The sequence below is a fragment of the Rhizobium sp. C4 genome, from assembly GCF_021026315.1.
Lineage (GTDB): Bacteria > Pseudomonadota > Alphaproteobacteria > Rhizobiales > Rhizobiaceae > Ensifer_A.
Genome location: NZ_JAJNCX010000010.1, coordinates 57378 through 115048, shown reverse-complemented (window position 1 = coordinate 115048; position 57671 = coordinate 57378). Strand labels below are relative to the sequence as shown.

Below are 57671 nucleotides of genomic sequence, written 5' to 3'. Positions count from 1 at the left end.
TCGTGCCCATGGGCGAGAAAGGCCTTGGCAACGGCGTGGGCGAGACGCCCGTTTGCGCCCAGAACTGCAATCTTCATCTGACTGTCCTCTTCATCTTCGGGTCTCGCCGCTGCGGCGTCATCCGGTTTAGATGACCAGAAGCTAGGCCTAAATTTCATGCATGAATATGGACAAGATCGAAGAGTAATTATACGAATTTGAATATCATGGACTGGAACCTCATCAAGACATTCCTCGCCGTTGCCGAAAGCGGAACCCTGCTTGCCGCCGCCGAAGCGCTGCGGCTCAGCCAGCCGACCGTCGGACGCCATATCGACGAGCTGGAGACGGCAACGGGCTTGACGCTCTTCATTCGAGGCCGCCGCGGCATGGCCTTGACCGAGGCCGGTCTCTCGCTGCTCGACGACGCCCGCGGCATGGCGAAGGAGGCGGATCATTTCCTGCTGCGCGCGTCAGGCAGGGCGAGTGAAGCGGCCGGACCTGTGCGGATCACGGCCAGCGACATCATCGCCACCTATCTCCTGCCCCCGATCCTCGTTGCGCTGAAGGAGGCCGAGCCTGGCATCGACATCGAACTTGCGCCGTCGAACGCGGTGGCAAACCTTCTCGCCCGCGACGCCGATATCGCCATCCGCATGGTGCGGCCAATCCAGAACGATCTGATTGCGGTGAAGGTCAACGATTTCGCCATGGGCGTTCACGCGCATGAACGCTACCTCGAAAAGGCCGGGACGCCACAGAAGATGGAAGATCTGTTCGGCCACCGGATGGTGGGCTACGACCGCGACACGCTGATCCTCAACGGCATGAAAGCCCTCGGCGTTCAAGGCGACCGCTCGCTCTTCACCTTCCGCACCGACGATCAGGTCGCCTATTGGGAACTGGTCAAGGCGGGCGCCGGGGTCGGTTTCGGTGCCTTGTGGCTGGGGCGGCAGACGCCGCAGCTGCGCCATATCCTCCCCGACCTGAAGATCGCCGCACTCCCCATGTGGCTCGCCTCGCATGAGGAACTGCGGACCTCGCTGAAGATCCGCCGCGTCATGGACTTCCTGCGCGAGGCTATCAGCGCCATGCCGCTTTCCGCCTGATCAGCTTTTGACGGCATCCGCATAGCGGGCCAGCCCCGACAGCGCCAGAACAGCCAGCAGAAACACCGGCAGCGTCAGGAACACGGTCGAGAAGCTCGTGTGCTCGGCGGCAAAGCCGATGGCCGACGGCGCAAAGAGCATGCCCGAATAGCCGAGGAAGGTGGTGACCGAAAGCGCGACGCCCTGCGCAAAGCCCGGCAGGTTGCCGGCTGCCGAAAAGGCGATCGGCACCATGTTGGAAATGCCGATGCCGCAGATGGCAAAGCCAATGAAGGCGACGACCATGTTCGGCGCGGCCCCGGCGGTCACCAGCCCGATGATCGCCATGACCGTGCAGAAGCGGAAGGTCTTCACCGCGCCGAACCGGTCGCGCACCAGATCGCCGGCAAAACGCATGATCGTCATGGTGAAGGCGAAGGCCCCGAAGGCGAAGCCGGAGAAGGCAAGCGATGCGCCGAGCTCGCGGCGAATGTAGAGAGCGCCCCAATCAAGAACGGACCCTTCCGGCACCATCGAGAACAGCGCCATGATGCCGAGCAACCACGGCAGCGGGCTGAGCGGCAGCTTTGCCTTCTCGCGCGCTTCGCTCACATGCGGCACGTCGTGGAAGAGCTTCGACCAAACAACCGCCAGCATCGCGAAACCGGCGACCGTGAGCAACGCCGAATGCCCGGCGGTTCCCAGAGTCTCGATCAGAAAACCACCCGTCATCGTGCCGACGAAGGAGCCAAGGCTCCAGAAGGCATGGCATGACGACATGATCGAGCGGCGCATCGACTTCTCCGTCTCGACCGCATTCGCGTTCATCGAAACGTCCATCGCACCCGTCAACCCGCCGAACAGGAAGATGGCGATGCCCGCAAGCCAGATATTCTGGGCAAGGCTGAGGAGGAGGATCGTCGGCAGGAACAGGATCGTCGCCGCCCGCGTCACCTTGGTGGATCCATAGCGGGCTATCTGTGCGCCCGTCACCGGCATCAGCGTCAGCGACCCGACCCCCATGACCAGGATCATGATGCCGAGCGCACCCGGATCAAGCCCGAGACGGCTCGCAAATTCCGGGATCTTCGGCGCCCAGGCGCCCATCATGAGACCGTTGATGAAGAAGAGGGTGGAGACCGCCATGCGCTCGCGCGTGAAATAGCCAGACCGGTCGGAAGTGCGAGAAACGTGGGAATTGGTCATGTCATTCTCCGAAGGTCAGACTGCGCCTGCGATAATGGTGTTGACGCCAAGTTCGCCAATCGCGTCGATTGTTCTCCTAGGGGCCGTGGTCTCGAAAACTGCATGGCTGCAGGCCGAAGCCGCGAAGATGGGAAACGGCGCCTGTGTCAGAAGCTTGTCGTCCGTGACCGCCACGGCAACCTCGCGAGCCCGCATGGCCACCTGGCGCTTGAATTCGGCCTCTTCCAGCGAATGCGCGGTGGCACCGGCAATCGGGTCGAACCCGCAGACGCCGATGAAGGCGAGATCGGGAGAAATGGCGGCAAGATCCCGCAAGGCAGCCGCCCCCAAGGCTGCACCCAGGGCGATATCGACGACACCGCCAATCTGGATCAGCCGCCAGGCCGGGCGATCAAGAGCAAATGCCGCAATCGCGGGCGCATTCGTGACCAGTGTCAGGGGGCTTTCGGGAGACAGCGCGGCGACGATCGCGAGATTGGTCGTGCCTGCATCAACGAAGATCACGGAGCCCGGCTCGACAAGCCGCACCGAAGCCTGAGCAAGCAGGCGCTTTCGCTCCGAAAGCTGCATGCGCCTTTGCTGATGCGTTCCTGTTCTCGGCGCCGGTGGCAGGGCTCCGCCATAGACACGCAGACACCGCCCGCCCGCCGCCAGCTCCCTGAGATCACGACGGATCGTATCGACGGACACGTCGAATTCGCTGGCCAGGTGGGCCGCGAGCACCCGCCCTTCACTGCTCAGTTTCGCTTCGATGAGCGCCAGACGCTCCTCGTGAAGAATATCAGGATCAGGCATCAAACTCTCCAAATCAGGAAAGAACGTGCAAGATCGTGCATGACCTGTCAAGCAGGTCGTTCAAACGGCGTCATTTCACGTGAATCAGCGTGCGGCCATCCGCAACCTTGAGCAGCCGCCGCATGTCCCGCTCTGTCACGGCGATACAGCCTTCGGTCGGCTTGTAGCCGGGGCGCGCCAGATGCAGGAAGATCGCCGAACCGGCCCCGCGCCGCCTCGAGGAGACATTCCAGTCCATGACGATGACGATGTCATAAAGCTGGTCCGCGCGGCACATGGTTTCATGGCTCTCCTTGAGCGGCAGCCGCGAAAGCCGGTTATAGGACGGGCTTTTCGGATCGTCGCACCAGACCATCGTCTTGCGCGCGGGAAACAGCGGCAGTCTGGTTTGAGGCCGCGCGACCCGATCGCTGCGCCAGAAACCATGGAGCAGCCGCAGACTTGCGCGCGGAGTATGCCCGTCGCCCTCCCGCTTGAGCATGCCGATGCCGCTCCGCCCGAGCGCGACCTTAATGGTCAACGGGCCGACCTTGAGATATCCCTTGCGATGATCGCGCGCCGACGGTCTGACTTCGAATGATTGCATCCCGGCCCTTCACGACGCTTTGCTTTGCCCGTGATCGATAACTTGCCTATTTGCGCGGCATTGGAAATCGGATGGGCAATTGTTTTCATTTGTGCTTCGATGATTTAGAAACCTGATCAGGTTTGATGCAAGGGCTTTTGGCTGATGGGCACCCGGACAATTTTGCTGGTGGATGACGATGACGACCTGCGCGAGATGCTGGTCGAGCAACTGGGTCTCTATGAAGAATTCCATGTGCTTCAGGAAAAGACCGCGACAAAGGGCGTGCAGGCGGCGCGCAACAATCCCATCGACCTGCTGATCATGGATGTCGGCCTGCCCGACATGGACGGCCGCGAGGCGGTCAAGCTGCTGCGCCGCGGCGGCTTCAAGGCCCCGATCATCATGCTGACCGGCCATGACACGGATTCCGATACGATCCTCGGCCTGGAAGCCGGCGCCAACGACTATGTCACCAAGCCTTTCCGCTTTGCCGTGCTGCTCGCCCGCATGCGCGCGCAACTTCGCCAGCACGAGCAGAGCGAAGACGCCACCTTCACGGTCGGTCCCTATACGTTCAAGCCGAGCCAGAAACTGCTGGTCGATCAGGCGGGGCAGAAGATCCGCCTGACGGAAAAGGAAGCGGCGATCATCCGCTATCTCTACCGTGCCGGACAGAAGGTCGTGACCCGCGATGTGCTTCTGGAAGAAGTCTGGGGCTACAATTCGGGCGTCACCACGCATACGCTCGAAACCCATGTCTACCGTCTTCGCCAGAAGATCGAGCGCGATCCGTCCAATGCCGAAATCCTTGTCACCGAAAACGGCGGCTACAAGATCATCCCCTAAGGACCGAATTCCTCAATGTCGCTGAAGTCCGATATCGACCTGCTCTCCCGCGTGCCGCTCTTTCGCGGCATGAACGACGAGCAACTGCGCCTACTGGCCTTCGGTGCCGACAAGCGGCAGCTGACGCGCGGTCATACGCTCTTCACGCCCGGAACCCGCGTCTCCACCGCTTTCGTCGTCGCATCGGGCGCAATCGGGCTTGCCACGCCGACGCGGCAGGGCAACCGCCGGCTCGAAGATGCCGGCCCGGGCTCGCTTCTGTGCGAACTGGCTCTGATCAGCGAACACGAATGCAGCCTCACCGCTGTTGCCGTCGAGGACAGTGAAGTGTTGCAGGTGACACGTTCGCTCTTTTCCCGCCTCATGGAAGAGTTTCCGCAGGTGGCCGTCGTTCTCGACCAGCGCATCCGTGACAATCTCAACCGGATGATCGGTGAACTGAGCCGCATCGAGACCAAATTCAACTCCTGAACAGCCGCAACAGGCTGAACCGTTCCTTAAGGGAATTGCTTCTATTGTATCGAAGAGCGCGCCTTCCGGCCGCTCGTTCTTGCAGGCTGCGGCTCATCCTCGCCTGCAAGCGATATTCAATTTGGAGCAGTGTCATGCGTTTTGCCAAACTGAAGCTCGCAATCCTGTGCGTGACGGCAGGCCTCGCCTTTCAGGGTAAGGGCGCCCGTGCCGGAGACGCCTACTACCTGACGCCGGGCGTCGGCACACTCGGCGGATCGATCAAGGGCGGCTATCGCTGGTCGGAAAACATGGGCGCAAGCGGCATCGTCAGCGGCTTCATGTATTCGCGCAACGTCACCTATGCCGGCGTTCCCGGCAATGCCAGGACCCAGCTTTTCGGCGCCGGCTTCATTCTCGACTACTATCCCGTTGGCGGCGATCTGCGCGTCTCGGGCGGCCTGCGCTATTCCAACGACAAGGTCACCGGCACGGTCACCCAGAGCGGAACCACGGTCGGCTTCACGGCAGAGGCGAATACGCTGCAACCCTATCTGGGGCTTGGCTATTCCCTGCCGGTCAGCCGCAACATGGCGCTCGATCTCGATGTCGGGGCCTATTACATGGGCAAGACCACCGTGACCCCGGACCGCGCCTTCAACAATGCCGCGATTTCGGGCGCGCTGTCGCAGGCCTCTGCCGATTTCAACAAGACGAATTTCTATCCCGTCGCCCAGCTCGGCCTGCGCTTCGAGTTCTGAACAACCATTCCCACGATCGGAAGATGGAAGGGAGGCTCCGGCCTCCCTTTTCTCTTGCCGCCGGCTTTATTGTATACAGATAGATAGATTTTGCGCGCCAATTCCACGATAATTGACGAAACGCCATACGATATGTATACACCGGAAATCTGATGGGTGATCGGGAGGATATCGATGAGCAAGAAGAAGGCCTTTCCGCTGAATGCATGGTATACAGCGGCCTATGACGTGGAGGTCGGCCGCAGCCTGCTGGCGCGCACGATCTGCAACCAGAATGTCGTGCTTTACCGCAAGCAGGACGGCACGGCCGCAGCGCTTGCGAATGCCTGTTGGCACCGCCTCGTCCCGCTCTCGCTCGGCCGCCTCGAAGGCGACAATGTCATCTGCGGCTATCACGGCCTCGAATTCGATGACACCGGCCGCTGCGTCTACATGCCCTCGCAGGAAACCATCAATCCGTCGGCCTGCGTGAAGTCCTATCCGCTGGTCGAACGTCATCGCTTCCTCTGGATCTGGCCGGGAGATCCGGCGCTCGCCGATCCCGCACTCGTTCCCGACCTGCACTGGAACGACGATCCTGAATGGGCCGCCGACGGCAAGATGATCGAGGTCGCCTGCGACTATCGCCTCGTCGTCGACAACCTGATGGACCTGACCCACGAAACCTTCGTCCACGGCTCCTCCATCGGCAACCGCGCCGTTGCGGAAGCCCCCTTCGAAGCTTCGCATTCAGACCGCTTCGCCTATATCACCCGCTGGATGCACGATATCGATGCGCCGCCCTTCTGGCGCGCCCAGCTCGGCAAGCCTGGCAATGTCGACCGCTGGCAGATCATCCGCTTTGAGGCCCCCTGCACGGTCACCATCGACGTCGGCGTTGCACCGGCCGGAACGGGCGCGCCGGAGGGTGACCGCAGCCATGGCGTCAACGGCTTCGTCCTCAACACGATCACGCCCTCGACAGACAAGACCTGTCTGTATTTCTGGGCCTTCGCCCGCAACTACGATCTCAAGAACCAGGCCCGTACGCACCAGCTGCGCGAGGGTGTCGCCGGTGTCTTCCGCGAGGATGAACTGGTGCTCGAAGAGCAGCAGAAGGCCATCGATGCCAATCCGGATCACGAGTTCTACAATCTGAACATCGATGCCGGCTCCATGTGGGCCCGCAAGCTGATCGACCGGATGATCGCCGCCGAGGAGCGGCCAGCCATGACGGTCATCGCGGCCGAATAAGCGCTGAACGGACAGGGCGCCGGCATGGTGGCCGGCGCCCTGCTTTCACGATCGAACTTTGCGGGGAGGAACCGGAATGAAATACGTGACTGATTGGCGGACTGCGCGTCTCGTCGACATTGAAAACCCTGCCGAAGATGTGCGCATGCTGACCTTCGCGGTCGAGGGCGCGCTTCCCGCCTTCGACCCGGGCAGCCATACGCGCATTCGCGTCACAATCGGCGGTGAGCCGGCGACACGCAGCTACACCGTGCTTCCATCGCCCGCCGGAACGCTGCGAATTGCCGTCAAGCTGCACGAGAACAGCCGCGGTGGCTCGCGCTTCCTGTGGAGCCTGTCGCCCGGCGACCAGACGCAGATGACGGTCCCGGAAAACCGGTTCGCGCTGTCCTGGCGCGCGCCATCCTATCTGTTGATTGCCGGCGGCATCGGCGTGACCCCCATCTATGGCATGGCTCAGGCGCTCGCCGCGCGTGGTGCGGAGTTTCGCGTGCTTTATGCCGCCCGCTCACGGTCCATGCTGGCATTTGCCGACGAGATCCGGGCCATCGACGGCGACAGGGTGGAGTTCTATTGTCAGGACGAGGGCCGCAACATTGATTTCGCGGCCGAATTCGCAAAACTCGGTGACACCGAGGAGCTCTACATCTGCGGCCCGGTCGGGATGCTCAACGCCGCCAAGCATGCATGGGAGAAGGCGGGGCGCAAACCCAGCCGTTTCCGCTACGAAGTCTTCGGGGACAGCGGCCTCTTCGCCGAACAGCCCTTCCGTGTCGAAATCCCCTCGAAGGGCGCCGTCATCGAAGTCCGCTCGGACCAGTCCATGCTCGATGCCCTGATGAGCGCCGGCATCGACATGATTTATGATTGCCAGCGCGGCGAATGCGGGCTTTGCGCGGTCACGATCCTGGAAACGGAAACGCCGGTCGATCATCGCGACGTGTTCTTTTCGGAAGAAGAAAAGCAGGAGAACCGCCGCATGTGCGCCTGTGTCTCCCGCATTGCAGGCGGCCGGGCGGTGATCGACACAGGCTACCGCCCCTGAGCCTCGACCTTCCGGTCCGGTCAAGAAAAACTGCCATTTCCGAAGGGTCGCAAAACGGTATTTGCGGCCCTTTATATTTGCCGAGACTCTTGCGGCAAAAGCTTAGCGCCCGGGCATTTTTAAACGTTTCAAGTCGCCTTGCCTTTTAGGCGCAAAATTGCCATTTTTCTACATCACGGCAAAACTGCAATACCCTTGCGGGTGGCTGCGGAATCGGGGGAGCCTGCGCGACAGGCAAGAATGGCTGGAAGGTGGAGTGCCGCCTGACCGGCATAAGACGTTGTTCCATACGTCGGTCCTGCGTTTCTTCACCCATCATTCAGATTCGCTCGATTAGGGGTATCCCTCGCGATGCCCTATTTCCGACGGCTGCAGACGGTAAGGGCTTGCGGGCAAATGAGCGGCAGCGCCGCACAATGACGGAAGCTATCTTGGACACGACAACTCTTCAGAACACGCCGCGCCGGATCAAATCGGAAAACGAGACCCGGCGGATCGAGCACAACAACGCCATTCGCGCGGAATATCTGCCGATTGACGGGCTTGCCAAATGCGGCGAGCGGCTTGCGACCGGCGAGATCAACACGCTTCCCGTCTTCGAACCCTTCGACTTCTTTGCGCGCAACAAGGAAAACGAACGCGAGATCCTGCGCGTCTATCGCTCGGCCGCCCGCGACGTCGAAAACGGCGCCTCGATCACGCCGGCCGCCGAATGGCTGCTCGACAACCACTACATCATCGAAGAAGCCATCCAGGAAGTCCGCCGCGACTTCCCCAAGCGCTACTATCGCGAACTGACGCTGATGCGCCTTGCCGGCGCCGTCGAGATCCCGCGCACGCTGGCGCTGGCCTGGCTCTATGTCGCCCACACGCACTCCACCGTCTCCCGCGAGACGCTGACGGCTCTCGTCCAGGGCTTCCAGACGTTTGAGACCTTCTCCATCGGCGAACTGTGGGCGATCCCGTCCATGGTGCGCTTCGTTCTGGTCGAAAACCTTGCTCGTATCTCGACTCGCGTCGAAAACTCCCGCCGCATGCGCAAATGGGCCAATGACGAGGCCGACCAGCTGCTGCGCATCAAGGACCCGGTGCGTCTGGCCGAAAAGTTGAAAACGCTGGAAGAGCCTGCGCGCGACAACACGTTTGCCGCCCAGTTCCTATACCGCCTGCGCGATGGCAGCCACACGTCCGGCGTGGCAATCGCCTGGCTGGAAGCCGAGCTTGAAAAGCGCGGCAGCGACGGTGAGGAAGTGATCGTCAGCGAACACAATCGCCTCTCCTCCGGCAATGCGACGATGAGCTGCATCATCCGGTCGCTGCGCGAGATCGATGACGGCGAATGGCCGGTCTGGGTCGAAAGCGTCAGCAAGGTCGACAGCCTGCTCGGCGAAGGCACGGACTATCACGATCTCGATTTCGGCTCGCGCAACCAGTATCGCAACACGGTCGAGGAACTTGCCAAGCGCTCGAGCTTCTCCGAAATCGAAGTCGCCTCGAAGGCAATGGAACTGGCCGCAAGCCGCAACGCCAATGTCGGCGAGTTCCTGGCCGGCAAGCGGATCACGGAGCTGAAAGAGGCTATCGGCTACAGCAATTCGCTGATGGACTATGGCCGCATTGGCCTGCGCAAGCTCGACTGGCTGGCCATTGCGGTTCCGGTCAGCGTGCTGACCCTTCTCGTCATGGCCTTCATGGCCTGGTTCCTGACCCATGCGGGCGTGCCCTACGAACATATCCTGCCGCTCGCGGTCCTCTTCGCGCTCCCCTCCTCGGAGGGCGCCATCGGCCTTTTCAACACGCTGTCCTCCTTCGTCCTCACGCCGTCCCGCCTGACCGGATATGAGTACAAGGACGGGATTCCGGCCGAGGAGCGCACGCTTCTCGTCGTCCCCTGCCTGATCACCAATCGCGACACGGTCGATGAACTGGTCCGCAATCTGGAAGTCCATTATCTCGCCAACCCGCATGGCGAGATCTATTTCGCCCTGCTCTCCGACTGGGCCGATGCCCAAAAGGAAGAGACGCAGGCCGATATCGACGTCCTGAACTATGCCAAGAGCGAAGTGGCCAAGCTTGCCGCCCGCTATGCCTATGACGGCCGCAACCGCTTCATGCTGCTGCATCGCCGCCGCCAGTACAATCCGGCGGAAGGCTGCTGGATGGGCTGGGAGCGCAAGCGCGGCAAGCTGCACGAGCTGAACCTTCTGCTGCGCGGCGACCACGACACCAGCTTCATGACCGGCGCCAACCAGGTCCCGGAAAACGTGCAGTATGTCGTCACGCTCGATGCCGACACGCGCCTGATGCGCGACGCCGTCACCAAACTGGTCGGCAAGATCGCCCATCCGATCAACAAGCCGGTCATCGATCCGAAGACACGCCGCGTCACGCAGGGCTACGGCATCCTGCAGCCGCGCGTCACGCCGTCGCTGACGACCGGCAAGGAAGCCTCTGCCTTCCAGCGCATCTTCTCCGCCAATCGCGGTATCGACCCTTACGTCTTTACTGTTTCCGACGTCTATCAGGACCTGACCGGCGAAGGCACGTTTACCGGTAAGGGCCTCTATCACGTTGACGCCTTCGAGGCCGCCATCAAGGGCAGGATCGACGAAAACCGCGTTCTCAGCCACGACCTTCTCGAAGGCTCGCTGTCGCGCTGCGCCCTTGTCACCGACGTCGAACTCGTTGAAGACTTCCCGACCCGCTACGAGGTCGAAAGCTCGCGCCAGCATCGCTGGGCCCGCGGCGACTGGCAGCTCCTGCCCTATATCTTTGACCCGCGCTCAGGCGTGAACGGCCTTGCCCGCTGGAAGATGCTCGACAACCTGCGCCGTTCGCTCACGCCGGCGGCCTGGACACTGGCCGCCGTCTGGGGCTGGCTCCTGATGACGCCGATGTATGCGGTGCTCTGGCAGATCGCGCTCATCCTGACGCTGACCATCTCGCCGACACTGTCGCTTCTCTCCATCGTCATGCCGCGCCGCACGGACATCGTCATGCGCGGACATTTCCAGCGCCTGCAGGACGAAATTCGCTCGGCCTCCGCCATGGTGGCGCTGCGCGCCACCTTCATCGCGCACAATGCCTACCTGATGACGGATGCGATCATCCGTGCGCTCTATCGCTCGATCGTCTCCGGCAAGCTGCTTCTGGAATGGCGCACCGCCGCCCAGGTGCAGAGCGGCGCACAGGGCGATTTCCACGCCTATTACCGCTCCATGTGGCAGGCTCCGGTGCTCGCGGCACTGGCGCTCGGCTTTGCCGGCACCAAGGGCATCTACCACGTCTATGCCGGCCTGCCGCTCGGCATCGCCTGGATGCTCTCGCCCTATATCGCCTGGCGCGTCAGCCAGTCGGCGGAAACCGAAGACCGTCTCGAAACGCCGGCGGACGTCGTTCAGGGTCTGCGCCTCATCGCCCGCCGCACCTGGCGCTATTTCGAGACCTTCGTCACACCGCAGCAGAACTTCCTGCCGCCGGACAATTTCCAGGAAACGCCGAACCCGGTCGTTGCCGCCCGCACGTCGCCGACCAATATCGGCGTCTATCTTCTCTCCGTCGTCTCCGCCCGCGACTTCGGCTGGATCGGCTTCGAGGACACCGTCAGCCGTCTTGAACAGACGGTCGCGACGCTCGAACGGATGCAGAAATTCCGTGGCCACCTGTTCAACTGGTACTACACGGAAACACTCGAAACGCTCGGCCCCCAATACATCTCGGCGGTCGACAGCGGCAACCTCGCCGGCCACCTGATTGCCGTCTCCTCGCAATGCCGTGACTGGGCCGAAGCCCCGTCCGCGCATCTGCAGTCGAGCCTCGATGGCATCGCCGACGCCGTCATGATCTTCCAGGAATCGCTTGCCGAACTGCCGGACGACCGCAAGACGGTCCGCCCCTTGCGCAAGCGGATCAAGGAACTCACCATCGGCTTCCTGAAAACGCTGAACGAAGCCCGCAGCGAGAACGAGCCCGCGACCATCCACATCACCGGCCTCGCCGAACTCGCGGAAGACCTCGAAAAGCTGTCCGCCAATCTCGACCACGAGATCGGCACCGAGAAGAGCGGCGAAGTCGCGTGGTGGGCAGCGGCGCTGTCGCGCACCTGTCAGGCCCATGTCGCCGACAGCGAATTCGACTTCGCGATGATCGATGCGCTGCGCAAGCGCCTCGAAGTGCTGCGTGATTCGACACGCGCGCTCGCCTTCGCCATGGACTTCCGCTTCCTGTTCCGCCCGGAACGCCGGTTGCTCTCCATCGGCTATCGCGTCGCCTCAAACGAACTCGACGAGGCCTGCTACGACCTTCTGGCCTCTGAAGCCCGCCTCACCAGCCTGTTTGCCGTCGCCAAGGGCGACCTGCCGACGGAACACTGGTTCAAGCTCGGCCGTCAGGTCGTGCCGGTCGGCTCGCGCGGCGCGCTGGTCTCGTGGTCCGGCTCGATGTTCGAATATCTGATGCCTCCGCTCGTCATGCAGGAGCGTCAGGGCGGTGTGCTGAACCAGACGTCGAACCTCGTCGTCAAGGAACAGATGAACCATGCCCGCCGTCTCGGCGGTATCCCGTGGGGCATTTCGGAGGCGGCCTTCAACGCCCGCGACCACGAACTGACCTATCAGTACACCAATTTCGGTGTGCCGACGCTGGGTCTCAAGCGCGGTCTCGGCCAGAACGCCGTGATTGCCCCCTATGCCTCGCTTCTCGCCAGCCAGTATGCGCCGGTTGAAGCCTTTGAAAACCTCCAGCGCCTGCGCAAGCTCGGTGCGCTCGGCCGCTATGGCTTCCACGACGCCGTCGACTTCACGCCGACCCGCGTTCCGGAAGGCCAGACCTGCGCCGTTGTCTATAACTACATGGCGCACCATCACGGCATGTCGATTGCCGCCGTCGCCAACGTGGTCTTCAACGGCCATCTGCGCGAACTCTTCCACTCCGATCCGGTGATCGAAGCAGCCGAACTTCTGCTGCAGGAAAAGGCACCGCACGAAATCCCGGTCATGAGCGCCAAGCACGAGGCCAACCAGCCCGGCAACAATGTTGGCGACAACCTGCCGCGTCCGGAAATCCGCACGATCGACAATCCGGAAGTCAAGGACCGCCAGACGGTGTTCCTGTCCAACGGCCACTACTCCGTCATGCTGACCACCGGCGGCTCCGGCTATTCGCGCTGGAACGGCCAGACGGTCGCCCGCTGGAAGCCCGATCCGACCGAGGACCGCCACGGAACCTTCATCTTCCTGCGCGACATGGAGTCGGGCGAATGGTGGTCCTCCTCCGTCGAACCGCGCCGCGCCAAGGGCGAAGTCAACAAGGTGATCTTCGGCGACGACCGCGCCGAGTTCTACAAGACCGTCGGCACGTTGATGAGCCATGTCGAGGTGATCACCGGCACGGAACATGACGCCGAAGGCCGCCGCATCACCATCACAAACCTTGGCCCGGAAGACCGTCATATCGAACTCACCTCCTATCTGGAGCCGGTTCTGTCGACGGACGAGGCGGATATCGCCCATCCGCTCTTCTCGAAAATGTTCATCCGCACGGAAATCGGCCGCCGAGGCGACGTCATCCGCGCATGGCGAAACAAGCGCAGCCCCAACGATCCGGGCACGCATATCGCCCATCTGATCGCCGATCCGACGGGTGAAACGCGTCCGACGGAATTCGAGACGAGCCGCCGCAACTTCATCGGCCGCGGCCGGTCGCTTGCCGACGCCACAGCCTTTGACGCCGGCGCCTCGCTTTCGGGTACGGACGGCTACACGCTCGACCCGATCCTGTCGCTGCGCCGCGTGGTGCGCATTCCGGCCGGCAAGAAGGTGAGCGCCATCTTCTGGACGATTGCCGCGCCGAACCGCGACATGATCGACCAGGCGATCGACCGTTATCGCCACCCCGACGCCTTCGGCCACGAATACATCCATTCGTGGACACGCAGTCAGGTGCAGATGCGCCATGTCGGCGCCTCGCCGCAGGAAGCAACCGCCTTCCAGATCCTCGGCCGCTATCTGGTCTATCCGGAAACGCTGCTGCGGGCTGATGCGGGTTCCGCCGAGGCCATGGCAGCCTCGCAGACGGCGCTCTGGCCGCTGGCAATCTCGGGCGACTTCCCGATCTTTATGCTGCGCATCAACGACGATGTCGACCTGAACGTTGCCTGGGAAGCGCTCCGCGCCCAGGAATACCTGCGTTCGCGTGGCGTGACGGCAGATTTGGTCATCGTCAACGAACGCGCCACGTCTTACGCGCAGGACATGCAGCATGCGCTGGATTCCATGTGCGAGAATGCCCGCCTGCGCGGCCAGTCCGATGGTCCGCGCCAGCATATCTTTGCGGTGCGCCGCGACCTGATGGACGATGCCACCTGGGCGTCCCTGCTTGCCTCCTCCCGCGCGGTCTTCCATGCCCGCAACGGCGCGATTTCCGAGCAGATCGCCCGCACGGTCTCGCTCTTCGAAAACCGCGTTCTCGAAGCGCCGCCGGAAGCGCCGCGCTACCGCTCGAAGGCGATCAAGGAAGCAGGCACGCTCTCCGGTGACGACCTGGAATTCTGGAACGGCTATGGCGGTTTCACCACCCAGGGCGACGAATATGTCATCCGCCTGCGGGGTGGCGAATCGACGCCGCATCCGTGGATCAACGTGATCGCTGAAAACGACTTCGGCTTCCGTGTCGCCGCCGAAGGCGGTGGCTATACGTGGAGCAAGAACTCGCGCGATTATCCGCTGACGACCTGGTCGAACGACCCGGTCATCGACCGGCCGAGCGAAACCTTCTACATCGCCGACCTTAACAGCGGTGCCGTGCTGACCCCGTTCGCGGGCCTCAGTGAGCGCGAATCCGTCGAGTTCGAAACCCGCCACGGTTTCGGCTACTCGACCTTCCGCAGCGTGCAGGAACAGGTGGGCATCGAGCTTAGCCAGACGCTGCTGCCAGGCAAGCCGGTGAAGCTCTCGCGCCTGACGCTCTCCAACAAGGGTTCGATCTCGCGCAGCTTCCGCATCTACGGTTACGTCGAATGGATGCTGGGCAACAATCCGAACCGGACGGCACCGTTCGTCACCTGCCGGGCAACGGAGAACAAGCAGGTCCTGTTTGCCTCCAACCCCTACAGCATCACGCATTCGGGCCGCACAGCCTTCTTTGCGGTCAATGCCGACGTGTCGGGCGCCACCGCCTCGCGCGGCGAGTTCATCGGACGCTGGGGCGACATCCGCCGCCCGGGATCGGTGGCCGCCGCCAAGGAGCTTTCCGGCCAGATGAGCCATGACGGCGATCCCTGCGCAGCAATCGCCGTCGATATCATCCTGCAGCCGGGCGATACGCGGGAATTCACCTTCGTTCTCGGCGACAGCGACAATGATGCTGCAGCAGAAGCCCTTTCGGCTGAAGCCATCACCGTTGACTTCAACAGCGCGCTCGAAGCCAACCGCACCCGCTGGAGCAAGTTCCTCGGCAAGGTCCAGATCGAAACGCCGGACCGCGCCCTGAACCACCTGCTCAACGGCTGGCTGCCTTACCAGATGCTGTCCTGCCGGATCACGGCGCGGGCGGCCTTCTATCAGGCAAGCGGCGCCTTCGGCTTCCGCGACCAGCTGCAGGATTCGCTGGCGCTGATGCTGCATGATCCGTCGATCGCCCGTCGCCAGATCGTGACGGCTGCCGGTCGACAGTTCGTCGAGGGCGATGTCCAGCATTGGTGGCTCGCCGAAAACGGTGCCGGCGTCCGGACCCACATCTCCGACGACGTCGTCTGGCTCGCCTATGCGGTCGATCAGTATGCGACGGCAACCGGCGACACGGCGATCCTGGATGAGAACGTTCCGTTCATCGCCGGGCCGCTCCTGGCTGAAAACGTGCATGACTCGTTCTTCCGTCCGGAAGTCTCGGATCGCGGAGCAAGCATCTACGAACATGCCGCCCTCGGTCTCGATCTGGCTCTTTCGAGAACCGGCCCGCACGGCCTGCCGCTCATCCTCGGCGGCGACTGGAACGACGGCATGAACCGGGTCGGCGTTGCCGGCCGGGGCGAAAGCGTCTGGCTTGCCTGGATACTCTCGGGCACGCTCGCACGCTTCATCCCCATCGCCGAAAGCCGTGGCGACCAGGCGCGCGCCAACAACTGGCGCACGCATCTGGAACGCCTGCGCGACGCGATCGAAACCGCCGGCTGGGATGGCCACTACTATCGTCGGGCCTATTACGACGACGGTACGCCGCTCGGTGCTGCGGAAAGCGAAGAGAACCGCATCGATTCCATTGCCCAGTCCTGGAGCGTACTCTCCGGCCAGGGCAATCCGGAGCGGAGCAAACAGGCACTTGATGCCGCGCTTGCCAACCTTCTGGAGCACGACGACGGCATCCTGCGTCTCTTCAATCCGCCCTATGCCACGACGGACAAGGACCCGGGCTATATCCGCGCCTATCCGCCGGGTATCCGCGAAAACGGCGGGCAGTACACTCACGCGGGCGCATGGCTTGCCTTGGCGCTTGCCAAGTCCGGCCGTCCGGAAGAGGCCATGCAGTGCCTGGATTGCCTGCTGCCGGTCCGCCACGCCATGGATCGCGAGGGTGCCGAACGTTATCGCACGGAACCCTATGCCGTTGCTGCCGACATCTACAGCGAAGGCGCATTGCGCGGTCAGGGCGGCTGGAGCTGGTATACCGGCTCGGCGGCCTGGATCTACCGTGCCGTCGTCGAGGGGCTGCTCGGCATCGAGCGCAAGGACGGCGACGTCACGGCAGCGCCGGTCCTCCCCTCCGACTGGAATGGCTTTACAGCCAGGATCGAGCTCGCGGGCAAGACGGTTGAGGTCAAGGCCACCCGCAGCGCGGCGGGCCAGATCGAGACCAGCGTCAACGGCAAGAAGGGCCGCGCGCCCGCCAAGGCGAAGTGACGGAAACGCAAGCCGGTTGGGCGCAAGTTGCGCCCTCCCCTCCCGGCCAAGACCGGAAGCAGAGCTCAGAAATGTAAGAAGCCGCCGCATCCAGTCAGATGCGGCGGCTTTTTCTTTGGATGGCGAACTTGTTGAGGATCACGGCCCGCAGCTTCGACGGTCACGCCCTGAGGCGTGTCCAGGGAAGCTGCGGAGGCCACGTCTGATACCGACATGACCGAAACATGGGCGGGGCGGCAGCCGCCTCAAAAGCCCTCGGCCGAAGCCGAGGACCTTTATTCCGCTGCCGGATGGGTGGTGCTCTTCACAAGATCGTCGGTCAGGATGCCCGATGCGCGCAACAGCGAGGCAAAGCGGCCATTGCTGTGGCTCAGATGATCGAAGGTGCCCTGCTCCGCGATCCGGCCGTGATCCAGGAAGATGACCAGATCGGCATCGCGCACCGTCGACAGGCGGTGTGCAATGATGAAGGTCGTGCGATTGGCGCGCAGACGGTCGATGGCCGTCTTGATGCGGGCCTCGGTCTCGACGTCCAGCGCCGAGGTTGCCTCGTCCAGCACCAGAATGGGCGCGTCCTTGAGGATGGCGCGGGCGAGCGCAATGCGCTGCCGCTCGCCGCCTGAAAGACGGTTGCCCCGATCGCCGACCACCGTCTCGTAACCCGCCACGCGGCTCTCGATGAAATCGTCCGCCGAGGCAGCGCGAGCCGCCTCGATCACATCCTCGATCGTCGCATCTTCGCGGCCGATGCGGATGTTCTCCGAAATCGAGCGGTTGAGCAGGCCGGAATCCTGGAACACCGTTGCGATGGCGCGGCGCAGCGACTTGCGCGTGACCTTCGTGATGTTCATGCCATCGATGAGGATCTCACCCTGCTGCGGATCGTAGACGCGCTGCAGCAGGTTGATGAGTGTCGTCTTGCCGGCGCCTGTCGGGCCGACGATCGCGACCGTCTGTCCGGCCTCGACCGTAAAGGAGACATCGCGCACGCCCTGCGTCGTGTTGGCGAAGTCGAAGGAGACATTCCGGAATTCGACGCGGCCCGAGACATGGCCGAGATCTTCGGCCTCGACCGATTCCTCGCGCTCGCGCACCGAATCCTCAAGCTTGTAGAATTCCTCGAGTTTCGCCCGCGCCTCGAAAATCTGGCTGGCAAAGCCCTTGATCTGGTCGAGACGGGAAATGAGCAGGTTGGCGAAGCCGATGAACGCAATGACGTCGCCGACCTTGATCTCGCCGTTCTTCACCATGATCGCGCCGAGGATCAGGATCGCCATCATCGAGATGGTGGAGGCGATGCGGTTGAGCGCGCTGGCCAGCGCCCACCAGTCGAGCACCGGAAACTGCGCCGAAAGCAGCCGCCCTGTGTAATCCCTCAACGCCTGCGTCTCGCGCTCGATCCGGTTATAGCTGTGCAGCACCGGCACGTTGCTGATCGTGTCGCTGACATGCGAGAAGACCTGATGATAATGCTCCTCGACGGCGGCCTGCCCCTCGCGCGTGCGGTTCATCACCACCTGCCCGGTCAGCCAGTAGAGAACGCCGAGCAGCAGAAGGACGATCGAAAGCCTGAGGTCCATCGACAGCGCTGCCGGAACCAGAAGCACGAGCGCGACAGCCGTGGAAAGATGCGTGCGCATGAATTCGAGCCAGAGGCCAAAAAGCGTCTCGGTGGCGCGCAGCAGCGTATGCAGCACGTTCGACGTGCCGCGCTGGCTGTGCCAGGACAGCGGCATCGAGATGATGCGGGAGAAAGCTTCCGCCAGAAGTCCCGCCCGACGCGCATGCGCCAGCCGGTCTGCTTCGCGCGCGATCAGGACAAAAGCAACCGTGTTGAAAATGCCAAGTCCGGCCCAGGCGACCAGAACCGGCAGCGAATTCCCGCCGGATGACATGGCGTCGATGATACGGCCAAAAAGGATGGGCTCGGCAATGGCAACAAGCGCCAGCACGATATTGCTGATGACGACGATCGAAACTCTCAACCGCTCGTCGGCGAGATAGCGAAGCGCTCTCAGATAGACTTTGGTAAGCGACACTTTGCGTCTGCCCTTTCCCTGTATTTCTGGAACCGTTTGTCGCGGGCTTTTGCACGGGACGGAAACGGCATTCGAATCACGATGCGGTGTGGCACACATGTCGGCCGACGGTCTTGACGACGTTCGACGAACGTCCCGGACGGTCGAGGCCGATCTGGCGAGCATGTAACACCTGCGCGGCATATCAAAATAGTCGGTTCAGATGAACAGAACCTGAGCGAGGCTCGCGCAATGTGGCTTGAACGGGCCCACGTACATCATTTTGAGGAGGCAGACCATCCAAGACACCATTTTGTCGTGCGCACGTCGCCTTTCGGGTCGGCGGAGGCGCTGGAGGGACAGTGGAACGCGCCTCTGCCACCCAAAGATGAACCGTGATTTCAATCGGCGCATCCTCATCGCACCTCAAATTACATGAAAATTCAGGGTTCTCCTTCTTGACAGACTCCGTGTTAGCCGTTCATAAATTATCTAAGATATTGAGATTATATATGTTTCTACGTATCATTTCTGCGTCAAGACAAGAGTATTGCGCGCTGTCATTTGATGCGGATGAAACTTCCCGCTGTTCACCTGTGTGCTGGTTCATACCCGCTTTTGCACGCTCACCGGTGGGAGATTTTCCAATGGCCGGATCAACGGGTGGCTAGATGAGTATCAATGCAATCGTCCAGTTTTTGGTCATGGGACGAGAACATGAAAGTCCGAAAACGCTGATTGCGGATTTCGAGCATCTTCTGAAGCAGTATCGCTTTGAATACTACGGGGTCCTCATGCAGCCGCGGCCGCACCAGGACCCGATGACGCTTGTTCTGGCCGGCAAATGGCCGAACAAATGGCCCGAGACTTACATTGCCAACCGTTTTGTGCTGGTCGACCCGACGGTCCGTTATCTGGGCCGGGCGACGGGGGCCTTCCGGTGGCGCGATGCCAGAAAGGCGATGAAGTCCGACCCGCAGAAGCGGCGGATGGACCAGATGTTCAAGGAGGCTGCAAAGTTCGGGCTCGAGGATGGCTATATCTTCCCCGTTCATGGTCGGCAGGGTCTCCTCGGCAACATGACCATGGGCGGCGTCTCGGTCGATCTGACGCCCGTCGAGCTTTCCCTCTTCGAGCAGGTGGCGAAGCTGATGTTCATGGAGCTCACGCGCTTCAGGGCCAAGGCACAGGGAAGCGATGAGGAAGGAAGCGCTCCTTCCGAGACCAAGCTAACCAGACGCGAACTGGAGGTGCTTCACTTCCTCGCGGAAGGAATGACCTCGCAGGACATCGGCAAGGTGCTGAACCTGTCCAGCCATACCGTCGATTGGTACATGAACGGCATCCAGGAAAAACTGGAGGCGAAAAACCGCCAGCATGTCGTCGCTCTCGCCTTCCGTCAGGGGCTGATTTCCTGAGTTGAAGCCTTCCCAAAAGAGTCCCGTTGAACTTCGTCTCGCAAGCCGCTAACAATTTGTTAGCGGGTGCAGCATGGGAGCTGCCAAAACTGGGGGACTGCCTTGACGATTTCCAAGATTCTCGTCGCAAACCGTTCAGAAATCGCGATCCGCGTTTTCCGCGCCGCAAACGAACTCGGCATAAAGACCGTGGCGATCTGGGCGGAAGAAGACAAGCTGGCGCTCCACCGTTTCAAGGCGGACGAGAGCTACCAGGTCGGCCGCGGGCCGCATCTCGAACGTGATCTCGGACCGATCGAAAGCTATCTGTCGATCGACGAGATCATACGTGTCGCCAAGCTCTCCGGGGCTGACGCCATCCATCCGGGCTACGGGCTCCTATCGGAAAGCCCGGAATTCGCCGAAGCCTGCGCGGAAAACGGCATCATCTTCATCGGCCCGAAGCCAGAAACGATGCGGCAGCTCGGCAACAAAGTTGCCGCACGCAATCTGGCCATTTCCATCGGTGTTCCGGTTGTTCCGGCGACCGACCCCCTGCCCGACGATCCGGAAGAGATCAAACGGCTCGCCGAAGAAATCGGCTATCCGGTCATGCTCAAGGCCTCCTGGGGCGGCGGCGGTCGCGGCATGCGCGCGATCCGCGATCCCAAGGAGCTGCTTCGTGAAGTGAACGAAGGCAAGCGCGAAGCCAAGGCCGCCTTCGGCAAGGACGAAGTCTATCTCGAAAAGCTCGTTGAGCGCGCCCGCCACGTCGAGAGCCAGGTTCTCGGCGACACGCATGGCAATGTCGTCCACCTCTTCGAGCGCGACTGCTCCATCCAGCGCCGTAACCAGAAGGTCGTCGAGCGCGCGCCGGCACCCTACCTGACAGCCGAACAGCGCGCCGAACTGGCCTCCTATTCGCTGCGCATTGCTGAAGCCACGAACTACATCGGCGCCGGTACCGTCGAATACCTGATGGATGCCGACACCGGCAAATTCTACTTCATCGAAGTCAATCCGCGCATCCAGGTCGAGCATACCGTGACCGAACAGGTCACCGGCATCGATATCGTCAAGGCGCAGATCCATATTCTCGACGGCTTTGCCATCGGCACGCCGGAATCGGGCGTTCCGGCGCAGGAAAACATTCGCCTCAACGGCCATGCGCTCCAGTGCCGCATCACCACGGAAGACCCGGAACAGAACTTCATCCCCGACTATGGCCGCATCACCGCCTATCGCGGCGCCACCGGCTTCGGCATCCGCCTCGACGGCGGCACGGCCTATTCCGGCGCGGTCATCACCCGCTATTACGATCCGCTGCTTGAAAAGGTAACGGCCTGGGCGCCAAGCCCGGAAGAGGCGATCCGCCGAATGGAGCGCGCGCTGCGCGAATTCCGTATCCGCGGCGTCGCCACCAACCTCACCTTCCTCGAAGCCATCATCGGCCACCCGAAGTTCCGCGACAACAGCTATACGACGCGCTTCATCGACACGACGCCGGAACTCTTCCAGCAGGTCAAGCGTCAGGACCGCGCCACCAAGCTGCTGACCTATCTGGCCGACGTGACGGTCAACGGCCATCCGGAAGCCAAGGGCCGCGCCCGTCCGCCGGAAGATGCCGCAGCCCCGATCCTGCCCTTCGTTGACGGTCCTGTGCCGGACGGCACGAAGCAGCTGCTCGACAAGCTCGGCCCGAAGGGTTTCGGTCAGTGGATGCGCGCCGAGCAGCGCGTGCTGATGACGGACACGACGATGCGCGATGGCCATCAGTCGCTGCTTGCCACCCGCATGCGCACCTATGACATCGCCCGCATTGCCGGCACCTATGCCCGCGCCCTGCCGAACCTTCTGTCGCTGGAATGCTGGGGCGGCGCGACCTTCGACGTCTCCATGCGCTTCCTCACCGAAGACCCGTGGGAACGCCTGGCGCTGATCCGCGAAGGCGCGCCGAACCTGCTGCTGCAGATGCTGCTGCGCGGCGCCAACGGCGTCGGCTACAAGAACTATCCCGACAATGTCGTGAAGCATTTCGTCAAGCAGGCAGCGTCCGGCGGCATCGACCTCTTCCGCGTCTTCGACTGCCTGAACTGGGTTGAGAACATGCGCGTCTCGATGGACGCAATCGCCGAAGAGAACAAGCTCTGCGAAGCCGCCATCTGCTATACCGGCGACATCCTGAGCTCGGCACGTCCGAAATACGACCTGAAATACTATGTCGAGCTCGCCCGCGAGCTGGAACGCGCCGGCGCACATATCATTGCTCTCAAGGACATGGCCGGCCTCCTGAAGCCGGCCGCGGCCACCATGCTGTTCAAGGCGCTGCGCGAAGCAACCGACCTGCCGATCCACTTCCACACGCATGACACGTCCGGCATTGCGGCTGCGACCGTGCTGGCGGCCGTGGATGCGGGCGTCGATGCAGTGGACGCTGCGATGGACTCGCTGTCCGGCAACACCTCGCAGCCCTGCCTCGGCTCGATTGTCGAGGCGCTCAAGGGCGGCGAGCGCGATCCGGGACTCGATACGAGCTGGATCCGCCGGATTTCCTTCTATTGGGAAGCGGTGCGCAACCAGTATGCCGCCTTCGAAAGCGACCTCAAGGGACCGGCTTCGGAAGTCTATCTCCACGAAATGCCGGGCGGCCAGTTCACCAATCTCAAGGAACAGGCCCGTTCGCTGGGTCTCGAAACCCGCTGGCATGAAGTGGCGCAGGCCTATGCCGATGCCAACCGCATGTTCGGCGATATCGTCAAGGTAACGCCCTCCTCCAAGGTCGTCGGTGACATGGCGCTGATGATGGTGAGCCAGGACCTGACCGTGGCGGATGTCGAGAATCCGGCAAAGGACGTTTCCTTCCCGGATTCGGTCGTCTCCATGCTCAAGGGTGACCTCGGCCAGCCCCCGGGCGGATGGCCGGAAGTCCTGCAGAAGAAGGCGCTGAAGGGGGACGCCGCCTACACGGTTCGCCCCGGCTCGCTGCTGGAAGCTGCCGATCTCGCCGCCGAACGCAAGGCGATCGAAGAGAAGCTGGAGCGCGAGATTTCGGAATACGAATTCGCCTCCTATCTCATGTATCCGAAGGTCTTCACCGACTTTGCCGCCGCCGCCGATCTCTACGGCCCGGTTTCGACCCTGCCGACACCGGCCTATTTCTACGGCCTGCCGGTCGGCGAGGAGCTTTTCGTCGATATCGAAAAGGGCAAGACGCTGGTTGTCCTCAACCAGGCCATGGGCGCGACGGACGAGAAGGGGATGGTCACCGTCTTCTTCGAACTGAACGGCCAGCCCCGCCGCATCAAGGTTCCGGACCGCGCCCACGGCGCCTCCGGTGGCGCCATCCGCCGCAAGGCGGAAGCCGGCAATGCCACCCATCTCGGCGCGCCGATGCCGGGCGTCATCTCGACGGTTGCCGTCTCCTCGGGCCAGACTGTCAAGGCCGGCGACGTCCTGCTGTCCATCGAAGCCATGAAGATGGAAACCGCGCTGCACGCCGAAAAAGATGGTACGATTGCCGAAGTACTGGTGCGCACCGGCGACCAGATCGACGCCAAGGACCTGCTGATCGTTTACGGCGCTTGAGCCGCAGCCGCTTTCAACTGAAAACGTCGCGCATCTTAGGGTGCGCGGCGTTTTTCTTTGTCTGAAACTGTCTTCAAGACAACAAAAAAGCCGGCTCGAAAGCCGGCTTCTGAACCATCAGCAGATGGGAAACGCTTATGCGCTTTCCTTCGGCGTCAGAACCTGACGACCACGGTACATGCCGGTCTTCAGGTCGATGTGGTGCGGGCGGCGAAGTTCGCCGGAATTCTTGTCTTCAACGTAGGTCGCAGCCTTCAGCGCATCGGCCGAACGGCGCATGCCGCGCTTGGACGGGGAAGTTTTTCTTTTCGGAACAGCCATTTAACGTACTCCAATGTGTCAGGCAAAGCTCTGTCACAGGCCGGTTTGACTGGCCGTATGGACATTGCCGATGTCGGAAATTGGCGCGCTTATACATAAACCTGTGGACTTTGGCTAGTCCCCGTACCAATTTTTGTCGCGATGCGGTCACATCGGCCCGTCAGGGATAGATGCAGCGCACATAATCGCCCGAGGCCGCTGCCCGCCGCGCGATGATGCCGGCAATGGAGCGCATTCCACGCGATGGCTTGTTGGGCACGCGAACATAGGGGTTCGGCAGGGCCGCAGCAAGCAGGGCGGCCTGACTTGCCGAAAGCTTCGAAGCGGGCACCTTGAAATAGGTCTGCGCCGCCGCCTCGATACCGTAGATGCCCGGACCCCATTCGGCGATATTGAGATAGACTTCCATGATCCGCGCCTTGGACCAGACGAAGTCGGTCGCGAAGGCGAGCGGCAGCTCCAGGCCCTTGCGGATGAAGGAGCGGCCGTTGAAGAGATAGAGGTTCTTCACCGTCTGCATCGGGATCGTGCTCGCCCCGCGCGTTTCATTGCCCTCCAGCGCATCATCGATCACGCCCTTCAACTGGACCAGATCGACGCCATAGTGGCTGCAGAACTGGCCATCTTCCGACATCATCACCGACTTTACGAGAACGGGCGCAATCTTCTCGAGATCCACCCAGCGCCGGTCATAACCTCTGAAAAGCGCCAGATCGGAGACCATCAGGGTGGAAATCGGATGAATGAAGGGCGGCCAGTAGAGCAGGATCAGCGCGTAAGGCAGAAGCAGGATCACGAAGACAAGCCGCAACACGCGAAGCCAGAGCGGTCCGCGCGGCCAGATCCAGTCGATCAGACGCTTGCGGCTCCTCACCTCTGCCTCTTCGGTGACGCGCTCCGGCGGCGTCGGGATGTCGTCTTCCATCATCACCATGAAGAAATGCATAAAGCCTCGGCCGCGCCAAGACCAGTGGCGGCCAAATTTTTACGAAAAGCCACCATGCCGCCATTGCCACGACGAAACCGAAGTGCAAATGAAAAGTCATGACCGGAACCGATGCGATGTTTGAAGAACGGCTGCAAGGCGCAGCACAGGCTGTTCAGGGCCTCCTGAGCGAGCTTCTGGGGTCGGCCCCCAAGGCGGACGAAACCGCGCGCCCGGAGCGCCTGATGGCGGCCATGCGCCACGGCGTGCTCAACGGCGGCAAGCGGATGCGGCCGTTCCTTGTTCTGGAAACGGCCCGGCTCTTCGCCGGCCCGGAAGCGGCAGCCCTCCGCGTTGCTGCCGCACTTGAATGCATCCATTGCTATTCGCTCGTTCACGACGACCTGCCCGCCATGGACGACGACGATCTGCGTCGCGGCCAGCCGACGGTCCACAAGGCCTTTGACGAGGCAACCGCCATCCTCGCCGGCGACGCGCTTCTGACCTATGCATTCGATATCCTGGCCGACGAAGACACGAAGCTTCCGGCAGAGGCAAAGGTCGCGCTGACCCTGAAACTCTCGCGTGCCTCCGGTCTCGGCGGCATGGCCGGTGGCCAGATGCTCGACCTGCAGGCAGAAACCCAGGCACCGGACGAAGCCGGCATCGTCACGCTGCAGGCCATGAAGACCGGCGCGCTGATCCGCTTTGCCTGCGAAGCCGGTCCCATTCTCGCCGGTGCCTCCAGAGAGGACACCGCGAGACTGACCGAATTCGGCCGCAAGATCGGTCTTGCCTTCCAGCTTGCCGACGATCTTCTCGATATCACCGCCGACAGTGCCACGCTCGGCAAGGCCGCCGGCAAGGATGCGGCCAAGGGAAAGGGCACGCTGCCGGCGCTCCATGGCATCGACTGGACCCGCGCCCGGCTGGCTCAGCTTGTCGAAGAGGCCGAAACCCTGCTTTCACCCTATGGCGATAAGGCCGACGTGCTGAAAGCGGCCGCACGCTTTGTCGCAAGCCGGAAAAACTGATCCCCGGAAGACGAATATCATGAGCAAATACTGGTCCCCCATCGTCTCGACGCTGAAGCCCTATGTCGCCGGCGAACAGCCGCGCATCGCCAATCTGGTGAAGCTGAACACCAACGAGAACCCCTACGGTCCCTCACCCAAGGCACTGGAAGCGGTGAAACAGGCCGCCGATGACCGCCTGAGGCTTTATCCAGATCCGGTCGCGCTGGAGCTGAGAGAGGCCATTGCCCGCCTTCATGGCGTCGACGCCGGCGAAGTGTTTGTCGGCAACGGCTCGGATGAGGTTCTGGCCCATACCTTCATGGGCCTCCTGAACCACGATGCGCCGCTTCTCTATCCGGACATCACCTACAGTTTCTACCCGGTCTACAGCCTGCTCTATGGCATCGAGAGCCGGCAGGTGCCGCTGGACGACAACTTCGGAATCCGGCTATCGGATTATGATCAGCCCTGCGGCGCGATCATCCTGCCCAATCCGAATGCCCCGACCGGCATCGGCCTGCCGCTTGCCGAGATCGAAGCGCTTCTTGCCGCCCATCCGGACCAGCCGGTGGTGATCGACGAGGCCTATGTGGATTTCGGCGGCGAGACCGCCATTCCGCTGACGCGTAAATATCCGAACCTGCTCGTCGTGCAGACCTTCTCGAAGTCACGCTCGCTTGCCGGCATGCGCGTCGGTTTCGCCATCGGCCAGCGCCAGCTGATCGATGCGCTGGAGCGCGTAAAGGACAGCTTCAATTCCTATCCGCTCGACAAGCTGGCGCAGGTCGCAGCAACCGCCGCCATCGAGGATGTGGAATGGTTCGAGACCTGCCGCACGCGCATCATCGAAAGCCGCACCCGCGTCGTCTCAGGCCTTGAACAGCGCGGCTTCCGCGTCCTGCCGTCGCTTGCCAATTTCGTCTTCGCCTCGCATCCGGATTTCGCCGGTGCGGATCTGGCGGCGAAGCTGCGCGAGCGCGCAGTCATCGTCCGCCACTTCGCCAAGCCGCGCATCGATCCATACCTGCGCATCTCGATCGGCACGGAAGAGGAATGCGACCGCCTCATCGAAGCACTGGATGACATCCTTGCCGACCGTTAACCATAGATAACTGTGGTTTCACGTGAATCACGCTTGACAGGAATTCATGAAAAAGGGGCCTTTCGGCCCCTTTTTGCTGGACTAAGTCCGCGTCGTTCATGCCATCAATGGCGGAAATGGCGCATTCCGGTGAAGACCATGGCGACGCCGGCCTCATCGGCAGCGGCAATCACATCCGCATCCTTGATCGAGCCACCCGGCTGGATCAGCGCCGTGGCGCCAGCGGCAACCATCGACAACAGGCTGTCCGGGAAGGGCAGGAAGGCTTCAGACGCAACGGCAGAGCCCTTGGTCATCGGCTCGGCCCAACCGGCAGCCTTGGCGGCCTCCTCGGCCTTGATGGCGGCGATACGGGCGGAATCGATACGGCTCATCTGGCCGGCCCCGATACCCGCCGTCTGGCCATCCTTGGCGTAAACAACGGCATTCGACTTCACATGCTTGGCAACGCGGAAGGCAAACTTCATGTCTTCCAGCTCCTGTGCCGTCGGCGCACGCTTCGTCACCACCTTCAACGCCATATCCTCGACCATGGCATTGTCGCGCGACTGGACGAGAAGACCACCGGACACGGTCTTGGCGGTGATCCCGCCCTTGCGCGGATCCGGCAGGCCGCCAGCGGCCAGAAGACGAAGGTTCGGCTTGGCGGCGATGATCGCCTTGGCTTCGTCGCTGATCGACGGCGCGATGATCACTTCGGTGAAGAGCTTGACGATTTCCTGCGCGGTTTCCGCATCCAGCTCCTGGTTCAGCGCGATGATGCCGCCAAAGGCTGAAGTCGAGTCACAGGCCAGCGCACGGCGATAGGCTTCCGCCAGGCTCGGACCCGTCGCCACGCCGCAGGGGTTGGCATGCTTGATGATGGCGCAAGCCGGACCCTGGTCGGCGCGGAACTCGGCCACCAGCTCGTAGGCGGCATCCGTGTCGTTGATATTGTTATAGGAAAGCTGCTTGCCCTGGAGCAGGGCAGCGGTCGCAACACCGGGACGGTTTTCGCCGGTGATGTAGAATCCCGCCGCCTGATGCGGGTTTTCGCCGTAGCGCATCTCTTCCTTGAGCACGCCGCCAATGGCGCGATGACGCATCATGCCGAGGTTCAACTCGTCGGCGAACCAGTTGGAAATGGCGGCATCGTAAGCCGCCGTCCGTGCGTAGGCAGCCGCCGCCATCTTCTGGCGGAAGGCGTAAGAGGTCGAACCCGCATTCGCCTTGAGTTCGCCAATGAGGGCTTCGTAGTCAGCCGGGTTGGTGATGACGGTGACATAGGCGTGGTTCTTGGCCGAAGCACGGATCATCGCCGGGCCGCCGATGTCGATATTCTCGACCGTGGTCGGATAATCGCCACCCTTGGAGCGAACCTCTTCGAACGGATAGAGATTGATGACGGCGAGATCGATATCGATGATCCCATGGGCCGCCATCGCTGCCTTGTGCTCCTCGTCATCACGGATGGCAAGAAGGCCGCCATGAACCGAGGGATGCAGCGTCTTGACGCGGCCGTCCATGATTTCGGGGAAGCCGGTGAGTTCGGACACGTCCTTCACAACCAGGCCCGCATCGGCAATCGCCTTGTGCGTGCCGCCGGTGGAAAGCAGCGCCACGCCCTGTTCTACAAGCGCCCTGGCAAGCTCGACAATGCCGGCCTTGTCGGACACGGACAGGAGCGCGGTCTTGACGCGAACCTTGTCAGGGGCGGGGATTTTCTTGGAAACGACAGCCATGGCTCAACCTCTTGCAGCAGGGGAAATGGCGCTCCCGCCGGGCAGGGCGCATGTTGCCCGCGCCCTAGCACAGTTACCCGCCCCGGAAAACCGCAAGAGGCAAATTATCGGGCTTTTAGGCGGCCCTTTTGCTCAAGACGCCAGCCGATTTCCGGCAATTTGCCGACATCAAAGACGATTTCGAGCTGGCGCGAGCCGCGAATGCCGGAGGAGTCGGCAAAGAACACGTCTTCGCCCACCTCTATCTTGGCGTCGATGCAGGTAAACGACCAGGTCTGCGCATCGGGCGCGACCAGCAGAACCTCGTTGTCGTCCACCGGACGGATCTGGATCGAGGGATGGATATGAAAACGCGCCGTTGCCTGGAAGCCGCAATTCTCCGGCGGCTCCACACCGCCCTTGCCCATGAAGCGGTCGCCGCCGCGAATGATCGTGCCGCTGGGATGAAGCTGGAGGCTGCGCTCGTGATAGAGCCCGAACTTCTCCAGATAGCCGTCATGGCTGGCAACCAGGATTTCACCCTGCGGATCTTCCTTTCGGGTCGCATCGACACGACTGACCCCGCCGGTCACGACGATGCCGAGATCGGAAAGCCGGCCGAAGCTGTGCGTGGACGTGTCGTTCAACGTCACCGTGGAATGCGCCGCGGTGGAGCGGGCAAGCTGGCGATAATCCTCGGGTCCGTAAAGCGGCGATCCGGAATTGACGATCAGCCGATGACCGCCGGAGGAGAGCTCGAAAGAGAGGCAACCGGCATGGGCGTGCGTCGAGGTTTCCTGCGTGATCGGATAGCCGGTATCGACGATGATCGCCGAACTGCTCGTGCCGATGCGCTGGTAGCGCATGTAGGGCATGGCGCGAAACGGCTGGCCGGCGGATTCGTCATAGCGCAGCACCGCGACAAGCTCGGTGGCAAGCGTTGCGGTCGCGCCATTGAAGAGGCTGAGTTCGCCGCTCTGGTGGCGGAAAAAGCGCAAGGCCGGAAACATCCGGTCAATCGCCGGGATCAGCCGCGACGGCATTTCATAGCCGAGATTGACGTAGGTCTGCCGCAGCGGCAGCAATTCCATCAGGAGATCGAGAATGGCGCGCGGATTACGCGAAATATGCCCGCCATCGGGCAAAACCTGCCGGTCAAGCTCCCGGTCGAGGTTGGCGCCGGCGCGCTGGACGGCGGCAAGCGTGGTGGGCAGCGACAGGCTCGCCATGGCAAGCGCGATACGAATGCGCATGATCTCCATGCCGTCGCCCGCCGTCGGTGCGACCGAGCGGAGATAATCGACATGCATGCCGATGCTCTTGAGAAACCGGCGATAGAATCCCAGTTGCGCCGACTTCAGGATGACCGGCGAATGCGACAGCCAGGACATGAGCCGCAGCGCCGCCGTCTGCGGCCGCCAGACCGCGCTGTCATCGGGCCAGCGATGGCGCGCGATCCAGTCCTGGGCAATTTCCTGTGCGCGCTGGAAATGCTTGTCGCTCTTCGTCGCCCTGAAATCGCGCAGCCAGACGAAGGAATGCAGCCGCGTCGCAAATTCGGGCGAGGGCGGATCGAGATCGAAGACCGATTCGTTGCCGGCATCGAGCGTGCGCCCGGCAAGCGTGAAGCGACCGTTGACGATTTCCTCGGCAATGAAGGGATCGGAGGCGCGCAGGTCCGTCGGCGCGACCAGGAGCTTTTCCGGGGCTTTTCTGAAGGTCTGCCGGAAACGAAAAACGCCGCCGTTTGCCGCCTGATGGACTTGGCGGACGCCGCTCCTCATGTAGAGGGTGGACAAAATCTTGCGGCCGAATGGCGCCATGCTGACAGAACTCTAGAGCAATTCCAGCAAACGTGCTGAGCGGTTTTGCGATCGGAATTGCGTGGAAAAAAAGCGAGAGTGTTTCAGGCGCTCTCCCCATGCCTGATCGACCCGAGCATTCGAACAGGATTCCTAGGCATAATCTGCCGTTGCGTCAATTCGAGACGCCGGGAAGAGCTGTTGATGGTAAATTAGCGAAGCGGCAAGCGTACCGCGTCGCGCGCGTCAACCTCAGGCGTCGCGCCTCAGCACGCAGGCGTAGAACCCGTCCATGCCGCTTGCCGCTGCCGTCTCGCCCTTCAGCATCGACGGTGTCGTGCGAACCTCACCCTTGGAGGAGATCGCCTCGGCAAGCCCCGGCAGAACCGATGCCGTAACCGGAACAAGCGAAACGTTCGCCATCGACCGAAGCAGCCGCTCGATCATCTCTTCGCCCTCGATCGGATCGAGCGAGCAGTTGGAAAAGACGACAATGCCACCTGGCTTGACCAGCGATAGCGCGTGGCGCAGCAGACGTTCCTGCACGCCGGCAAGCTTGCGCACATCGTCCAGCCCCTTGGTCCAGGGAACATCCGGATGGCGCCGCGCCGTGCCGGTGGAGGAGCAGGGCGCATCGAGAAGCGCGGCATCAAAGAGCTCGTCCGGCTGATAATCGCCCGCATTGCGTTCGATCAGTTCGGCGTCGAAGCGCAGGCGGTCGAGATTTTCGCGCAGGCGCTTCAGCCGGTTCGTCGACATGTCGAGCGCGGTGACCTTGGCGCCAGCATGGATGAGCTGCGCCGTCTTGCCCCCGGGTGCAGCACAGAGATCGACCACCCGCTTGCCCTGAAGATCGCCGAAGAGGCGGGCCGGGATCGCGGCAGCCGCATCCTGCACCCACCATTCGCCATCCGCATAGCCTTCGAGATCGACGACGGAGCCTTCGTAATCGGCAAGGCGAACACTGCCTGTCGGCAAGACCACGCCGCCCAGACGCTTCGCCCAGCCTTCAGGATCGGACTTGACCGTGAGATCGATCGCCGCCGGCGCCAGATGCGCCTCCGCAATGGCAAGGGCAGCCTCCGGCCCATAAACGGCCTTGAGTCGACCCTGGAACCATTCGGGAAGGGCAGGCACCGAAGCACCGACCTCGGACAGCAGGCGTTCCTTCTCGGATGAAAGCCTACGCAGCAGCGCATTGACGAGGCTGGCAAAACGCTTGTTGCGCGGATCGTCATTGGCCTGCTCGACAGCAAGATCGACAGCGGCGCGATCCGGCACATCGAGATAAAGAATCTGGGCGGCGGCGACCGCCAGAACATGCTGAAGCGCGCGTGCGCCATCCGGCAACGGCGTCTTCAGAAGCGAGCCGATCATCGCGTCGATGCGCGGCAGATGGCGAAGTGCCGAATTGAGGATCGCCCGCACAAGGCCGCGGTCGGCCGGCGAAAGCGCCAAATAGGCGGGGTTGCCGCTGGTGTTGTCGAGCATCCCGTCCAGCGAGGCCTTCTTGTCAATGACAGCAGCCAGCAGGCGAGAAGCCGCCTGTCGCGCGGCAAGGCCGGGTTTTTCGGGAGCATTCGTGCCGCCATGAAAGGCGGAGCCCGGCTTCGGCCGGACCGGTTTTGTCGTCAAGACCAGGGTCCTTTGGATGAGTTTGACCGCCCCGCACCCGAAGAAACACTCGGCACGGATCGCGCATTGCGCGTCGGATTAGCAGTCGGACGCTGCGGCGTCGATCCGAAATTGCCGCCGGAGGCCATTTTTTCGAGTTCCGCGACGCGATTGTCGGTGTTCGGATGCGTCGAAAACAGATTGTCCATGCGCTCGCCGGAGAGCGGATTGATGATGAACATATGCGCGGTCGCCGGATTATGTTCGGCCTGAACATTCGGCACCTGATGCGCATAGGCCTCGATCTTGCGCAGCGCAGAGGCGAGCCAGAACGGCTGGCCGCAGATTTCAGCCCCGCGCCGATCCGCCTCATATTCGCGCGTCCGGCTGATCGCCATCTGCACCAGCATGGCGGCAAAGGGCGCAACGATCATCGCAATCAGCGTACCGACAATGCCGAAACCATTGTTTTCGCGGCGATCGCCGAAGAAGAAGGCGAAATTGCCGAGCATGGAAATGGCGCCCGCAAGCGTCGCGGTAATCGTCATGGTCAGCGTGTCGCGATGTTCGATATGGGCCAGCTCATGCGCCATTACGCCGGCGACTTCCTCCTGGCTGAGCGCATTGAGAAGGCCGACAGAGGCCGCCACGGCAGCGTTCTGCGGGTTGCGCCCGGTCGCAAAGGCATTCGGCTGCTCGGAATTGATGATGTAGACGCGCGGCATGGGCAGGCCGGCGCGCTGCGCGAGATCGCGCACGAGCCCATAATATTCGGGCGCGCTCTGTGCATCGACCTCCTGCGCCCCATACATGCGCAGAACCATGCTATCGGCATTCCACCAGGAAAACAGGTTTGTCGCGGCGGCAACGAAGAAGGCGATCATCATGCCCGTCTTACCACCCAGCGCAAATCCGACCGCCATGAACAAGGCGGTCATGAAGGCGAGCAGCATGGCAGTTCTCATCGTATTCATCGTCGTTCCTCGTAACGGCGCGTCAAGCGGCATCGATTGGCCGCACAAGTCCTTTTGCAGCGGCGCGAATGCCCTTATATGATGGATATTCGAGGCCTTGAGTTCAATATGATGAGACTGCGATGACAAACCAGAGCGCGCCGATGGAACCCCGGACGGAAGCTCACACCGAGCCCGCCACGGAACCCAAGAAGGAATTGTCAGCGGCCGCCAAACGTGCGCTCGCCGAAGCCGAGGCACGACGCCAGGCGGAGCAGCAGACGGAGCAAGCAAGGGAAATCGGCGGACGCGGCGGTGCCGATCCGGCACGTTTCGGCGATTGGGAAATCAAGGGCCGCGCCATCGACTTCTGATATCGGTAATTATTCCTATTCTCCATGACAGAGAATAGGTTTATATTCCTCTTATGATCCGAGTCGTTGCCACAGTCACCATTCTCCTGAACCTGACCGCGCCGGCAGGGTCCATGGAAACCGCCATGCGGCAGATCAAGGGACCGATCGCGGCGGATGTTCTGCGTGTGCTGGATGGCGATACGGTCGAGGTTCGCGCCTATCCCTGGCCGCAGCAGAGTGTGGATGTGCTGGTGCGGCTACGCGGCATCGATGCGCCGGAAATTCATTCGAAATGTGAAGCGGAGCGGGCGAGGGCGGAGATCGCCCGCGATCGTTTGTCGGGCATGGTCGCCGGACAGAAACACGTCCTCCTGACCGATATCGGTGGCGACAAATATTTCGGCCGTATCGTTGCCAATCTCGGCCTTCAGGACGGTGAGGACGCGGCCAGCACGCTCATCCTCGAAAACCTCGTCCAGCCCTATGACGGTGGCCGCAAGGATCATCCATTCTGTCAGTGAGACAGAACGCAAAAGACCCGGCACAAGGCCGGGTCTCCAATTGGCGAGCGGCGTAAAACTCAGCCCTTGCGGTTCTGCCGGTTCTCGATCAGGTCTTCGACCACGGTCGGATCGGCAAGCGTCGACGTGTCGCCCAGCGAACCGAAATCATCCTCGGCGATCTTGCGCAGAATGCGGCGCATTATCTTGCCCGAGCGGGTCTTCGGCAGGCCCGGCGCGAACTGGATCTTGTCCGGCGAGGCGATCGGACCGATCTCCTTGCGGACATGGGCGACGAGATCCTTGCGCAGCTGCTCGCTGCCCTCGTGGCCGGTCATCAGCGTCACATAGCAATAGATGCCCTGACCCTTGAGATCGTGCGGATAGCCCACCACGGCGGCTTCCGACACGGCGTCATGGGAAACGAGCGCCGATTCGACCTCTGCCGTCCCCATGCGATGGCCCGACACGTTGATCACATCATCGACGCGGCCGGTGATCCAGTAGTAGCCGTCCTCATCGCGGCGGCAGCCGTCGCCGGTGAAATACTTGCCCTTGTAGGTCGAGAAATAGGTCTGGATGAAACGCTCGTGGTCGCCATAAACCGTGCGGGCCTGACCCGGCCAGGAATCGGTGATGCAGAGATTGCCGTCGGTCGCACCGTCCAGAACCTTGCCTTCCGAATCGACCAGCTGCGGCTTGACGCCAAAGAAGGGCCGCGTCGCAGAACCCGGCTTCAGGTCCGTGGCGCCCGGCAGCGGCGTGATCATGACGCCACCGGTTTCCGTCTGCCACCAGGTATCAACGATCGGGCAGCGCTTGTCGCCGACCACGTTGTAATACCATTCCCAGGCTTCCGGGTTGATCGGCTCGCCGACCGAACCCATCGTGCGCAGGCTTGCCCGCGACGCGCGTTTCACGAACTGGTCGCCCGCGCCCATCAGCGCGCGGATGGCGGTCGGCGCCGTGTAGAAAATGTTGACCTTGTGCTTGTCGACCACATCCCAGAAGCGGCCGGCATCCGGATAGTTCGGCACGCCTTCGAACATCAGCGTCGTCGCACCGTTCGCCAGCGGCCCGTAGACGATGTAGGAATGGCCCGTGACCCAGCCCACATCAGCCGTGCACCAGTAGATGTCGCCTTCCTGGTAGTCGAAGACATATTGATGCGTCATCGAGGCGTAGACGAGATAGCCGCCCGTCGTGTGCAGCACGCCCTTCGGCTTGCCGGTCGAGCCGGAGGTGTAGAGGATGAAGAGCGGGTCTTCCGCCTTCATCTTGGCCGGCGGGCAGTCCGGCTTCGCGGCCTTCGTCGCCTCGTGGTACCAGATATCGCGCGTCTCGAACCATTCGGTCTTTCCGCCGGTGCGGCGAACGACGAGAACCTTGTCCACCTCGACGCCCGAACGCGAGGCAATTTCGATGGCAAGGTCGGTATTGTGCTTCAGCGGCACCGTCTTGCCGCCACGCAGGCCCTCGTCCGCCGTGATGACGAAATTCGACTGGCAGTCGATGATGCGGCCGGCCAGCGCGTCCGGCGAGAAGCCGCCGAAGACGATGGAGTGAATGGCCCCGATGCGGGCGCAGGCGAGCATCGCATAGGCCGCTTCCGGGATCATCGGCATGTAGATGGTGACGCGGTCGCCCTTCTTGACGCCGTTCGACTTCAGCACATTGGCGAGCCGGCAGACCTGGTCGTAAAGTTCGCGATAGGTGATCTTCTTGTCGTCATACGGGTTGTCGCCTTCCCAGATGATGGCGACCTGATCCCCGCGCGACACCAGATGGCGGTCGATGCAGTTATAGGCGACGTTGGTGATCCCGTCCTCGAACCACTTGATCGAGACCTTGCCGGTAAAGGACGTGTTCTTGACCTTGGTGAACGGCTTGAACCAGTCGATGCGGGTCCCGTGCTTGGCCCAGAACCTCTCCGGATTGTCGGAGCTTTCCTTGTACCACTTCAGGTATTTGTCATTGTCGATCAGTGTCCGCGATTTCGCGGTCTTCAATACGGGATAGGTCGTGCCTGACATGAACGCTCCTCCGAAACTCCTCGCAAACGTGAAAGCCCCGCCGTCTCCCGACTGGCTTGAGGGGCATCACGCGAATCCTCTTGCTGAACCCGAGACTTAAGTAAGCCCCCCTTTCAGCGACGGGCAACCTCCGACCCGCTTGAATTCAAGTTTTATCATCTAAAAACAAGCTATCAATGCGACTTTGGTCATTTGTCGCAACCCGAATTGCAATTCTGCGTCAAAACGGCTATAGGAACTTCCATATCCCGGAAATCAAGAGTGGTACTACCACGGCCCGCGACACCGGCGCGGACGACTGAAGGACTCTATGCATGGCCCAACAATTGCTGATGCCCAAGGCGACCGCCGTCTGGCTTGTCGACAATACTGCCCTGTCATTCGAGCAGATTGCACAGTTCTGCAAGCTGCATCCGCTGGAAGTCAAAGCAATTGCAGACGGCGAGAGCGCGCAGGGCATCAAGGGCCTCGATCCTATTTCCACCGGCCAGCTTTCGCGCGAGGAAATCGCCCGCGCTGAAGGCAACCCGGCCCACAAGCTGAAGCTTTCCGACCCCAAGGTCCGCGTGCCGGAATCCAAGCGCAAGGGTCCGCGTTACACGCCGGTCTCCAAGCGTCAGGACCGTCCGAACGCCATTCTCTGGCTCGTTCGCAACCATCCGGAACTGAAGGACGCACAGATTTCGCGCCTGGTCGGCACGACGAAGTCGACCATCCAGCAGATCCGCGAGCGCACCCACTGGAATTCGGCAAACCTTGCCGCCATGGACCCCGTCACGCTCGGCCTCTGCTCGCAGATCGATCTCGACCTCGAAGTCGAAAAGGCCGCCAAGGGCCGTCCGCTGCCGACCGCTGAAGAACTCGGCGCGACGCTGCAGCCGGCGCGCGAAACCGAACGCTATCCTTACGGCGACGATGCGCCGGAAGAAAAGTCGCTCGATGCAGATGCCGTTTTCGCCAAGCTCAAGTCGCTCAAGTCGACCCGCAACGACGACGAAGACGAAGACAATTTCTGAGCCGATTGGTATCGCTCAAAAAAGAAACCCGGCCATCGAGCCGGGTTTTTTATTGCCTTGGAATGCCTGATTCACGTGAAACCGAAGGTGCGCCGCACCTTACAGGACATGTGGATGCGGCAAGCCATGCGCCTTCAGGGCGGCCTCGATTTCGCCGAGCACCGCCGGGTCCTCGATGGTCGCCGGCATCTTCCAGGTCTCGCCGTCGGCGATCTTCTGCATCGTGCCGCGCAGCACCTTGCCGGAACGCGTCTTCGGCAGCCGCTTCACGCAGGTCGCCAGCTTGAAGGCGGCGACCGGGCCGATGTGGTGGCGAACGAGCTCGATCACTTCCTTCTCGATCGTGCGCTCAGGTTTCGTCACCCCGCTGTTCAGCACCAGGAAGCCGCAGGGCACCTGACCCTTGATGTCATCCTGAACGCCAATGACGGCGGCTTCGGCCACATCCGGATGGCTGGCGCAGACTTCCTCCATCGCCCCGGTCGACAGGCGATGGCCGGCGCAATTGATGATGTCATCGGTACGCGCCATGATGAAGAGATAGCCATCCTCATCGATATAGCCGGCATCCGCCGTCTTGTAATAGCCCGGAAACTCTTCGAGATAGGCCTTCTTGAACCGCTCGTCTGCGTTCCAGAGCGTCGGCAGGCTGCCAGGGGGCAGGGGGAGTTTCACGACGACATTGCCCAGCGTGCCGGCCGGCACCGCATGGCCCGCATCGTCGAGAACCTGCACGTCATAGCCCGGCATCGGGACGGTCGGCGAACCGTATTTGATCGGCAGGAGCCCAAGGCCGGCTGGATTGCCCGCAATCACCCATCCCGTTTCCGTCTGCCACCAGTGGTCGACGACGGGGATTTTCAGATGCTGCTCCGCCCATTTGATCGTGTCCGGGTCGGCGCGTTCGCCGGCCAGAAACAGGGTGCGCAGGGACGGCATCGGAATATCATTGAGGAAGGCGCCTGTCGGGTCTTCCTTGCGGATGGCGCGAAACGCCGTGGGCGCCGTGAAGAACGAGACGACGGAATGTTTCTGGATGACGCGCCAGAACGTCCCGGCATCCGGCGTCCCGATCGGCTTGCCCTCGAACAGAACGGACGTGTTGCCCGAGATCAGCGGTCCATAGACGATGTAGGAATGGCCGACGACCCAGCCGATATCCGAGGCCGCCCAGAAGGTCTCGCCCGGTTTCACACCGTAGAAATTGCGCATGGTCCAATGGAGCGCGACGAGGTGGCCGCCATTGTCTCGCACCACACCCTTGGGCTGGCCCGTCGTGCCGGATGTGTAGAGCACATAAAGCGGATCGGTCGCGGCGACCGGGACACATTCGATGTCTCCACCGCGATGTCTCGCCACCAGCACCTCAAAATCGTGATCCATCCCCCCCGTCAGCGGCGCGGTGAGTTCCGGCCGCTGGTAGAGCAGGCAGGCTGCGGGCTTGTGGCTGGCGAGTTCAATCGCCTCATCCAGCATCGGCTTGTAGGGAACGACACGGCCTGGCTCAAGGCCGCAGCTCGCCGAAATGATGAGCTTGGCCTTGCTGTCATCGATGCGGGTGGCAAGCTCCGGCCCGGCAAAGCCGCCGAAGACAACGGAATGCACCGCGCCAAGCCGTGCGCAGGCGAGCATGGCAAGCACCGCCTGAAGGATCATCGGCATGTAGATGATGACACGATCACCCTTTTCGACGCCAAGCGAGCGCATGGAAAGCGCAATCGCCTTCACCTCGGCAAGTGCTTCCGAATAGGTAATCGCCGAGGACCGTCCTGTGATCGGGCTTTCGATGACAAAGGCATTCCGGTCGCCAAGCCCGGCCTGAACATGACGGTCGAGCGCATTGTAGCAGGTATTGGTCACCCCATCCGGAAACCAGCGTCCGTAAACGCCGGCTGACCCATCGAAAGCCGTAGTCGGCTTTTCAAACCAGTCGATCGCTTCCGCCTGCCGCATCCAGAAAGCTTCCGGATCGGTTTTCCAAGCCGCATAGGCGGCATCATATCCCTGACGCATGTGTTCCTCCCGGCGCGGTCCCAGTCGCGCTACAGGAGGGGAAGTTTAGCGGACACCAATGCGTCTAAGAACCCCGACAAAAGGCCAATGCATGCGCCGGGTGCTATGCGTGCTGCAGATAGGCCCGATTGCCGAAGATGGCCGAGCCGACGCGAACGCTGGTGGCGCCGAATTCGATCGCGGTCTGGTAGTCCGACGACATGCCCATGGAGAGCTTCGTGAGCCCGCATTTGCCGGCCAGTTTCGCCAGCAGCGCAAAATGCGGCCCCGGATTTTCCTCGGCCGGCGGAATGCACATGAGGCCGACGACCGGCAGCGACAGTTCGTCCCGGCAGAGATTGACGAAATCGACCGTATCGTCCGGCGCAATGCCGGCCTTCTGCGGCTCAAGCCCGGTGTTGACCTGAACATAGAGCTGCGGCCGGCGGCCCTGCTTCGCCATCTCGTCAGCAATCGCCCGCGCAATCTTCTCGCGATCGATGGTCTCGATCACGTCGAACAGAGCGACCGCTTCTCCAGCCTTGTTGGACTGCAATGGCCCGATCAGATGCAGTTCGATACCCGTAAAGGCCTCGCACAGACCCGGCCATTTCGCCTTGGCCTCCTGAACCTTGTTCTCGCCGAACACGCGCTGACCTGCTTCAAGGGCAGGGCGGATCTCGTCCGCCTCGAATGTCTTCGACACCGCAACGAGAGACGCGGCGCCCGCAGCCCGGCCTGCAGCCTTTTCCGCCCGCGCAATCTCGGCCTTCACCGCGTTCAGCCTGTCCTGAAGTTCCATCGTGCTATTCCCTTTGCATGCCTTAACACCCATTTATGCTGCCTGACGCAAATTTGGAACCTGAATGGTTCTCATTTTTGCCGCGCCATCACCGCTGACCTTAGCGAAATGCCCGAAAAACTTGACGCTTCCGGCATTTCGTGATGAAGGTCGCCCCCAAATTCTTGATCTATCCGGAACAGTCGAATCATGGCCACAGAACGCTATAACCCGCGCGACGCTGAACCCCGCTGGCAGGCGGAATGGAACGCCCTCGAGATCTTCAAGACCGACAACGACGATCCGCGCGACAAATATTACGTCCTTGAGATGTTCCCCTATCCGTCGGGACGCATCCATATGGGCCATGTGCGCAACTACGCCATGGGCGACGTCGTCGCGCGCTACAAGCGGGCCCGCGGCTATAACGTTCTGCACCCGATGGGCTGGGACGCCTTCGGCATGCCGGCGGAAAACGCCGCTATGCAGAACAAGATCCATCCCAAGGAATGGACCTACGCCAATATCGCCACCATGCGCGGCCAGCTGAAATCCATGGGCCTGTCGCTTGACTGGTCGCGTGAATTCGCAACCTGCGACGTGGAATATTACCAGCGCCAGCAGAGCCTCTTCCTCGACTTCCTCGAAAAGGGCCTCGTCTATCGCAAGCAGTCGAAGGTCAACTGGGACCCGGTCGACCAGACCGTGCTTGCCAACGAGCAGGTGATTGACGGCCGCGGCTGGCGCTCCGGCGCGCTGGTGGAACAGCGCGAGCTGACGCAATGGTTCTTCAAGATCACGGATTTCTCGCAGGATCTGCTGGATTCGCTGGACGATCTCGACCAGTGGCCGGAAAAGGTCCGGCTGATGCAGAAGAACTGGATCGGCCGTTCCGAAGGCCTGACGCTGCGCTGGGAAACCGTCGGCAACGAACTGCCGGAAGAGTTCCGCGACGTCACCGTCTACACGACGCGCCCGGACACGCTGTTCGGCGCCTCCTTCCTGGCGATCGCTGCCGACCATCCGCTGGCCAAATATGTTGCCGCGAGCAATCCGGCTGTCGAAGCCTTTGCCGAGGAATGCCGCCGCGCCGGCACGTCTCTGGCGGCGCTGGAAACGGCTGAAAAGAAGGGCATGGATACGGGCGTCAAGGTCCGTCATCCCTTCGATCCTTCGTGGGAACTGCCGGTCTATGTCGCCAATTTCGTCCTGATGGACTATGGCACGGGCGCCATCTTCGGCTGCCCCGCCGGCGACCAGCGCGACCTGGATTTCGCCCGCAAATATGATCTGCCGGTCGTGCCGGTCGTCATGCCTGAAGGCGGAGATGCTAGCACCTTCACCGTGGGCGACACCGCTTACGATGGCGACGGCGTGATGATCAATTCGCGCTTCCTCGACGGCAAGTCCACCACGGACGCCTACCAGGAAGTCGCCGACCGTCTGAGCGCGACGCTGCTCGGCGGCAAGCCGCAGGCCGAGCGCAAGGTCAATTTCCGCCTGCGCGACTGGGGCATTTCCCGCCAGCGTTATTGGGGCTGCCCGATCCCGGTCATCCATTGCGATGATTGCGGCGTCGTGCCGGTTCCGAAAAAGGACCTGCCGGTTCAGCTGCCCGACGACATCAATTTCGACAAGCCGGGCAACCCGCTCGACCGTCACCCGACCTGGCGCAACGTGAAATGCCCGCATTGCGGCAAGGATGCCCGTCGCGAGACGGACACGATGGACACGTTCGTCGATTCGTCCTGGTATTTCGCCCGCTTTACGGCGCCGCGCGCTGACGAGCCGGTCATCACCGAAACGGCTGACGCCTGGCTGCCGGTTGACCAGTATATCGGCGGCATCGAGCATGCGATCCTGCATCTGCTCTATTCGCGCTTCTTCACCCGCGCCATGCGCGAAACCGGCCATGTGAACCTGAAGGAGCCCTTCAAGGGCCTCTTCACGCAGGGCATGGTCGTGCACGAAACCTACAAGATCGGTGAGGGCAGCAGTGGAACCTGGGTCCAGCCTTCGGAAATCCGTCTTGAAGAATCGGACGGTATCCGCCGCGCCTTCCATCTGGAGTCCGGTGAAGAAGTGACCATCGGCTCGATCGAAAAGATGTCGAAGTCGAAGAAGAATGTTGTCGATCCGGACGATATCATCGCCTCCTATGGCGCTGACACGGCCCGCTTCTTCATGCTGTCGGACTCGCCGCCGGAACGCGACGTGATCTGGACGGAAGCCGGCGTTGAAGCCGCCCATCGCTTCGTGCAGCGCATCTGGCGTCTGGTTTCCGAAGCAGCGCCGACGCTGAGCAACGTGAAACCGGCCCCGGCAGAGACCGGCGATGCTTTGCCGGTCTCACAGGCCGCGCACAAGACGCTCCTGGCCGTCGCCAATGACTTTGACCGTCTCGGCTTCAACAAGGCCGTGGCGCGCATCTATGAGCTCGTGAACGCCCTTGCAGCACCGCTGACCAAGGCCGCCAACGAAAAGGTCGATGACGCCTATGCATCAGCCCTGCGGGAAGCCACGCAAATCCTCATCCAGCTCTTCGCCCCGATCATGCCGCATCTGGCCGAAGAATGCTGGAAGGAGATTGGCTGCACGGGTCTCGTTTCCGACGCCGCGTGGCCGACCTATCTGGAAAGCCTCGTCGTCGAAAACACCGTCACGCTGCCGGTTCAGGTCAATGGCAAGAAGCGTGGCGAATTGACAATCGCGCGCGACGCGTCTCAGAGTGACGTCGAAGCCGCCGTGCTGGGACTCGATTTCGTGACCAGCGCTCTGGCTGGCGCAAAGCCTAAGAAGATCGTCGTCGTACCGCAAAGGATCGTCAATGTCGTCGTTTGATAAGCCGCTGTTTCGACGCGCTTTTGTGGGTGCCGTTCTGGCGGCGTCCGCGCTCGGCCTGAGCGCCTGCCAGGTGCAGCCGCTTTACGGCAAGTCCGGTCTGACGGACTCGCTGGCAAGCGTCGGGATCTCGGAGCCGAAGAACCGCGTGGAACAGTCGGTCCGCAATCAGATGATCTTCCTGCTCTCTGGCGGGGCAGGTGAGCCGGCAAACCCCGTCTACCAGCTGGAACTGCATGTCAGCTCCAGCAACGTGAACTATTTGTCGCAAATCTCGTCCAACCTGCCGCAGCCGGGTCGCGTGACGCTCTCCGCCCGCTACATCCTCACGCGGGACGGCAAGCTGATCAAGCAGGGCACGCAGCGCATGGATGCCCAGCTTGACTACACGAGCCAGCAATTCGCCCAGATCCGCGCCATTCGCGACGCCGAAGATCGCGCCGCGCGCGAGCTCGCGGAAGTCCTGAAGCTCGATATCGCAGCAGCGCTGTCGAAGTGATCATGCCATGTCGGAGCTGAAACCGCAGGAGTTCGAACGCCTCTTACGGTCCAGTTCCGCCCTGCCGCGCATGATCGTCATTTTCGGACCAGACAGGGGGCTCGTTTCCGAACGGGCCGAGGCTGCTGCTGCACGGACAGGCATTGCGCTCGACGATCCCTTCGCGGTCACGAAAATCGACGCCTCCGACCTGCAGAAGGCGCCTGGACGGCTGGTCGAGGAAATGCAGAGCATCGGCCTCTTCGGCGGCGAAAAGCTCGTCTGGGTGCGAAATGCAGCCAATGAGAAGGCTTTGGTTGACGGTCTCTCTGTCCTGACATCCGGGGAACCGCCGGAAGCCTATCTGATCATCGAGGCCGGCGACCTGAAAAAGGGCTCCGCGCTGCGAAAGGCGGCGGAAGCGGCCCGCACAGTGGCCTCGGTTCCCTGCTATGCGGATGATCAGGCAAGCCTCAATGGGCTGATCGACGACATTCTCAAAGAGACCGGGCAGCGCATCACACCCGGCGCCCGCGCCAGGCTCCTGGACAACCTCGGCGGCGACCGCCGCGCCAGCCGGGGCGAAATCCGCAAGCTCGCCCTCTATTGTGCACATGAGCCGCAGATCGAGGAACAGCACGTCCTCGATATCATCGGCGATGTCAGCGAAACCTCGCTGGACAATCTGATCGACGCCCTGCTGGCCGGCGACGCGAATACGATGATTGCAGCGCTGGAGTCGCTCATTTCTGCGAAAACAGCGATTTATCAGGTACTTAATGCTGTTCTTCGGCAATTCCAGATGCTTGATACGCTGCGCGCCGAAATGGACAAGTCCAGGCAGTCTGCCAGCCAGGTCATTCAGACCCACGGCAAGCACATCTTCTTCAAGCGCCGTAACGTCATCACGCAGGCGCTTTCTGTCTGGACGGCGCCGAAGCTCTCCAGGGAGCTCTCCCGGCTTCAGACCATGGTTCTGACCAGCCAGAAGAACCCACAGATTGCCGATAGCGTGGCCGCGCAACTCCTGCTCTCGCTGACACAGCAATCGGTGGCGCGCCGCTGAGCCGATCCGACGGGTCGAAAGACACCCATTCACCGGCGCTCAACGTGAAACCCGCATGAAAAGCCGCCCCCGCGGGTTTCACCCGGCGAGGACGGCTTCACATCGATGGATAAGGCCTTAGCGGCGTTCCAGAAGGCGGCAGATCTCTTCCAGCTGGTCGAGCGTCTTGTAGGAAATCTTGACGAAACCGCCTGTGGTCTTGTGGCTGACGGAGACATCGAGCCCCAGCGCATCAGACAGCGACTTTTCAAGCGCCAGTGTATCGGCATCCTTGTTGTCACGAACCTTCGGCCCAGCCAAGCCGGGATTTTCCTGCGCCTTGATGTCGTTCTGCGCCAGCCGCTCGGTGTCACGCACCGACATGCCCTTGGCGACGACCGCTCTTGCCAGCATGACAGGGTTGGAGGTCGGGATCAGGGCGCGCGCGTGGCCCGCGGAGAGTGTCCCGGAGGAGAGCATGTCGCGAACTTCGTCCGGCAGCTTCAGCAAGCGGAGGCTGTTCGCCACGTGACTGCGGCTTTTGCCGATGATTTCACCGAGATCGTTCTGCGTATAGCCATGTTCCGCGATCAGCTGCTCGTAACCCAGCGCTTCTTCGAGCGGATTGAGATCAGAACGCTGAACGTTCTCGACAATCGCCAGTTCCAGCGCCGTGCGGTCATCCACATCACGGACAATCACCGGGATCTCGGCAAAGCCGGCCAGCTGCGCGGCACGCCACCGGCGTTCGCCGGCGATAATCTCGAACTGGCCAGACCCGATCGTCCGCACGACGACGGGCTGAACGATGCCGTGCTGGCGAATGGACGAGGCCAGTTCCTGCAGCTCGGCCTCATCAAAGGTGCGGCGCGGGTTGCGCGGGTTGCGCACGACATGCTCTATCGGCACCTGCCGGTCGGCGCTGATGCGGCTTGCAGTCGCACCCGTTGCGCCCATCGGCAGAGGCTGGTCCATTTCACCAATCAAAGCCGCGAGGCCGCGACCGAGGCGGCGTTTCGAATGATCTTCTTCCATCGCGAGACTATTACACCTCCGTTACAATTACGCTGCGAGGCGCTGGCGCTCTCTCTGAATGACCTCTGATGCCAATTGCAGGTAAGCCTGGCTTCCCGCGCATTTAAGATCATAGAGAATCGCCGGCTTTCCGTAAGACGGCGCTTCGGAAACGCGCACGTTGCGCGGTATCAGCGTGTGGTAGACCTTTTCACCGAGATGCGTCCGCACATCATTGACGACCTGCTGAGCCAGATTGTTACGGGCATCAAACATCGTCAGGACGATGCCTTGGATATCCAGCTGCGGGTTCACGGTTGAGCGAATTTGTGAAACAGTTTCAAGAAGTTGGCTCAAACCCTCAAGCGCAAAGAACTCGCACTGAAGGGGAACCAGCACCGAATGCGCGGCAGCCATGGCATTCATCGTCAGAAGGTTGAAGCTCGGCGGGCAGTCGACCAGGATATAGGAATATTCGAATGCCTGGGTCGAGATCAGCGCCTTGCGAAGACGGAAAACACGGTCGCTCGCCTGGGAGATTTCCATCTCGATACCAAGCAGGTCCATCGTCGACGGAATGATATGCAGATTGGGAACGGCCGTCTCCTGCACCGTATCGGCGACAGAATGGGTTCCCATCAGAAGGTCATAGGATGAGTGCTCGCGATTCTTGCGACCGATGCCGAGGCCGGTGCTCGCATTGCCCTGCGGATCGAGGTCCACAATCAGCACCTTCTCACCAATCGCCGCGAGTGCCGTTGCAAGATTAATCGCGGTGGTCGTCTTCCCGACCCCACCTTTTTGATTTGCAACGGTTATGATCCGATTTCGAAAGCCGTTCATCGCCATTTTCAAGTCCCGCTCACAGCCTGGGCGTCAGATTCGAGATCTCAAGAATGACTGATTCCGCTTCGATCTGACTTTGATGTCTTATCAGATCGAAGCTCCAGGTGCTATGTGCGTGTTCGATCTCCCGCGCGTAATCCCGACCTTTATGCAGATAGAGCCGCGTTGATGGGGACCGCTCCACCCATGGAGAGGCATAATTGAAGAGAACAGACAGATCAGCGAGTGCACGCGCCGAAATCGCCGCGCATTCTGGTATATCTTGCGGCGCTTCCTCAATACGAACCGCATGAACCGACGCCCTCGCGCCGGTCTGCAGGATGGCGTTCCGGAGGAAGGACGCCTTCTTGTTGTTGCTCTCGACCAGGTGAACCCAGCCATCCCCCAACTCGGAAAGCAAAATGCCAGTAATAATGCCGGGAAAGCCGCCGCCGCTTCCCAAATCAACCCAAGTCACAGGGTGCGGGTTCAAGGCAAAGAGCTGCGCGCTATCCGATATATGGCGACTCCACAAGTCACCGGCCGTTGACGGCGCAACCAGATTGATTGCCTTTGCCCACTTGCGAAAGAGGTCCGCGAAAGCCGAAAGCTTCTCGTTGGTTTCACGTGAAACACGCAATCCGTCTATTTGAAGCGGCTGACTCTTCATCATTGCAACCCCACCTTCAGCTGGCCGAACGACTCAGAACGCTTCCGCAGATGAACGAGGATAAGGGCCAGGGCAGCCGGTGTAATTCCCTCGATGGCTGACGCCTGCGCGATATTTAAAGGTCTGATTCTATTAAGTTTTTGCAACAGTTCGTTCGACAGGCCGGAAATACCTTCGAACGAAAAACCCTCAGGTATCTCGCGTGCTTCATCCCGACGGATGTCTGCAATCGTCGCAGTCTGTCGATCCATATAGACCGCATAGCCCGCTTCAATCTTCAATGCTTCCTTCGCTCTCGCATCAATGCCAGCCAATTCCGGCCAGACTTTTTCAGCGTCGGGGAAGTCAAAGTCGGTTCTGGCGAGCAATTCATACGCGCTACGCCGAATACCATCCTTGTTCAGCGTAAGGCCGTGGGTTTCTGCCTCGTTCGGCGTAAGCGTACGGCTGCTCAACTCAGTCCGCCCATTCTCCAACGCACTTTCAAACCGGGAGAACCGCTCTTTCCGAGCTTCACCGCAAATGCCTACAGAAATGGCCAGAGGCGTGAGGCGCTGGTCGGCATTATCCGCCCGGAGCGACAGCCGATATTCGGCGCGCGACGTGAACATGCGATAGGGCTCGGTCACACCAAAGGTAATCAGGTCGTCAATCATCACGCCAATATACGAGTCCGTTCGGCTGAACCGCACCGGTTCCCGGCCAACTGCATGCATGGCCGCGTTTAGGCCCGCAACAAGCCCTTGCGCGCCGGCTTCTTCATAGCCGGTGGTGCCGTTGATCTGACCGGCGAGGAACAGACCGGAGACCTGCCGAACCGATAGACGGTGGTCCAGCTGGGTGGGGTCTACAAAGTCATACTCGATGGCGTATCCAGGCTGAAGGATCTTCACGTCCTCAAGACCCGGAATGCTGCGGATAAACGCGTCCTGGACCTCCGCGGGCAGCGAGGTGGATATACCATTGGGATATACCGTATTGTCGTTCAGTCCCTCGGGCTCGAGGAATATCTGGTGGCCGTCCCTGTCTCCAAATCGAACAATCTTGTCTTCAATTGAGGGACAATAGCGCGGCCCCACACCCTTGATCTCGCCCGAATACATCGCCGAACGATGGATGTTCTCGCGGATGAGCCGATGTGTCTCCTCCGTTGTCCGCGTGACGCCGCAGGCAATCTGCGGATTGGTGATTGCATCGGTCATAAAGGAAAACGGCACAAGCTCTGAATCGGCCTCCTGCGTGCCGATCTGATCCCAGGCGATCGTTCTGCCATCGAGCCTCGCCGGCGTACCCGTCTTCAGGCGCCCGAGCCGGATACCATGGCTCTCGAAGCGACCAGAAAGGCCAACACTTGGGGCTTCCCCCATGCGACCAGCCGGCGTCTTTTCGTTTCCGATGTGAATCAATCCCCTCAGGAATGTCCCCGTCGTGATCACGACAGAGCTCGCGATGATTCTTCGACCATCTGCCGTCACCACACCCTGAACCACGCTACCGTCCATGATGAGATCGAAGGCATCGCCTTCGATCATCGTCAGCCCCGAAGTATCCGTAATCGCGGCCTGCATATGGGTCTTGTAGAGCGCCCGATCCGCCTGGGTGCGCGGACCGCGAACAGCTGGACCCTTTTTGCGATTGAGCAGTCGAAACTGAATGCCCGCCAGATCAGCGATGCGGCCCATCAATCCATCCAGCGCATCGATTTCACGCACGAGATGCCCCTTGCCGAGGCCGCCGATCGCAGGATTGCAGGACATGGTCCCGATCGTATCGGCCCGATGCGTCAGAAGAACCGTCGCGGCACCGGCGCGGGCGGACGCAGACGCGGCTTCGCAGCCGGCATGTCCTCCACCAATGACTATTACATCGAAATCGAGATCCATCATCGTTTCGTTCCTGAATCGATAGTTGCAGCGCAGCAGGTTGGTCTATTTGCCAACGCAAAATTGCGAAAATATGAGGCCCAGCAGTGCGTCTGGCGTGACACGTCCCGTCAGATGCGACAGTTCGTCCGAAGCCGCACGCATCAACTCGGCTCTCACTTCAAGCGGCAGATCAACGGATTCATGCGCCTCACGCAATGCCGCAGCTGCCGTCCCGACATGGTTTCGATGCCGAATCAAAAGCGGTGTCAGAAACTGTCCGCCTCGTATCGCGTCGGTCGCACGGGCCGAGATTTGTTTCAGGAGTGAATCGACCCCTTCGCCCGTTACCGTTGATAGCGATACATGACCAGTATCGTCGAGAGCCAAATTCCGGTCGGCCTTCGACCGAACCATAACGACGTCGCCTGTACCACGCGGCATCCAAGAGCTCTCTGTCGACTCAATGGCGCCAGTTTCAGAAAGATAGAGGACAAGGTCGGCCGCATCAATGGTGGCGCGCGCGCGCTGAATACCGATCCGTTCAACCGGGTCGTCCGTGTGCCTCAGACCTGCCGTATCAAAGAGGACAATCTTGAGGCCATCCAGATCGAGATCGACCGAAAGCACGTCGCGGGTCGTTCCCGCAATATCCGTCACAATCGCCACATCACGCTGGGCAAGATAGTTCAGCAGGCTCGACTTGCCCGCATTCGGAGGACCTGCAATCGCAACCCGATATCCGTCGCGAACGATTTCAGCCGTGTGGTCGGAGAGGGCAGCCTCCATCTCGTGCGCGAGACCTTTGACATCCTTCCAAACCTGTTCGGACACCGAACCGGGGATGTCACCCTCATCGGCAAAATCCAGTTCGGCTTCGATGAGCGCACGCGACTGCGACAGACGGCTCATCCAGGCCTCATAGCGGCGTGACAGATGACCATCTGCAAGATATTTGGCGAGCCGCCTTTGGGCCTGGGTCTCCGCCTGAACCAGTTCCGCAAGGCCTTCCGCCTCGACCAGATCCATCTTGCCATTGTCGAATGCGCGCCGCGCAAACTCGCCGGCCTCGGCCTGACGCAAACCCGGCATTGCACCGAGCGCCTCAAGGATCGCAGCCACTATGGCGCGACCACCATGGACCTGCAGTTCGGCGCAATCTTCGCCCGTGAAGGAGGCCGGCGCCTGGAAGAAGAGGACTAGCCCGCGATCCAGTTCTTCAGCATCACGTCCACGCACCGTCATCAGCGTCGCGACCCGTAGCGCAGGTACCCTGCCGCAGAGCGCATGAAGGGCATCCTTGGTCGCCGGACCCGACACGCGAACGACCGCAACGCCGGCCGGGAGACCGCCGCTCGAGAGCGCGAAGATGGTATCGTTTGCTGCCATTCGTTCGTTCGTCAATCGCCCGCGGGCATGGTCTTTTGTCTCGATCGGCCCGGCCAGCTTGAGTTCGCCCGGGTTTCTGGGGTCAAAACGCAAAAGAGTCAATCGAGGCAGTGACCGCGATTGACTCTCGAAAATTCGAATCCGGATATTGAAAAATCAGGTATTCATCGATTCGAAGAAGTCGCCATTGTTCTTGGTCTGCTTCAGCTTGTCGATGAGGAACTCGATCGCGTCCGTGGTGCCCATCGGGGCGAGAATCCGGCGAAGGACGAAGATCTTCTGAAGATCCTGGCGAGGCACCAGCAGGTCTTCCTTACGCGTACCGGACTTGAGGATATCCATCGCAGGGAAGATCCGCTTGTCCGCAACCTTGCGGTCAAGCACGATTTCCGAGTTGCCGGTACCCTTGAATTCTTCAAAGATCACTTCATCCATGCGGCTGCCGGTATCGATGAGCGCCGTCGCGATGATTGTCAGCGAGCCGCCTTCTTCGATATTGCGGGCTGCACCGAAGAAGCGCTTCGGGCGCTGGAGCGCGTTTGCGTCCACACCGCCCGTCAGGACCTTGCCGGACGAGGGAACGACCGTGTTGTAGGCGCGGCCAAGGCGCGTGATCGAATCGAGCAGGATGACAACGTCGCGGCCGTGCTCGACAAGGCGCTTAGCCTTCTCGATCACCATTTCGGCGACCTGCACATGTCGCGTCGCTGGTTCGTCGAAGGTCGAGGAAACGACTTCGCCACGCACCGAGCGCTGCATGTCGGTCACTTCTTCCGGACGTTCGTCGATCAGCAGAACGATCAGATAGCATTCTGGATGGTTTGCCGTGATCGAATGCGCGATGTTCTGGAGCAGAACCGTCTTACCCGTGCGCGGCGGCGCCACGATCAGCGCGCGCTGACCCTTGCCGAGCGGAGCCACGAGATCGATGACGCGAGGGGACAGATCCTTGGAGGTCGGAACCTCCAGCTCCATCTTGAAGCGCTCGTTCGGATAAAGCGGAGTCAGGTTGTCGAAGTGAACCTTGTGGCGGATCTTCTCCGGGTCTTCAAAATTGATCGTGTTGACCTTGAGAAGCGCGAAATAGCGTTCGCCTTCCTTCGGACCACGGATCGGGCCTTCCACCGTGTCGCCGGTCTTCAGCGAGAAGCGGCGGATCTGCGAGGGCGAAATGTAGATGTCGTCCGGCCCCGGCAGGTAGTTGGCATTCGCAGAGCGGAGGAAGCCGAAGCCATCCTGCAACACTTCCACGACGCCTTCGCCGATGATCTCCACCTCCTGCGTGGCCAGAACCTTCAGGATGGCAAACATCAATTCCTGTTTGCGCATCGTGCTTGCGTTCTCGACCTCCAGCGACTCTGCAAAGGCGAGCAGATCGGTTGGGGTCTTGTTCTTAAGCTCCTGAAGCTTCATTTCAGCCATGAAAAACCACACGTATAAAAGGGGGGAACCGGACGGTACGATATGCGGATGCCAGACGTGTTCGTCCGGCTCTGAGCCCGTCACCTCGGAAGAGATGCGCGGAAAATAGCGCTTCGCTGCCTCACCCGCAAGGGGGCGCGGGGAAATTGGCGAGAAATCACGCGAAAGGCTTCACGATAACGAGAATAACGATGACGATCATCAAAAGCGTCGGCACCTCGTTCATCAGCCGCCAGTGACGCGCAGTGCCGATCCGATCATCCGCCCCGAATCGCCGCACCGCTTTTGCCATGTAGCCATGGGCCGCGGAAAGAGCCAGAACAGCCGCAAGCTTCATGTGCAGCCATCCGCCGTGAAAGCCGTAAATCTCGATCGCCATCCAGAGGCCGAAAATCCAGCTCAACACCATGGCCGGCGTCATGATGATCGACATCAGCCGCCGCTCCATGACCTTGAACGTTTCCGAAGCCGCGGAGCCGACCGCATGGTCGAGGTGGTAGATGAAAAGCCGCGGCATGTACAACAGGCCGGCCATCCATGAGATCACGGCAATCACATGCAAAGCCTTGACCCACAGATAGCGGTTCTGCTCGTCGGCCATGAAGAGGGCAAGCCCCGCGGCCAGAAAGACCGCGAGCGCAACACCAGCTCGCAAGGCAACTGCACGACCTGACGGCTTCCTCATCTCGCTCAAGCTGCACCTCCGCGGACCCGATTGACGAGACGCGTCACATTGTCCGGATCAGCCTGGGGTGTGATGCCGTGGCCGAGATTGAAAATCAGCGGACCTGATCCCAGCGCCTGAAGGATCGCATCGATCCCCTCATCGAGGGCCCTTCCGCCTGCGACAACGCGCATGGGGTCGAGATTTCCCTGAACCGCGCCCTCCTTCTGCAACTCCCGTGCAAACGAAAGCGGCACCGACCAGTCGAGCCCGATCGCATCGGCGCGCGTATCTTCGCGGTAGGATTTCAGAAGATAGCCAGCGCCTTTCGCAAAGGCGATGATCTTTGCCCCCGGCCGTGCGGCACGAACATTGTCGATGATCCGGCGCACCGGACGCGCAGCAAAGCGTTCAAACTCCGCTTCACCTAGAACACCCGCCCAGGAATCGAAAATCTGCACGGCATCCGCTCCACTGTCGATCTGCCGGATCAGATACTCGGCCGAAAGATCGGCGATATGATCGAGGAGCTTTCCGAAGGCTTCGGGATAGCGGTACGCAAACAGCCGGGCCGGCGCCTGGTCCGGCGTGCCATGACCGGCGATCAGATAGGTTGCGATCGTCCAGGGCGCACCACAGAAACCGAGGAGGGTGGTTTCAGCCGGCAATTCCGCCCGCAGACGTCTGACAGTCTCGTAGACCGGATCAAGCTTGTGTCCGAGCTCGGTCCTCGTCACGGCATCAATTTCGTCAACGCTCAAGGGATCAAGCTGCGGCCCGCTTCCTTCTTCAAAGCGAACATGCCGACCGATCGCATCAGGGATAACCAGAATATCGGAGAACAGGATCGCTGCGTCAAAGGCGTAGCGTCGGATCGGCTGCAGCGTTACCTCGACTGCGTAATCGGGTGTGTAACAGAGATCGAGGAAACTTCCTGCCTTGGCCCGCGTTTCCCTGTACTCGGGCAAATAGCGTCCTGCCTGACGCATGAGCCAGACGGGGGGAGGAGAGACGGTCTTTCCCTCCAAGACGTCAATCACCTTACGGCGCGTGTCTGTAACCACCCTCTTCTCCAATCTAAAAAATCTATTCTTAAAGAGCTTCTATTTCTTAGAGTCTGTGAGGATCAAGGATTAAAATCGACGCAGGTCTTGTCCACTGATCGCAGCGACGCGACGAAAGGCGTGAAAGATTTCGTGCTCGGATTGGGAAAACGAGGGGACGTTTCGATTCAGACAGGATTCAGAAACGCTTGGCCTGAATCTGGCGTGATCCGTCTCTGTGGATAAATGCCGTATAACGCAGTCACTGAAGAGGGTTCTCCACAGTTCCAAAAATCTGTCTGAAAACGGTTCCCAAAAATGCCAAATGTGGAAAAGTCGGCGGTTACCCACAGGGCTCCCGGGTCGGCTCTAGACCGGGGCTGCTTTTCCCATCTTATCAACAGATGCCACGAATTATCGGGGATAGGTGATGGAAACGCTTGCTCATCACAGAATCACCCTTGGGGCGACTGCACCTCTCACATTAGCGGCCAATTGCTAACGGATGATTAACGGGGCCGGGTTTTGGGCCGCTCCAACAGTCTCTGTTGTCAATCGACCGTGCCAATGCGAGAAAGCGGCAACTCGATTGCTGCAATAAAAGTGAAGCCGAAACCCATGACTAAAGAAGCCCCGCTGATTCTCGCCTCCGGCTCACCTTTTCGCAAGCAGTTGATGGACGCTGCAGGGCTGATATTTGCGGCCGAACCGGCCTCCATTGATGAACGGGAAATTGAAGCGCCTCTCGCTGCTGCGGGTGCGTCGGCAGAAAGCATCGCCTTGGCCTTGGCCAAGGCCAAGGCATCAGAGGTGGCAGGACGTCATTCAGCTTCGTTCGTTATCGGGTCGGATCAGGTCATGTCGATGGACGGCCGCCTGTTTCACAAATGCACCTCCGTGGAGATGGCACGCGATCAGCTTCGGTCCATGCGTGGTCGAACCCATCGGCTTTCGAGCGCCATATCGATCGTTCGCGATGACAGGGAAGTCTGGAGCCATGTCTCGGTCGCCGATATGACCTTTCGCAATTTCAGCGATGCCTTTCTCGACGACTATATAGAGAGGGCCGGACCCAAGGTCTTGCTGACGGTCGGCGCCTACAGTTATGAAGGTCTCGGACAACAACTGTTCGAGAAGGTTGAGGGCGACTTCTTCACCATCATCGGCCTGCCGATGCTGCCGTTGCTTGCGGCTCTCAGAGATCTCGCCATCATCCCTCGCTGATTCACGTGAAACATTAACCATGCACGCATTCGTCGCCGGCCACCCGATCAAGCATTCGAAGTCACCGTTGATCCATGGGACCTGGCTGAAGCGCCACGGTCTCGAAGGCACCTATCGCGCCGTCGACGTGGCGCCTGAAGATTTCGAGGCCTTCATGGCCAGCCTCAAGGCACCAGCCTCGGAATTTGTCGGCGGCAATATCACGATACCCCACAAGGAGCGGGCCTTCGCGCTCGCCGATGAAGTCGATGAAACAGCCGATTACATTGGCGCCGCCAACACGCTCTGGCGCGAAGACGGTCGATTGAAGGCGACGAACACCGACGCCTATGGATTTGCCGCAAACCTGGATGAGAAAAGCCCCGGCTGGGAGACGCTCGAAACGGCGGTGGTCTATGGCGCCGGCGGTGCGAGCCGCGCCGTCATCGTGGCACTCGTCCAGCGCGGTTTCCGCACGGTCCATGTTCTGAACCGGACGACGGAAAAGGCAAAGGCGCTTGCGGATCGCTTCGGCGCGACAGTGCAGGCTCATGGTCTTCAAACCCTCGATGAGGTGCTTCAGGGTGCCGGCCTCTTCGTCAACACGACCTCGTTGGGGCTTGAGGATGACGCGGTCCCGCAGATTGATTTCACCGGAATGCGCCAAGGTGCACTCGTCACCGATATCGTCTACGTGCCCCTCAAGACAGCCTTCCTTGAACAGGCGGAAGCACAAGGCATCGCAACGGCGGATGGTCTCGGCATGCTTCTCCATCAGGCGGTTCCCGGCTTCGAAAAATGGTTCGGCGTCCGCCCGGTGGTCGACAGGGAATTGCGCGACATTGTCGAAGCCGCGATGGGAGTGCGCTGATGTTCGTCCTCGGGCTGACAGGTTCGATCGGCATGGGAAAGTCGACGACCGCGGACATGTTCCGGGCGGAGGGCATTCCCGTCAACGATGCGGATGCCGTCGTTCATGCGCTTTATGCGGCGGAGGCTGTGGCGCCCATCGAAGCCGCATTCCCTGGCACCACGGCCGATGGCAAGGTCGACCGCACGAAACTTGCAGCCCATCTCGCAGCCCATCCCGCCGACTTCAAGACCCTCGAAGCCATCGTTCATCCGCTCGCGCGTTCCAAGGAACTGCAGTTTCGTGAAACGTCGATTGCAGATGGCCACGACATCGCGGTGCTCGATATTCCGCTTCTGTTTGAAACAGGCGGCGAGGGGCGTGTCGATGCGGTCGTCGTGGTGACCTGCGCGCCTGAGATCCAGCGCGCCCGCGTTCTGGCCCGACCGGGAATGACGGTGGATAAGTTCGAAATGATCCTGTCCCGTCAGCTGCCCGATAGCGAAAAGCGGGCCCGGGCCGACTATATTGTCGAGACTGGTGAAGGGCTGGAAAAGGCCCGTGCGCAAGTTCGCGACATTCTCGCCGACATCAGGGCGCGGCGTCTCACATAATCAGGCAGGAACGAAATGCGGGAAATCATCTTCGATACGGAAACCACCGGCCTTGATTCGCGCGAGGACCGCATCATCGAAATCGGCGGCATCGAACTCGACAATCATTTCCCGACCGGCCGCACGCTGCATCTCTATATCAACCCGGCTGATCGCAAGGTTCATCCGGACGCGCTTGCGGTCCATGGCATCACGGACGAGTTTCTCAAAGACAAGCCGGCCTTTGCCGATGTGGCGGAGGAGATCCTGAATTTCTTCGAAGGCGCGAAGTGGATTGCCCATAACGCGACCTTCGACATGGGCTTCGTCAATGCGGAACTGGGCCGCCTCGGCCTCCCGCCGATTGCGCCATCCGAAGTCATCGACACGCTGTCGCTTGCTCGTCGCAAGCATCCGATGGGCCCGAACTCGCTCGACGCACTCTGCAGGCGTTACGGGATCGACAACTCCCATCGCGCCAAGCACGGCGCACTTCTCGACTCCGAACTCCTGGCCGAAGTCTATATCGAGATGATCGGTGGCCGTCAGGCGGCACTGGGTCTTGCCGGTCCCGGCCAAACGACGGTCGAGGAAAACGAAGCGGCGGGTGTGATCGTGGCAGGCAGGCCGAAGCCTCTGGCTGATCGTGTTACGGAAACGGAGCGCCAGGCGCATGACGCCATGGTCGCAAAAATTGGCGGCAAGGCACTCTGGTCGCGCTATCAGTAATCGGACGCGCCATGTCGTTCCAAAAAAAAAGCCCGGGCTTGGACCCGGGCTTTCTTGTTTCGCGTCGTGAAACGAAAAATCAGTTCGTGTTGGCGCTGACCTTGGCGCGGGCCTGTTCTTCGGCCATGCGCTGCGAGAACATCTGCGCGAAGTCGATCGGATCGACGAGGAGCGGCGGGAAGCCACCGTTGCGCGTCACGTCAGCAATGATCTGACGGGCGAACGGGAAGAGCAGGCGCGGGCACTCGATGAAGAGGATCGGCAGCATGTGTTCCTGCGGGAAGCCGGCGATGCGGAAAACGCCGCCATAGGCAAGCTCTGCATGGAAGAGCGCCTTGTCGCCAACCTTGGCTTCAGCCGTCAGCGTGAGGAGAACGTCGAAGTCGTCGCCGCCGAGCGGGTTGGCATTGACGTTGACATTGATGTTGATGTCCGGAGCCTTGTCACGGGCCTGCAGCGACTGCGGCGCGCCCGGATTTTCGAAGGAAAGGTCCTTCGTGTACTGGGCGAGAATGTTGAGCGAAGGAGCCTGTCCTGCGCCGTTCTGGTTTGCTTCGTTAGACATATCTGCTCCTCAGGGCAAAAACGATGTTGCCGCGATCTAACATTTCCAAGGGGGGCTTACAACCCTGTGGCCCGAGGCCGGTCGGGGATCGGCATCAGTCGATCCGGCGGTTCCAGGGCGAGTTGGGGTTCTGTTCGCGGCGGTAGTCGTCGGCGTCCAGATCGATCACGTCGCCTTCCGGATCGTTCGGACGTCCACCCTCAAAGGGTGAACCAGGTCCACGGCTTGCGGTCCGGAAAACGCCGGAGACGACGATCCTGTCCTTGACCAGCAGCCAGGCAGCATCGCGCACGGCGGGGATGAAGAGGAGCAGGCCAAGCACATCGGTGACAAAACCCGGCGTCAGCAGGAAAAGCCCGGCAAGCACGATCATCGCGCCATGGATCATCTCACGCGCCGGCAGCTGCCCAGCGTCGAGCTCGCGCGACAGCTTGCGCAGCACGCCAATGCCCTGGATCCGCAAAAGGATGCCGCCGACGGCAGACGAGAGAAAAATAAGCCC

Annotated in this window: 45 protein-coding genes (2 of these 45 cut by a window edge); 21 read left to right on the top strand and 24 right to left on the bottom strand. The window is 61.2% G+C overall.

Annotated features, from left to right (window positions below; all coding sequences use genetic code 11):
• Positions 1–77, bottom strand: the beginning of a protein-coding gene (locus LQK84_RS17330; protein ID WP_230829981.1) for an NAD-dependent epimerase/dehydratase family protein. 877 nt of this gene lie to the left of the window's left edge; only the first 77 of its 954 coding nucleotides appear in the window; the start codon lies at positions 75–77; its stop codon lies off the left edge, out of view.
• 129 nt (positions 78–206) lie between these two features.
• Here LQK84_RS17330 and LQK84_RS17325 point away from each other — a divergent pair, with 129 nt between their 5' ends.
• Complete coding sequence (locus LQK84_RS17325) at positions 207–1088, top strand: LysR family transcriptional regulator (RefSeq protein ID WP_230829980.1); 882 nt, start codon at positions 207–209, stop codon at positions 1086–1088.
• Here LQK84_RS17325 and LQK84_RS17320 read toward each other — a convergent pair whose 3' ends face one another.
• From LQK84_RS17320 to LQK84_RS17310, 3 genes are all read right to left on the bottom strand, one after another.
• The gene (locus tag LQK84_RS17320; protein WP_230829979.1) at positions 1089–2273 is read right to left on the bottom strand and encodes an MFS transporter; all 1185 of its coding nucleotides are present in this window, start codon (positions 2271–2273) and stop codon (positions 1089–1091) included.
• A 15-nt stretch (positions 2274–2288) separates the two neighbouring features.
• A complete protein-coding gene (locus tag LQK84_RS17315) occupies positions 2289–3068 on the bottom strand; it encodes a DeoR/GlpR family DNA-binding transcription regulator (RefSeq protein ID WP_230829978.1) in 780 nt (259 codons plus the stop codon).
• Between the two features lie 70 nt (positions 3069–3138).
• The gene (locus tag LQK84_RS17310; protein WP_230829977.1) at positions 3139–3654 is read right to left on the bottom strand and encodes a L,D-transpeptidase family protein; all 516 of its coding nucleotides are present in this window, start codon (positions 3652–3654) and stop codon (positions 3139–3141) included.
• Between the two features lie 144 nt (positions 3655–3798).
• Here LQK84_RS17310 and LQK84_RS17305 point away from each other — a divergent pair, with 144 nt between their 5' ends.
• The 6 genes from LQK84_RS17305 (at position 3799) to LQK84_RS17280 (ending at position 16865) form a co-directional block, all read left to right on the top strand.
• Complete coding sequence (locus LQK84_RS17305) at positions 3799–4482, top strand: response regulator transcription factor (RefSeq protein ID WP_230829976.1); 684 nt, start codon at positions 3799–3801, stop codon at positions 4480–4482.
• 15 nt (positions 4483–4497) lie between these two features.
• A complete protein-coding gene (locus LQK84_RS17300; RefSeq protein ID WP_230829975.1) occupies positions 4498–4953 on the top strand; it encodes a cyclic nucleotide-binding domain-containing protein in 456 nt (151 codons plus the stop codon).
• Between the two features lie 134 nt (positions 4954–5087).
• On the top strand, positions 5088–5693 hold the full coding sequence (locus LQK84_RS17295) for a TonB-dependent receptor (protein ID WP_230829974.1): 606 nt from the start codon (positions 5088–5090) through the stop codon (positions 5691–5693).
• 174 nt (positions 5694–5867) lie between these two features.
• Positions 5868–6926, top strand: coding sequence for an aromatic ring-hydroxylating dioxygenase subunit alpha (locus tag LQK84_RS17290; protein ID WP_230829973.1), 1059 nt, complete (start codon positions 5868–5870; stop codon positions 6924–6926).
• A gap of 76 nt (positions 6927–7002) precedes the next feature.
• Complete coding sequence (locus tag LQK84_RS17285; protein WP_230829972.1) at positions 7003–7971, top strand: PDR/VanB family oxidoreductase; 969 nt, start codon at positions 7003–7005, stop codon at positions 7969–7971.
• Positions 7972–8387: 416 nt separating this feature from the next.
• Positions 8388–16865: a GH36-type glycosyl hydrolase domain-containing protein gene (locus LQK84_RS17280; protein WP_230829971.1), complete on the top strand. Its 8478-nt coding sequence runs from the start codon at positions 8388–8390 to the stop codon at positions 16863–16865.
• 275 nt (positions 16866–17140) lie between these two features.
• Here LQK84_RS17280 and LQK84_RS17275 read toward each other — a convergent pair whose 3' ends face one another.
• Positions 17141–18904, bottom strand: a complete 1764-nt coding sequence (locus LQK84_RS17275) for a glucan ABC transporter ATP-binding protein/ permease (protein ID WP_230829970.1) — start codon at positions 18902–18904, stop codon at positions 17141–17143.
• A 650-nt stretch (positions 18905–19554) separates the two neighbouring features.
• Here LQK84_RS17275 and LQK84_RS17270 point away from each other — a divergent pair.
• Both LQK84_RS17270 and pyc read left to right on the top strand, forming a co-directional pair.
• Positions 19555–20301 carry a helix-turn-helix transcriptional regulator gene (locus LQK84_RS17270; RefSeq protein WP_230829969.1) on the top strand — a complete coding sequence of 249 codons (747 nt, stop codon included), beginning with the start codon at positions 19555–19557 and terminating at the stop codon, positions 20299–20301.
• 102 nt (positions 20302–20403) lie between these two features.
• A complete protein-coding gene (pyc, locus tag LQK84_RS17265; RefSeq protein WP_230829968.1) occupies positions 20404–23865 on the top strand; it encodes a pyruvate carboxylase in 3462 nt (1153 codons plus the stop codon).
• A gap of 135 nt (positions 23866–24000) precedes the next feature.
• Here pyc and rpmF read toward each other — a convergent pair whose 3' ends face one another.
• Positions 24001–24186 carry a 50S ribosomal protein L32 gene (gene rpmF / locus LQK84_RS17260; protein ID WP_016556742.1) on the bottom strand — a complete coding sequence of 62 codons (186 nt, stop codon included), beginning with the start codon at positions 24184–24186 and terminating at the stop codon, positions 24001–24003.
• A gap of 160 nt (positions 24187–24346) precedes the next feature.
• Entirely contained in the window at positions 24347–25099 is a 753-nt protein-coding gene (gene mtgA, locus LQK84_RS17255) for a monofunctional biosynthetic peptidoglycan transglycosylase (RefSeq protein ID WP_230830071.1), read from the bottom strand.
• Positions 25100–25230: 131 nt separating this feature from the next.
• On the opposite strand from mtgA, the gene LQK84_RS17250 reads away from it, so the two are divergent.
• Together LQK84_RS17250 and hisC are read left to right on the top strand one after the other, a co-directional pair.
• The gene (locus tag LQK84_RS17250; protein WP_230829967.1) at positions 25231–26145 is read left to right on the top strand and encodes a polyprenyl synthetase family protein; all 915 of its coding nucleotides are present in this window, start codon (positions 25231–25233) and stop codon (positions 26143–26145) included.
• 19 nt (positions 26146–26164) lie between these two features.
• Positions 26165–27229, top strand: a complete 1065-nt coding sequence (gene hisC / locus LQK84_RS17245; protein WP_230829966.1) for a histidinol-phosphate transaminase — start codon at positions 26165–26167, stop codon at positions 27227–27229.
• 104 nt (positions 27230–27333) lie between these two features.
• On the opposite strand, the gene purH is transcribed toward hisC, so the two are convergent.
• From purH to htpX, 4 genes are all read right to left on the bottom strand, one after another.
• Positions 27334–28950 (bottom strand): bifunctional phosphoribosylaminoimidazolecarboxamide formyltransferase/IMP cyclohydrolase, encoded by a 1617-nt coding sequence (gene purH / locus LQK84_RS17240; protein ID WP_230829965.1) that lies wholly within the window; start codon positions 28948–28950, stop codon positions 27334–27336.
• Positions 28951–29054: 104 nt separating this feature from the next.
• Positions 29055–30752: a heparinase II/III family protein gene (locus LQK84_RS17235; RefSeq protein WP_230829964.1), complete on the bottom strand. Its 1698-nt coding sequence runs from the start codon at positions 30750–30752 to the stop codon at positions 29055–29057.
• Between the two features lie 231 nt (positions 30753–30983).
• A complete protein-coding gene (locus LQK84_RS17230; protein ID WP_442966980.1) occupies positions 30984–32372 on the bottom strand; it encodes an RsmB/NOP family class I SAM-dependent RNA methyltransferase in 1389 nt (462 codons plus the stop codon).
• Positions 32363–33319 (bottom strand): zinc metalloprotease HtpX, encoded by a 957-nt coding sequence (htpX, locus tag LQK84_RS17225; RefSeq protein ID WP_230829962.1) that lies wholly within the window; start codon positions 33317–33319, stop codon positions 32363–32365. Before htpX ends, LQK84_RS17230 begins: the two co-directional genes overlap by 10 nt.
• 143 nt (positions 33320–33462) lie before the next feature.
• Between htpX and LQK84_RS17220 the strand changes: the two genes are divergently transcribed.
• On the top strand, positions 33463–33672 hold the full coding sequence (locus tag LQK84_RS17220) for a DUF1674 domain-containing protein (RefSeq protein WP_230830070.1): 210 nt from the start codon (positions 33463–33465) through the stop codon (positions 33670–33672).
• Between the two features lie 53 nt (positions 33673–33725).
• Positions 33726–34175: a thermonuclease family protein gene (locus LQK84_RS17215; RefSeq protein WP_230829961.1), complete on the top strand. Its 450-nt coding sequence runs from the start codon at positions 33726–33728 to the stop codon at positions 34173–34175.
• Between the two features lie 59 nt (positions 34176–34234).
• Here the strand turns inward: LQK84_RS17215 and acs are convergent, their stop codons facing one another.
• Positions 34235–36187 (bottom strand): acetate--CoA ligase, encoded by a 1953-nt coding sequence (acs, locus tag LQK84_RS17210; protein ID WP_230829960.1) that lies wholly within the window; start codon positions 36185–36187, stop codon positions 34235–34237.
• A 314-nt stretch (positions 36188–36501) separates the two neighbouring features.
• Here acs and LQK84_RS17205 point away from each other — a divergent pair, with 314 nt between their 5' ends.
• The gene (locus LQK84_RS17205; RefSeq protein ID WP_230829959.1) at positions 36502–37203 is read left to right on the top strand and encodes a DUF1013 domain-containing protein; all 702 of its coding nucleotides are present in this window, start codon (positions 36502–36504) and stop codon (positions 37201–37203) included.
• A 99-nt stretch (positions 37204–37302) separates the two neighbouring features.
• On the opposite strand, the gene LQK84_RS17200 is transcribed toward LQK84_RS17205, so the two are convergent.
• Positions 37303–39216, bottom strand: coding sequence for a propionyl-CoA synthetase (locus LQK84_RS17200; protein ID WP_230829958.1), 1914 nt, complete (start codon positions 39214–39216; stop codon positions 37303–37305).
• A 103-nt stretch (positions 39217–39319) separates the two neighbouring features.
• Positions 39320–39997, bottom strand: coding sequence for a YggS family pyridoxal phosphate-dependent enzyme (locus LQK84_RS17195; RefSeq protein WP_230829957.1), 678 nt, complete (start codon positions 39995–39997; stop codon positions 39320–39322).
• Between the two features lie 189 nt (positions 39998–40186).
• Between LQK84_RS17195 and leuS the strand changes: the two genes are divergently transcribed.
• Genes leuS through holA form a run of 3 tightly spaced genes read left to right on the top strand, consistent with a single transcriptional unit; the run spans position 40187 to position 44361 of the window.
• Positions 40187–42817 (top strand): leucine--tRNA ligase, encoded by a 2631-nt coding sequence (leuS, locus tag LQK84_RS17190; protein ID WP_230829956.1) that lies wholly within the window; start codon positions 40187–40189, stop codon positions 42815–42817.
• The gene (gene lptE, locus LQK84_RS17185) at positions 42804–43316 is read left to right on the top strand and encodes an LPS assembly lipoprotein LptE (protein ID WP_230829955.1); all 513 of its coding nucleotides are present in this window, start codon (positions 42804–42806) and stop codon (positions 43314–43316) included. Before leuS ends, lptE begins: the two co-directional genes overlap by 14 nt.
• 7 nt (positions 43317–43323) lie before the next feature.
• On the top strand, positions 43324–44361 hold the full coding sequence (holA, locus tag LQK84_RS17180) for a DNA polymerase III subunit delta (RefSeq protein WP_230829954.1): 1038 nt from the start codon (positions 43324–43326) through the stop codon (positions 44359–44361).
• Positions 44362–44478: 117 nt separating this feature from the next.
• Here the strand turns inward: holA and LQK84_RS17175 are convergent, their stop codons facing one another.
• The 8 genes from LQK84_RS17175 to hemE all read right to left on the bottom strand — a co-directional run bounded on the left by LQK84_RS17175 (position 44479) and on the right by hemE (position 53250).
• On the bottom strand, positions 44479–45375 hold the full coding sequence (locus tag LQK84_RS17175; protein WP_230829953.1) for a ParB/RepB/Spo0J family partition protein: 897 nt from the start codon (positions 45373–45375) through the stop codon (positions 44479–44481).
• Between the two features lie 27 nt (positions 45376–45402).
• Positions 45403–46197 (bottom strand): ParA family protein, encoded by a 795-nt coding sequence (locus tag LQK84_RS17170; protein ID WP_230830069.1) that lies wholly within the window; start codon positions 46195–46197, stop codon positions 45403–45405.
• A gap of 19 nt (positions 46198–46216) precedes the next feature.
• Entirely contained in the window at positions 46217–46849 is a 633-nt protein-coding gene (rsmG, locus tag LQK84_RS17165; protein WP_230830068.1) for a 16S rRNA (guanine(527)-N(7))-methyltransferase RsmG, read from the bottom strand.
• The gene (gene mnmG, locus LQK84_RS17160) at positions 46849–48735 is read right to left on the bottom strand and encodes a tRNA uridine-5-carboxymethylaminomethyl(34) synthesis enzyme MnmG (protein WP_230829952.1); all 1887 of its coding nucleotides are present in this window, start codon (positions 48733–48735) and stop codon (positions 46849–46851) included. Before mnmG ends, rsmG begins: the two co-directional genes overlap by 1 nt.
• Positions 48736–48777: 42 nt before the next feature.
• Positions 48778–50100 carry a tRNA uridine-5-carboxymethylaminomethyl(34) synthesis GTPase MnmE gene (gene mnmE, locus LQK84_RS17155; RefSeq protein ID WP_230829951.1) on the bottom strand — a complete coding sequence of 441 codons (1323 nt, stop codon included), beginning with the start codon at positions 50098–50100 and terminating at the stop codon, positions 48778–48780.
• A 156-nt stretch (positions 50101–50256) separates the two neighbouring features.
• Positions 50257–51522, bottom strand: coding sequence for a transcription termination factor Rho (gene rho / locus LQK84_RS17150; protein ID WP_230829950.1), 1266 nt, complete (start codon positions 51520–51522; stop codon positions 50257–50259).
• Between the two features lie 157 nt (positions 51523–51679).
• Positions 51680–52207 carry a protoporphyrinogen oxidase HemJ gene (gene hemJ / locus LQK84_RS17145; RefSeq protein ID WP_230830067.1) on the bottom strand — a complete coding sequence of 176 codons (528 nt, stop codon included), beginning with the start codon at positions 52205–52207 and terminating at the stop codon, positions 51680–51682.
• A gap of 5 nt (positions 52208–52212) precedes the next feature.
• A complete protein-coding gene (gene hemE / locus LQK84_RS17140) occupies positions 52213–53250 on the bottom strand; it encodes a uroporphyrinogen decarboxylase (RefSeq protein ID WP_230829949.1) in 1038 nt (345 codons plus the stop codon).
• Positions 53251–53847: 597 nt separating this feature from the next.
• Here hemE and LQK84_RS17135 point away from each other — a divergent pair.
• Genes LQK84_RS17135 through dnaQ form a run of 4 tightly spaced genes read left to right on the top strand, consistent with a single transcriptional unit; the run spans position 53848 to position 56604 of the window.
• Positions 53848–54453 (top strand): Maf family nucleotide pyrophosphatase, encoded by a 606-nt coding sequence (locus LQK84_RS17135; protein WP_230829948.1) that lies wholly within the window; start codon positions 53848–53850, stop codon positions 54451–54453.
• A 19-nt stretch (positions 54454–54472) separates the two neighbouring features.
• Entirely contained in the window at positions 54473–55303 is an 831-nt protein-coding gene (locus tag LQK84_RS17130) for a shikimate dehydrogenase (protein ID WP_230829947.1), read from the top strand.
• Positions 55303–55896 carry a dephospho-CoA kinase gene (gene coaE, locus LQK84_RS17125; RefSeq protein WP_230829946.1) on the top strand — a complete coding sequence of 198 codons (594 nt, stop codon included), beginning with the start codon at positions 55303–55305 and terminating at the stop codon, positions 55894–55896. The genes LQK84_RS17130 and coaE overlap by 1 nt, the downstream gene beginning before the upstream one ends.
• Positions 55897–55911: 15 nt before the next feature.
• Entirely contained in the window at positions 55912–56604 is a 693-nt protein-coding gene (gene dnaQ / locus LQK84_RS17120; protein WP_230829945.1) for a DNA polymerase III subunit epsilon, read from the top strand.
• A gap of 79 nt (positions 56605–56683) precedes the next feature.
• Here dnaQ and secB read toward each other — a convergent pair whose 3' ends face one another.
• Both secB and LQK84_RS17110 read right to left on the bottom strand, forming a co-directional pair.
• The gene (secB, locus tag LQK84_RS17115) at positions 56684–57169 is read right to left on the bottom strand and encodes a protein-export chaperone SecB (RefSeq protein ID WP_230829944.1); all 486 of its coding nucleotides are present in this window, start codon (positions 57167–57169) and stop codon (positions 56684–56686) included.
• 94 nt (positions 57170–57263) lie between these two features.
• A protein-coding gene (locus LQK84_RS17110) for an FxsA family protein (RefSeq protein WP_230829943.1) crosses the window boundary here: on the bottom strand, positions 57264–57671 show its 3' portion. The gene runs 102 nt beyond the window's last position; only the last 408 of its 510 coding nucleotides appear in the window; the start codon falls outside the window, past its right edge; the stop codon is at positions 57264–57266.

Excerpts from the sequence above, each read along its gene's own strand:
- LQK84_RS17325 (WP_230829980.1), top strand. The coding sequence starts at position 207 with ATGGACTGGAACCTCATCAAGACATTCCTCGCCGTTGCCGAAAGCGGA.
- LQK84_RS17320 (WP_230829979.1), bottom strand. The coding sequence starts at position 2,273 with ATGACCAATTCCCACGTTTCTCGCACTTCCGACCGGTCTGGCTATTTC.
- LQK84_RS17315 (WP_230829978.1), bottom strand. The coding sequence starts at position 3,068 with ATGCCTGATCCTGATATTCTTCACGAGGAGCGTCTGGCGCTCATCGAA.
- LQK84_RS17310 (WP_230829977.1), bottom strand. The coding sequence starts at position 3,654 with ATGCAATCATTCGAAGTCAGACCGTCGGCGCGCGATCATCGCAAGGGA.
- LQK84_RS17305 (WP_230829976.1), top strand. The coding sequence starts at position 3,799 with ATGGGCACCCGGACAATTTTGCTGGTGGATGACGATGACGACCTGCGC.
- LQK84_RS17300 (WP_230829975.1), top strand. The coding sequence starts at position 4,498 with ATGTCGCTGAAGTCCGATATCGACCTGCTCTCCCGCGTGCCGCTCTTT.
- LQK84_RS17295 (WP_230829974.1), top strand. The coding sequence starts at position 5,088 with ATGCGTTTTGCCAAACTGAAGCTCGCAATCCTGTGCGTGACGGCAGGC.
- LQK84_RS17290 (WP_230829973.1), top strand. The coding sequence starts at position 5,868 with ATGAGCAAGAAGAAGGCCTTTCCGCTGAATGCATGGTATACAGCGGCC.
- LQK84_RS17285 (WP_230829972.1), top strand. The coding sequence starts at position 7,003 with ATGAAATACGTGACTGATTGGCGGACTGCGCGTCTCGTCGACATTGAA.
- LQK84_RS17280 (WP_230829971.1), top strand. The coding sequence starts at position 8,388 with ATGACGGAAGCTATCTTGGACACGACAACTCTTCAGAACACGCCGCGC.
- LQK84_RS17270 (WP_230829969.1), top strand. The coding sequence starts at position 19,555 with ATGAGTATCAATGCAATCGTCCAGTTTTTGGTCATGGGACGAGAACAT.
- rpmF (WP_016556742.1), bottom strand. The coding sequence starts at position 24,186 with ATGGCTGTTCCGAAAAGAAAAACTTCCCCGTCCAAGCGCGGCATGCGC.
- LQK84_RS17250 (WP_230829967.1), top strand. The coding sequence starts at position 25,231 with ATGACCGGAACCGATGCGATGTTTGAAGAACGGCTGCAAGGCGCAGCA.
- hisC (WP_230829966.1), top strand. The coding sequence starts at position 26,165 with ATGAGCAAATACTGGTCCCCCATCGTCTCGACGCTGAAGCCCTATGTC.
- purH (WP_230829965.1), bottom strand. The coding sequence starts at position 28,950 with ATGGCTGTCGTTTCCAAGAAAATCCCCGCCCCTGACAAGGTTCGCGTC.
- LQK84_RS17235 (WP_230829964.1), bottom strand. The coding sequence starts at position 30,752 with ATGGCGCCATTCGGCCGCAAGATTTTGTCCACCCTCTACATGAGGAGC.
- htpX (WP_230829962.1), bottom strand. The coding sequence starts at position 33,319 with ATGAATACGATGAGAACTGCCATGCTGCTCGCCTTCATGACCGCCTTG.
- LQK84_RS17220 (WP_230830070.1), top strand. The coding sequence starts at position 33,463 with ATGGAACCCCGGACGGAAGCTCACACCGAGCCCGCCACGGAACCCAAG.
- LQK84_RS17215 (WP_230829961.1), top strand. The coding sequence starts at position 33,726 with ATGATCCGAGTCGTTGCCACAGTCACCATTCTCCTGAACCTGACCGCG.
- acs (WP_230829960.1), bottom strand. The coding sequence starts at position 36,187 with ATGTCAGGCACGACCTATCCCGTATTGAAGACCGCGAAATCGCGGACA.
- LQK84_RS17205 (WP_230829959.1), top strand. The coding sequence starts at position 36,502 with ATGGCCCAACAATTGCTGATGCCCAAGGCGACCGCCGTCTGGCTTGTC.
- LQK84_RS17200 (WP_230829958.1), bottom strand. The coding sequence starts at position 39,216 with ATGCGTCAGGGATATGATGCCGCCTATGCGGCTTGGAAAACCGATCCG.
- LQK84_RS17195 (WP_230829957.1), bottom strand. The coding sequence starts at position 39,997 with ATGGAACTTCAGGACAGGCTGAACGCGGTGAAGGCCGAGATTGCGCGG.
- leuS (WP_230829956.1), top strand. The coding sequence starts at position 40,187 with ATGGCCACAGAACGCTATAACCCGCGCGACGCTGAACCCCGCTGGCAG.
- lptE (WP_230829955.1), top strand. The coding sequence starts at position 42,804 with ATGTCGTCGTTTGATAAGCCGCTGTTTCGACGCGCTTTTGTGGGTGCC.
- holA (WP_230829954.1), top strand. The coding sequence starts at position 43,324 with ATGTCGGAGCTGAAACCGCAGGAGTTCGAACGCCTCTTACGGTCCAGT.
- LQK84_RS17175 (WP_230829953.1), bottom strand. The coding sequence starts at position 45,375 with ATGGAAGAAGATCATTCGAAACGCCGCCTCGGTCGCGGCCTCGCGGCT.
- LQK84_RS17170 (WP_230830069.1), bottom strand. The coding sequence starts at position 46,197 with ATGAACGGCTTTCGAAATCGGATCATAACCGTTGCAAATCAAAAAGGT.
- rsmG (WP_230830068.1), bottom strand. The coding sequence starts at position 46,849 with ATGAAGAGTCAGCCGCTTCAAATAGACGGATTGCGTGTTTCACGTGAA.
- mnmG (WP_230829952.1), bottom strand. The coding sequence starts at position 48,735 with ATGATGGATCTCGATTTCGATGTAATAGTCATTGGTGGAGGACATGCC.
- mnmE (WP_230829951.1), bottom strand. The coding sequence starts at position 50,100 with ATGGCAGCAAACGATACCATCTTCGCGCTCTCGAGCGGCGGTCTCCCG.
- rho (WP_230829950.1), bottom strand. The coding sequence starts at position 51,522 with ATGGCTGAAATGAAGCTTCAGGAGCTTAAGAACAAGACCCCAACCGAT.
- hemJ (WP_230830067.1), bottom strand. The coding sequence starts at position 52,207 with ATGAGGAAGCCGTCAGGTCGTGCAGTTGCCTTGCGAGCTGGTGTTGCG.
- LQK84_RS17135 (WP_230829948.1), top strand. The coding sequence starts at position 53,848 with ATGACTAAAGAAGCCCCGCTGATTCTCGCCTCCGGCTCACCTTTTCGC.
- LQK84_RS17130 (WP_230829947.1), top strand. The coding sequence starts at position 54,473 with ATGCACGCATTCGTCGCCGGCCACCCGATCAAGCATTCGAAGTCACCG.
- coaE (WP_230829946.1), top strand. The coding sequence starts at position 55,303 with ATGTTCGTCCTCGGGCTGACAGGTTCGATCGGCATGGGAAAGTCGACG.
- dnaQ (WP_230829945.1), top strand. The coding sequence starts at position 55,912 with ATGCGGGAAATCATCTTCGATACGGAAACCACCGGCCTTGATTCGCGC.
- secB (WP_230829944.1), bottom strand. The coding sequence starts at position 57,169 with ATGTCTAACGAAGCAAACCAGAACGGCGCAGGACAGGCTCCTTCGCTC.